This window comes from Streptomyces sp. NPDC029044 (assembly GCF_040637495.1).
In the GTDB taxonomy this organism is placed as follows: domain Bacteria; phylum Actinomycetota; class Actinomycetes; order Streptomycetales; family Streptomycetaceae; genus Streptomyces.
Genome location: NZ_JBEZWN010000064.1, coordinates 1 through 40,407, shown reverse-complemented (window position 1 = coordinate 40,407; position 40,407 = coordinate 1). Strand labels below are relative to the sequence as shown.

Annotated in this window: 30 protein-coding genes and 1 pseudogene; 15 read left to right on the top strand and 16 right to left on the bottom strand. The window is 71.0% G+C overall.

Annotated features, from left to right (window positions below):
* Together AB0E85_RS33035 and AB0E85_RS33030 are read right to left on the bottom strand one after the other, a co-directional pair.
* On the bottom strand, positions 1–1,695 hold a 1,695-nt coding region (locus AB0E85_RS33035; protein WP_361935102.1), incomplete at its 3' end, for a catalase.
* Positions 1,696–1,914: 219 nt separating this feature from the next.
* Entirely contained in the window at positions 1,915–2,859 is a 945-nt protein-coding gene (locus AB0E85_RS33030; protein ID WP_361935104.1) for a MerR family transcriptional regulator, read from the bottom strand.
* Between the two features lie 194 nt (positions 2,860–3,053).
* Between AB0E85_RS33030 and AB0E85_RS33025 the strand changes: the two genes are divergently transcribed.
* Positions 3,054–4,580 carry an alpha/beta hydrolase gene (locus AB0E85_RS33025; protein WP_361935100.1) on the top strand — a complete coding sequence of 509 codons (1,527 nt, stop codon included), beginning with the start codon at positions 3,054–3,056 and terminating at the stop codon, positions 4,578–4,580.
* Between the two features lie 108 nt (positions 4,581–4,688).
* Here AB0E85_RS33025 and AB0E85_RS33020 read toward each other — a convergent pair whose 3' ends face one another.
* The 4 genes from AB0E85_RS33020 to AB0E85_RS33005 all read right to left on the bottom strand — a co-directional run bounded on the left by AB0E85_RS33020 (position 4,689) and on the right by AB0E85_RS33005 (position 9,619).
* A complete protein-coding gene (locus AB0E85_RS33020; protein WP_361935098.1) occupies positions 4,689–5,933 on the bottom strand; it encodes an NlpC/P60 family protein in 1,245 nt (414 codons plus the stop codon).
* 216 nt (positions 5,934–6,149) lie between these two features.
* Positions 6,150–6,998 carry a GNAT family N-acetyltransferase gene (locus AB0E85_RS33015; RefSeq protein ID WP_361935096.1) on the bottom strand — a complete coding sequence of 283 codons (849 nt, stop codon included), beginning with the start codon at positions 6,996–6,998 and terminating at the stop codon, positions 6,150–6,152.
* Between the two features lie 56 nt (positions 6,999–7,054).
* A complete protein-coding gene (locus tag AB0E85_RS33010) occupies positions 7,055–7,936 on the bottom strand; it encodes a YegS/Rv2252/BmrU family lipid kinase (RefSeq protein WP_361935094.1) in 882 nt (293 codons plus the stop codon).
* Positions 7,937–8,020: 84 nt separating this feature from the next.
* Positions 8,021–9,619, bottom strand: coding sequence for an FAD-binding oxidoreductase (locus AB0E85_RS33005; RefSeq protein ID WP_361935091.1), 1,599 nt, complete (start codon positions 9,617–9,619; stop codon positions 8,021–8,023).
* 66 nt (positions 9,620–9,685) lie between these two features.
* Between AB0E85_RS33005 and AB0E85_RS33000 the strand changes: the two genes are divergently transcribed.
* Both AB0E85_RS33000 and AB0E85_RS32995 read left to right on the top strand, forming a co-directional pair.
* Positions 9,686–10,303 carry a helix-turn-helix domain-containing protein gene (locus AB0E85_RS33000; RefSeq protein WP_361935089.1) on the top strand — a complete coding sequence of 206 codons (618 nt, stop codon included), beginning with the start codon at positions 9,686–9,688 and terminating at the stop codon, positions 10,301–10,303.
* Positions 10,300–11,889 carry a glycerol-3-phosphate dehydrogenase/oxidase gene (locus tag AB0E85_RS32995; RefSeq protein ID WP_361935086.1) on the top strand — a complete coding sequence of 530 codons (1,590 nt, stop codon included), beginning with the start codon at positions 10,300–10,302 and terminating at the stop codon, positions 11,887–11,889. The genes AB0E85_RS33000 and AB0E85_RS32995 overlap by 4 nt, the downstream gene beginning before the upstream one ends.
* Positions 11,890–11,917: 28 nt before the next feature.
* Here AB0E85_RS32995 and AB0E85_RS32990 read toward each other — a convergent pair whose 3' ends face one another.
* From AB0E85_RS32990 to AB0E85_RS32975, 4 genes are all read right to left on the bottom strand, one after another.
* Positions 11,918–13,450: a fused MFS/spermidine synthase gene (locus AB0E85_RS32990; protein ID WP_361935083.1), complete on the bottom strand. Its 1,533-nt coding sequence runs from the start codon at positions 13,448–13,450 to the stop codon at positions 11,918–11,920.
* Between the two features lie 135 nt (positions 13,451–13,585).
* Positions 13,586–14,467 carry a geranyl diphosphate 2-C-methyltransferase gene (locus AB0E85_RS32985; protein ID WP_361935081.1) on the bottom strand — a complete coding sequence of 294 codons (882 nt, stop codon included), beginning with the start codon at positions 14,465–14,467 and terminating at the stop codon, positions 13,586–13,588.
* Positions 14,468–14,482: 15 nt separating this feature from the next.
* The gene (locus AB0E85_RS32980; protein WP_361935079.1) at positions 14,483–15,847 is read right to left on the bottom strand and encodes a family 2 encapsulin nanocompartment cargo protein terpene cyclase; all 1,365 of its coding nucleotides are present in this window, start codon (positions 15,845–15,847) and stop codon (positions 14,483–14,485) included.
* A 77-nt stretch (positions 15,848–15,924) separates the two neighbouring features.
* Positions 15,925–17,340: a family 2B encapsulin nanocompartment shell protein gene (locus tag AB0E85_RS32975; RefSeq protein WP_361935076.1), complete on the bottom strand. Its 1,416-nt coding sequence runs from the start codon at positions 17,338–17,340 to the stop codon at positions 15,925–15,927.
* Positions 17,341–17,753: 413 nt separating this feature from the next.
* On the opposite strand from AB0E85_RS32975, the gene AB0E85_RS32970 reads away from it, so the two are divergent.
* The 3 genes from AB0E85_RS32970 (at position 17,754) to AB0E85_RS32960 (ending at position 21,250) form a co-directional block, all read left to right on the top strand.
* A complete protein-coding gene (locus AB0E85_RS32970) occupies positions 17,754–18,173 on the top strand; it encodes a hypothetical protein (RefSeq protein WP_361935073.1) in 420 nt (139 codons plus the stop codon).
* Positions 18,170–19,996 carry a caspase family protein gene (locus tag AB0E85_RS32965; RefSeq protein ID WP_361935070.1) on the top strand — a complete coding sequence of 609 codons (1,827 nt, stop codon included), beginning with the start codon at positions 18,170–18,172 and terminating at the stop codon, positions 19,994–19,996. The genes AB0E85_RS32970 and AB0E85_RS32965 overlap by 4 nt, the downstream gene beginning before the upstream one ends.
* Before the next feature lie 573 nt (positions 19,997–20,569).
* The gene (locus AB0E85_RS32960; protein WP_361935068.1) at positions 20,570–21,250 is read left to right on the top strand and encodes a hypothetical protein; all 681 of its coding nucleotides are present in this window, start codon (positions 20,570–20,572) and stop codon (positions 21,248–21,250) included.
* 43 nt (positions 21,251–21,293) lie between these two features.
* On the opposite strand, the pseudogene AB0E85_RS32955 reads toward AB0E85_RS32960, so the two are convergent.
* A pseudogene (locus AB0E85_RS32955) lies at positions 21,294–21,540 on the bottom strand (sulfite exporter TauE/SafE family protein); the annotation flags it as partial.
* 214 nt (positions 21,541–21,754) lie between these two features.
* Here AB0E85_RS32955 and AB0E85_RS32950 point away from each other — a divergent pair.
* Positions 21,755–23,137, top strand: a complete 1,383-nt coding sequence (locus tag AB0E85_RS32950) for an L-serine ammonia-lyase (protein WP_361935065.1) — start codon at positions 21,755–21,757, stop codon at positions 23,135–23,137.
* A gap of 24 nt (positions 23,138–23,161) precedes the next feature.
* On the opposite strand, the gene AB0E85_RS32945 is transcribed toward AB0E85_RS32950, so the two are convergent.
* A complete protein-coding gene (locus AB0E85_RS32945) occupies positions 23,162–24,742 on the bottom strand; it encodes an FAD-dependent oxidoreductase (RefSeq protein WP_361935062.1) in 1,581 nt (526 codons plus the stop codon).
* Positions 24,743–24,970: 228 nt separating this feature from the next.
* Between AB0E85_RS32945 and AB0E85_RS32940 the strand changes: the two genes are divergently transcribed.
* Positions 24,971–26,554, top strand: a complete 1,584-nt coding sequence (locus tag AB0E85_RS32940) for a GMC family oxidoreductase (protein ID WP_361935059.1) — start codon at positions 24,971–24,973, stop codon at positions 26,552–26,554.
* A 26-nt stretch (positions 26,555–26,580) separates the two neighbouring features.
* On the opposite strand, the gene AB0E85_RS32935 is transcribed toward AB0E85_RS32940, so the two are convergent.
* On the bottom strand, positions 26,581–28,188 hold the full coding sequence (locus tag AB0E85_RS32935; RefSeq protein ID WP_361935056.1) for a PucR family transcriptional regulator: 1,608 nt from the start codon (positions 28,186–28,188) through the stop codon (positions 26,581–26,583).
* Positions 28,189–28,315: 127 nt separating this feature from the next.
* Here AB0E85_RS32935 and hisD point away from each other — a divergent pair, with 127 nt between their 5' ends.
* From hisD to AB0E85_RS32915, 4 genes are all read left to right on the top strand, one after another.
* On the top strand, positions 28,316–29,641 hold the full coding sequence (gene hisD, locus AB0E85_RS32930; protein ID WP_361935053.1) for a histidinol dehydrogenase: 1,326 nt from the start codon (positions 28,316–28,318) through the stop codon (positions 29,639–29,641).
* Positions 29,642–29,736: 95 nt separating this feature from the next.
* Positions 29,737–31,347 (top strand): amino acid permease, encoded by a 1,611-nt coding sequence (locus AB0E85_RS32925; RefSeq protein WP_361935051.1) that lies wholly within the window; start codon positions 29,737–29,739, stop codon positions 31,345–31,347.
* A complete protein-coding gene (locus AB0E85_RS32920; protein ID WP_361935048.1) occupies positions 31,344–32,012 on the top strand; it encodes a ThuA domain-containing protein in 669 nt (222 codons plus the stop codon). Before AB0E85_RS32925 ends, AB0E85_RS32920 begins: the two co-directional genes overlap by 4 nt.
* Before the next feature lie 36 nt (positions 32,013–32,048).
* Positions 32,049–33,836, top strand: a complete 1,788-nt coding sequence (locus AB0E85_RS32915; protein WP_361935045.1) for a thiamine pyrophosphate-binding protein — start codon at positions 32,049–32,051, stop codon at positions 33,834–33,836.
* A gap of 67 nt (positions 33,837–33,903) precedes the next feature.
* On the opposite strand, the gene AB0E85_RS32910 is transcribed toward AB0E85_RS32915, so the two are convergent.
* On the bottom strand, positions 33,904–34,665 hold the full coding sequence (locus AB0E85_RS32910) for a DeoR/GlpR family DNA-binding transcription regulator (RefSeq protein ID WP_361935042.1): 762 nt from the start codon (positions 34,663–34,665) through the stop codon (positions 33,904–33,906).
* A 90-nt stretch (positions 34,666–34,755) separates the two neighbouring features.
* On the opposite strand from AB0E85_RS32910, the gene AB0E85_RS32905 reads away from it, so the two are divergent.
* The 3 genes from AB0E85_RS32905 to AB0E85_RS32895 all read left to right on the top strand — a co-directional run bounded on the left by AB0E85_RS32905 (position 34,756) and on the right by AB0E85_RS32895 (position 37,716).
* Entirely contained in the window at positions 34,756–35,964 is a 1,209-nt protein-coding gene (locus AB0E85_RS32905; RefSeq protein WP_361935040.1) for an MFS transporter, read from the top strand.
* Between the two features lie 104 nt (positions 35,965–36,068).
* A complete protein-coding gene (locus tag AB0E85_RS32900) occupies positions 36,069–37,061 on the top strand; it encodes an LLM class flavin-dependent oxidoreductase (protein ID WP_361935037.1) in 993 nt (330 codons plus the stop codon).
* Positions 37,062–37,095: 34 nt separating this feature from the next.
* On the top strand, positions 37,096–37,716 hold the full coding sequence (locus AB0E85_RS32895) for an HAD family phosphatase (protein ID WP_361935035.1): 621 nt from the start codon (positions 37,096–37,098) through the stop codon (positions 37,714–37,716).
* Between the two features lie 36 nt (positions 37,717–37,752).
* On the opposite strand, the gene AB0E85_RS32890 is transcribed toward AB0E85_RS32895, so the two are convergent.
* The gene (locus AB0E85_RS32890) at positions 37,753–40,047 is read right to left on the bottom strand and encodes an FdhF/YdeP family oxidoreductase (protein ID WP_361935032.1); all 2,295 of its coding nucleotides are present in this window, start codon (positions 40,045–40,047) and stop codon (positions 37,753–37,755) included.
* Positions 40,048–40,050: 3 nt separating this feature from the next.
* A partial coding sequence (locus AB0E85_RS32885; protein ID WP_361935029.1) for an SRPBCC family protein occupies positions 40,051–40,407 on the bottom strand: 357 nt, incomplete at its 5' end.

Sequence of the window (40,407 nt, the reverse complement as noted above, 5' to 3'; positions counted from 1 at the left end):
GGTCACGGCGCCGCCCTCCTGACCGCGCCCTGGGCGCCCGTCACCGCCCGCGCCGCCCTCACCCGCACCCTGCGCAGAGCCGCCGCGCCCTGGACCCAGCTCGAAGGTGTACGCGCCGATGATGTGCTCCCGCTCCACCGCGCTCATGCTCAGCCAGAACCGGCGCGGCTGGCTGAAGTGGTCGGAGAAGGACTCGGGAGCCTTGCGGACCTTCGTCGCCTCCGGCACCCGTACCGGCGTTTCGACGTACGCCCCGGTGTCCGCCCCCGCCAGGAACGGACAGCCGCCGTCGAGAGAGTTGGGCCGGTACGGCGCGACGCCTCGGTGCACGGCGTCCTGGTGGAAGCCGTCCCGCAGCATGTCGTTGACCGGCGAGTGCGGCCGGTTGATGGGGATCTGCGAGAAGTTCGGGCCCGCCAGCCGCGTGATCTGGGTGTCCAGATACGAGAACAGGCGCCCGGCGAGCAGCGGGTCGTCGGTGATGTCGATGCCGGGCACCAGATGGCCGACGTGGAAGGCGACCTGCTCGGTCTCGGCGAAGTAGTTCGACGGGTTGCGGTTGAGCGTCAGCAGACCGATCGGCTGTACCGGGGCGAACTCCTCGGGGACGAGGTTGGTCGCATCGAGCAGGTCGATGCCCTCGAAGGTCTGGTCCGGGGTGTCCGGGAAGGTCTGGATGCCCAGCTCCCACTCCGGGTAGGCGCCCGCTTCGATGGCGTCGGCGAGGTCGCGGCGGTGGAAGTCGGGGTCGACGCCCCCCGCGATCTGCGCCTCCTCCCACACCAAGGAGTGCACACCGAGTTTGGGCTTCCAGTGGAACTTCACCAGCGTCGTGGAGCCGTCGGCGGCCACCAGACGGAAGGTGTGTACGCCGAAGCCCTCCATCATCCGGTACGAGCGCGGGATGCCCCGGTCGGACATGTTCCACAGGGTGTGGTGGGTGGCCTCGGTGTGCAGGGTGACGAAGTCCCAGAAGGTGTCGTGCGCGCTCTGGGCCTGCGGGATCTCCCGGTCGGGGTGCGGCTTGCCGGCGTGGATGATGTCGGGGAACTTGATGGCGTCCTGGACGAAGAAGACCGGCATGTTGTTGCCGACGAGGTCGAAGACGCCCTCGTCGGTGTAGAACTTGGTCGCGAACCCGCGCGTGTCCCGAACCGTGTCGGCGGAGCCCCTGGACCCCAGGACCGTCGAGAAGCGCACGAACACCGGCGTCTCCGCACCCGCCGCCAGGAACGCCGCCTTCGAGACGGCGGCCGCGGTGCCGTAGCTCTTGAAGACGCCGTGCGCCGCCGCGCCGCGGGCGTGCACCACGCGCTCCGGGATGCGCTCGTGGTCGAAGTGCATGACCTTCTCGCGCAGGTGGTGGTCCTGAAGCAGCACCGGTCCGCGCGGACCGGCCTTGAGCGAGTGATCGGTGTCGTAGAGCCGTGTGCCCTGGGCGTTCGTCAGATGGGCGCCCGACTGGGCCATGCGCGCCTGGGCCGCGCCGGTCGCCTGCCCGGTGGGCGACATCGTGTCGGGCCCGCTCTGGTCCGGCTTCGGCGGCAGTGGCTCACGCGGCTCCACCGGTTCCGCGACGCCGGGGGAATCCGGGGCCGGCTTGCCGGGAATCCCTTCCTCCGGCCCCGCGCCGGCGCCCTGGATGGCTTCGGTGACCTTGTCCGCCGCCCGCTTGATGGGATGGGGCTGGCTCATCGCTATCGTTCCTCTGCTTCAGCCGGCCATGGCCGGTGCGGCCACATGGATCGGATGCTCCGGGTTCCGCCGCCGGGTACCCGGCTACGCCGGACGAATCCCTGGTCATGAAGGTGAAGGAGTGGCGGGACGGGAATCCGTCTTCTCCGGCCGCTGCGCGGCTCCTGCGCCCCCAGGTACGGGCGCTGCGCAACTCGGAGGAACGATGGGAGACGGGGCTCACGCGGCTCCGGCGTTGTCCAGCTGAAGTGCAGCACGCAGCCAGTCGTCCGCGGAGCCCGGGGTGGGCTGAGGGCTGCTGCCGGGCCGGGTCAGAACGACGGAGGCGAGTTCCCAGTACTCGTTCAGGCGCGCCTCGGCAGAGAGCCGGGCGGCCAGCGAGCGGCGGAACTCGTGGGTGTCGCGGTTGCGAAAGGCGCTCGCGTATGCAGCGACGTAGGCGTCCAGGGCCTCACCCGGACGGGGGGCGTGTGCCCGGCGCAGGTGCGGGGCCGCGAGTTCGAACGCTTCGACGAGGCCCGCGTACAGCAGCACGGCGCCGCCGGCCCCGGCCACCCGGTGCACCTCCGGTTGGGGCTGCCGGGCGTCCGGGCAGGGGGCCGTCGTCATCGCGTGCAGCCGGGCGAAGGCGAGCACCTGGGTCGGGTGCGGCTCGTCGGGCGGCTGGGGGACGGCCACCTCAAGGAATGCCGCAGTCGCCGGGCGCGGCATTCGTGGTGGCAGCCAGGAGCGCCAGAACCTGGCCAGCGGTGCGGTGCTCGGCGGGGTGCTCAGCGCGCCGAGCAGTCTCAGCCGACCGGCGCGCTGAGCCGGCGGGCAGTCGCGCACCAGTTGGAGTGCGGCTTCCCGCCAGCGCAGGGCCTTCAGCTCACTGCCGAGCCCGCGCAGGCGACCGTCGAGGGCGTCCTCCAGCACACGGCCGGCTACCTCGTCGTCGTCGAGGACGCGGCGTATCTCGGGCAGGGGCAGGTCAAGCGTGCGCAGGGAGCGGATCAGCCGAAGTCGTTCCAGTGCCTGCGGGCCGTAGCGGCGGTGCCCGCCACTGCTGCGGGCGGCTTCGGGGAGCAGGCCTTGATCGGAGTAGAAGCGGACGGTCTTCACCGTGGCACCGGCGCGCTCGGCGAGTTCCCCGATGCTCCACAACAGCTCATGTGACGTCGACAGTTGAACCTCCCTTAAAGGGAGTTCCTACGGTACCGGGGCGCGGGCGAGACCGACACAGTGGCCCGCGCACGACGGCGACCGCGACCGGTGCGGCGTCATGAGACGAGTCCGAGAGTGCGATGAGCCCTGAAAGCTCGACGAGTTCGGCGAGTTCGGCGAGTGGGGCGAATCCTGAGAGTCCGGGGAGGACTTTTGTGAACGTGTTCATCATGGTTGCGGGTGTGTTCACCGGGGCCCATGTCTGGGAGGAGACGGCCGCACGGCTGGTCGCGGCGGGCGGCACGGCGCACGCTGTCCGGCTGACGGGCATCGACCCGGCCCGCCCCGCCGCTCCGGCGCGCGTCGGTCTGGAGACGCACATCGAGGACGTGATCGCGGCGATCGACGCGGTCGACGTGGCATCCGGGCAGCAGATCGTGCTCGTCGGCCACGACTACGGGATCCACCCGGTGCTCGGCGCCGCTGATCGGCGGGCGGAGCGCATCGCGCGTGTCGTGTACCTCGACTGCGGGATGCCGCAGAACGGTGTTCCGGCGCTGGCCACCGTGCCGGACCAGGCGCTGCGCGCACAGCTGGCCGAACGCGCCGAGGCGGGCGAGCGCCAGGGCGTGCTCACGCCACCGGGACGTGACGAGTGGGAGCGCTGGGGCAGTACGGCCGGCCTCGACGAGGCGGCCCTGGAGCGGTTGACCGCCCTGGCGGCGCCACAGCCGCTGGACACTCTGCTTGAGCCGCTGCGGCTGACCGGGGCGGTGGCCGCGATTCCCGTCTCCGGCGTGCTGTGCGCCCGCAACGGGGCCGGTATCGACCAGGTGCAGAGGCTCGTCGACTTCGGCGACCCCGCACTGGCCGCCCTGACCGAGCCTCAGGTCACCTTCTTCGAACTTCCCACCGGGCACTGGCCGATGCTGTCCTGCCCCGGCGCGCTGGCGGACGTCCTGCTGCGGGCCGCGGCCGGTGGGGGGCACCGCCTGCGGCCGGCCGGCGGGGAAGCGCCGACGCCTGCCCACCTGCGCCCGTTCCCCATGGACGTCCCCGAGTTTCCCCGCGACCGTCAAGGCCATGTCGATCTTTACGTCCCGGACGGCGAGGGGGGCCCGCGACCGGCCGTCATCTTCGTGCACGGCGGACCCGTGCCCGCCCGAGCGCGGCCGCGCCCGCGCGAGTGGCCGACCCTGGTGGGGTACGCCCGCTGGGCCGCCGCCGAGGGAATGGTCGGCGTGACTCTCGACCATCGCCTCCATGACGTCGCGGACTACGACCGCGCCGCCTCGGACATCGCCGCCGGTGTGGACCTGGTGCGGGCCGACGTCCGGGTGGACGCCGACCGGATCGCCCTGTGGTTCTTCTCCGGTGGCGGTCTCCTCACCACGGACTGGCTGACACGGCCTCCCGCCTGGCTGCGCTGCCTGGCCGCGTCGTATCCCATCCTCGCGCCTCTTCCCGCCTGGGGCATGGGCGGCAGCCGCTTCCACCCCGCCAGGGCGGTCGAACAGGCGGGGTCCCTGCCCGTCGTCCTCCTCCGTGCCGGGCGGGAGGCTCCCGAGATCGCCGCGACGGTCGATGCGTTCGTGACGGCGGCGGAGGGCAGCGCTGCGCGACTGGAGTTGGTCGATGTCCCCAACGGCCACCACGGTTTCGAGACCCTCGACGCGCCGGAGGAGACGATCCCCGCCCTGCACCGGGCGATGCACTCGGTGGTCACCCACCTGACCAGGTGAATCCCCCGGCCACCGCTCGCCAACGGTCATGATCGCCGGAGCCGGTCCCTGCCGTCCGTGCGGTAGCGCACGATCTGTACGAGTGCCCTATGTGCTCTGCGCGGCATGTCAAGCCGGGCGGATCGCACCCCTGATGGCCGACTGGCCGGCGAAGAACACCGATTCCTCTCGGATGAGCGCTCCCGGGCCGTAGGCGTGAATCATCATGCCGTCGCCGCTCCAGATGCCGACATGGCCGAGGTCGTCGTGGAAGAAGACCAGGTCCCCGGCCCGGACATCGGCGAGCGGGACCTGCACCCCTGCGCTCCACTGGTCCTGGGTGGTCCGGGGAAGGCAGACTCCGACAGCCTTCCACGCGGCCTGGGTGAGCCCGGCGGCGTCGTACGATCCCGGTCCGACCGCGCCCCATACGCACGGCAGACCGATCTGTGCGCGGGCGAAGTCAAGCACCCGCTCGGCCTGGCTGCTGCGGCCGGGGGGCGGCGTCAGCCAGGGTTCGCCGTAGGAACCAGGCGTGTAGGTGGTGGCGGGAACTTCGCCTGTGGTGAGCGGATCCGCAGGAGCATGGGGCGCCAGTGCGGACGCGGTGACGCCGGGCAGACCGGCGCCCTGGATCGTGGTGGTCATGTCGGCCGACGGGCCGGAGGCGTGGTGAGTGGTGAGGTCCGCCGGCAGGGGCGTGGCGTACGGCGCCGTCGCGTCGGCCGTCGGGTCGGCACCGTACGTCTCCGTCCCGCTGGTCAGGAGATCCGCCGGGTATGCACCCGTGGTGGGGGCCGGGACGGCGGGCAGCGCCACGAGGGACTGTGGGCCGGCCTCCAGGACGGGCGCCGGAGCGGGTTCGTACAGAGGCCAGGCTGCCGTGTCGCCGGCGAGACCCGACAGTGCGCCGCCTGTAGCAACCGGTGCGGCACGCTGCTCGGAGAGCTCTGGGAGGACTTCTGTGACGGGTGCCGGAGCTGATCCGCCGGGCAACTCCAGCGCAACTCCGGTGGGCGCCGGGGGCGCGTCGAGAGCACGGAGTTCCGAGGGACGTTCCGCAGGACGCGCGGGCAGCGCTGCCCCGGGTGCGCGCTCGGGCCGGGCCGGGGCCTTCCGGTCCGACTGCCACGCCTGCACGGAGGGCCCCAGCTTGGCGCGGGCGACGTCGAACCACTGCCGGGCAAGGCCTCCGGCCGCCGGCTGTGTGCCCCCGTCGGACCGGCCGCGGGCGACCGCGCCCCGCTGACGCGGAATCGCAGCGGCGCGGGTCGCGTTGAAGGTGCCGGTGTCGCTCTCGGCGCGGTCGTAGAGACTGTCGATCCGCCGCCGGACCTCGTCGGGGCTCGGCCCTTCGCCGTCATGCGCCAACACGGGCTCCAGCCACCTGTGAGAGCCGGGCCTCGGTCACTCCGAGGCGCGAGGTTCGTTCCAGCGCCATGGAAACGGCACTCCTTCAGTCCGGGAGCGCACGGAACCACCTACTCATCGGTGGAAGTCGTGCATGCTGTAACCAACTTAGCCAACTTGTGAGCCTTCCGTGAAGATCGAAGTGGCGAATAGCCTGATATGCCGCTGTGATGTTCGCCCCTACTCGGCGAGTTCGGCGATCAGTGCCGTGCCGACCCTGCGGAAGCCGAGTCGGGCGTAGACCCGCGCGACGTCGTCGTCACCCGCCGACAGGAAGACGGTGGCCGCACCCCGCGACCGGGCGTCGGCCACCAGTGCCGCAGTGACCGCACCTGCGAGACCACGACGGCGAGCTGCGGGGAGCGTTCCGACGCCGACGATCTCGCTGACTCCAGCGAGCGGTTGGTGCTGTCCGGCCGACAGCACTGGTCCGTGCTCGACGGCTGCGGCGACCACGGTCAGACCCTCTCGGATCCGCAAGATCGCGCGTTCCACCGATCCGTCGGCCATGCGGGCGTCGATCGCCTCCGCCAGTTGTCCGGTTCCCGCGAGACCGACGTGGGTCCCGGGCTCGGCGAAGGCGAGGTGAGGAACGGCCAGGGCGCCGGGCAGGACCGGATCGTCCGTGCCTACGATCCGGACGGACACGCTGCCGGACAACCCGTCCACTTCAGCTGCGGGAGTACCGGGATCGAGCACCATCAGCGGGTGTTCGTGGACCACGAGTCCCGTCTCCTCGACCGCTGCCCGCAGCGTGGGTGTGGTCTCGGCGACCCATTCGAAACTCTCCGGGACCCCCAGTTCCCGCTGGCGGGCACGGACCTTCTGCACGTCGGTGGCCCGCAGCGGTCCGGACCGTCCCGGTGCGGGTCGTGCGTAGAACGGCCAGCCCTGGCCCTGCCGCACGAACAGGGTGAGCGGCCCATGGTCCTCGGCGCGGGCGCCGTGGCGCGGGACCGCGTCGTAGTACTCCTCCAGCCGGTCCAGCAGGGCCCGCTCGGGATGATCGTCAAAGTCAGGCGAAGTCACGTCGGGCATCCAAGCAACACAACACCCCCGACGTCACTTCGTTTCGGACCTGCGGCTCAGCACAGGACTCGCAGTGCCCCGGGCAGGACTCTGACCGTCACCGGGAGGGCGGCCTCGATCTCGCCGTCCGCGCCGTAGGGGACGTCGCTGCCGGCCTCGATGCGTATCTCCCGGCCGCGCACCACCTGCACCTGGGGGCGGTGGACATGGGCGCCCGTGTCGAGCTCCTTCATCAGGGTGAAGAACAGCCGGCGCGGGGCATCGCGGATCATCACGACGTCGAGCAGTCCGTCGTCGAGTCGGGCTTCGGGCGCGATACGGCGCGCGGAACCGTAGTAGCTGGAGTTGGCGGCCACCACGGTGTAGCCGCTGTACGCGTGGTCCCGGCCATCGACGGTGATCCGGTAGCGGACGGGGCGCCAGGTGCTGATCGCGCGCAGGGCACCGGCGTAGTAGGAGGCCGAACCGCGCAGCATCCGGGAGCGGTTGGCATGGAGGTTGGCCAGCGCGTCAACACCCGCGTAGACGCTGCCGAGTACGACGGTGGCTGCGTGGACGGACGACGTGACCTCGATGGTGTCCACGGCGCGCGGTGTGCCGTGGAGCAGCACCCGGGCCACGCCGTCGGGGTCGGTGGGCAGGCCCAGGGCCCGGGCGAAGTCGTTGCCGCGGCCGGCGGGGACCATACCGAACAGGGCGCCGGTGCCACTGAGGGCTCCGCCGATGCTTCCGGTGATCCCGTCGCCGCCGACGGCGAGCACCACCCGGCCGCGTTCCCCGGCGTGCCGGGCGAGTTCGCGGGCGTGGGCGAGGCTGCGGCTGTACTCGGTCTCCAGCTCGGCGCCCGCCTCCCGGAGGAGACGGGCCACCTGGTGCAGCGCCGCAGCACTGGTGGCTCCGCCCGCGGTCGGGTTGACGACGGCGGTGAACTGTCGCATCGATGTGCCTCCGGGCTGACGGGTGGTGCCGGGCTGTCGTCTGGTCAGGGGTGGTGCGGGCTCGAGCCGAGGGCGGGGCCGTGGTCAGTCCGCCGGCAGCAGGACGCCGGGGTTCAGCAGGCCGTCGGGGTCCAGCCGTCGCTTGACGGCGCGCAGGGCCTCGACACCGAGGTCCCCGGCCTCCCGTACGTACCAGTCGCGGTGGTCGGTGCCGACCGCGTGGTGGTGGGTGATCGTGCCGCCCGCGGCGAGGATCGCCTCGTTCGCGGCGTGCTTGGCGTGCGTCCAGTGCTCGACGGGGTCGGCGCCCTGGGCGGAGACGACCGTGAAGTACAGCGAGGCGCCGTTCTCGTAGACGTGCGAGATGTGGCACATGACCAGCGGCGGTGTGCCGTTGTCGGTGAGCGTGGAGGTGAGCGCGTCGCGGACGGCCGCGTACAGGCCGGGCAGTCGCGACCAGTAGGCGGCGGTCTCCAGGGTCTCGGCGAACGCGCCCGCTTCGAGGAGCGAGTCCCGCAGATACGGGGCGGCGTAGCGGCCGTGCGCCCAGCGCTCCCCCGGCTCGTCGCCCGCGAACTCGCCGCCGCAGTCGGTGAGTACGGCCGCCGCGGCCGCCCGCCGTTGGGCGGTGTCCTGCTCGGTGCCCTCGAAGCCGACCACGGCGAGGCATCCGGCGCTGTGCCGCTCGACCGCGGAGCCGATGGCCTCGGGCTGGGCGAGGCCGATCAGGGTCTCGGTCTCGTCGGACAGCCGCAGGACGGTGGGGCGGGGGCCGTCCTGGGCGAGCCGGCGCAGCGCGGCGGTGCCCTCGTCGAAGGACGCGAAGCGCCACCCCTCGTAGCGGCGGGTCTGCGGGACGGGCCGGATGCGGACGGTCACGGACGTGATGACGCCGAAGGCGCCTTCCGAGCCGAGCAGCAGCTGCCGCAGATCGGGTCCGGCTGCCGAGCGGGGTGCCCGGCCGGTGTCGAGGGTGCCCTCGGGTGTGGCGAGGGTGAGGCCGAGGACCATCTCGTCGAAGCGGCCGTAGCCCGCGGATGCCTGCCCGCTGGAGCGGGTCGCGGCGAAGCCGCCGATGGTGGCCCACTCGTAGGACTGGGGGAAGTGGCCGAGGGTGAAACCGTGTCCGGCCAGGAGCGCCTCGGCCTCGGGTGCGCGCAGGCCGGGCTGGAGGGTGGCGGTCCGGGAGACGGGGTCGAGGTCGAGCATGCGGTTCATGTGCCGCAGGTCCAGGGCGATGAAGGGTGCCTTGCCGGCGGGGGCGAGGCCGCCGACGACGGAGGTACCGCCGCCGAACGGGACGAGGGCGAGGCGGTGTTCGGCGCAGACGCGGAGCACGGCGAGTACCTCGTCGTGGCTGTGCGGGAGGGCGACTGCCGCCGGGGCGTCGGTGGTGTCGGCGGCGCGGATGCGCAGCAGGTCCGGGGTGGACTTGCCGCGGGTGTGCCGGATGCGGCTCTCCGGGTCCGTGCGGAGGCTCTCCGCGCGATCGCCGAGTGCGGTGTGCAGCGCGTGGCGGGCGGCGTCCTGAAGGGCGGGCGTGGAGAGCGTGATCTCCTCCAGCCGGGCTGATGCCGTGGGCTGCGGCTTGACGCCGAGCCAGTCGCGCAGCAGCCCGGTGACGGTGTCGGGCAGCGGCGTCGCCCTGGCCGGGTCGCCCCAGCCGTTCCACAGCATGTCCATGCCTGTCGTCCTCACCGTTCGTCGGGGGTTGCCGCTGGAGCGGCCTCGGGCGTTACACTGTTACACATGACGCCTAATCGTCACAACAGCTCGGCCCAGCAGAAGTCCTCCGACAACGACGTGGTACTGGACGCCGTCCGGGACTGCGTCCTCGCGGTCGGGGTGCGCCGCACGACCATGACCGACGTGGCCCGCCGCGCGGGCGTCTCCCGGATGACGCTCTACCGCCGCTGGCCCGACGTCCGTTCCCTGGTCGGCGACCTCATGACGCGCGAGTGGATCGCCGTCGCGACCGGAGCCATGCCCGAGAGCCGGCCCGAGGCGGGCACGCTCCCGCCGCTGATCGACGGCCTGGTGACGGGTGTGGAGGCCTTCCGCGCCCACCCGCTCTTCCAGAAGATCGTCGACGTGGATCCCGAACTGCTCCTGCCCTACGTGCTGGACCGGCGCGGCGCGAGCCAGGAGGCCCTGCTGGAGTTGCTCGCCGGGGCGCTGCGCGAGGGACACGCGGACGGCTCGGTGCGGGTGGCCCCGGCCGAACGCCAGGCCAGGACCGTGCTGCTCATCCTCCAGTCCTTCGCCCTGTCCCTGCGCACCATGACCGACGAGGACGACGCCGAGCTCACGAGCGCGGCCTTCCTCACCGAACTGCGCACCGTTCTGGAGAGGACCCTCACCCCATGAGCCCGACCGGCACCCCCGCCGCGGCCTCCCTGTCCGCCGCGCGGCGCTCCCGCGACCTGACCGAGGCGACCGACGGCCGCGTGGTGGACGTGCTGGTCGTGGGCCTCGGCGCGACCGGCGCCGGAGCGGCCCTCGACGCCGCCGCCCGCGGTCTCGACGTCGTCGCCGTCGACGCCCACGACCTCGCGTTCGGCACGTCGCGCTGGAGCTCCAAGCTCATCCACGGCGGGCTGCGCTACCTGGCCTCGGCGCAGTTCGACGTCGCCCACGAGAGCGCGGTCGAACGCGGCGTGCTGATGGAGCGGACGGCACCCCACCTGGTGCGCGCCCAGCCGTTCGTGCTGCCCCTGACCGGACTCGTCTCGCGCGGCCAGGCCGCTCTCGCCTGGGCCGGTTTCCGGGCCGGCGACGCCCTGCGCCTGTCGGCCCGCACGGCTCGCGCCACGCTGCCCGCCCCGCGCCGGCTCTCCCCGGTCGAGACCCGGCACCTGGCTCCGGCGCTGCGCTCCGCGGAGCTGCGCGGCGGCCTGCTGTCGTGGGACGGGAGGCTCACCGACGACGCCCGTCTGGTGACCGCCCTCGCCCGCACCGCCGCCGCCCGGGGCGCCCGCGTGCTGACCCGTGTCCGGGCCTTGGAGCTCTCCGCGTCCGGGGCCCGCATACGCGACGAACTCACCGGCGAGGAGGGCGAGATCCGGGCCCGGGCGGTGATCAACGCCACGGGTGTGTGGGCGGGTGACCTCGTGGAGGGCATCCGGGTCCGGCCCTCCCGCGGCACCCACATCGTCCTGCGCTCGCAGGACATCGGCCCGCTGCCCGCCGGTCTGCACATCCCCATCCCCGGCGAGACCAACCGTTTCGTCCTCGTGCTGCCCCAGGACGACGGCCGGGTCTATGTCGGACTCACCGACGAACCTCTGGACGGGCCCGTCCCGGACGTCCCCGAGGTGCCGGAGACGGACATCGGCTTTCTGCTCGACGTCCTCGGATCGGTCCTCGACGTCCCGGTCCGTCGCAGCGACGTCGTCGGCGCGTTCGCCGGGCTGCGCCCCCTGTTGGACACCACCCCCACCGCACAGCCCGGCGCCGCCTCGCGCACAGCCGACATCTCCCGCCGGCACGCGGTGCTGACCTCACCGGACGGCGTGGTCAGCGTGGTCGGCGGCAAGCTGACCACCTATCGCCGGATGGCCGAGGACGCCGTGAACGCCGTGGTCGACGCACGTGGCCTGGCCGCCGGCCCCTCCCCCACCGCCACGCTCCCGCTGGTGGGCGCCGCGGCCCCCCGGGCGCTCGCCGCGCTGCGCGCGCCCCGCCGCCTCGTCCAGCGCTACGGCACCGAGGCGCCGGCGGTACACGCCCTGGCTGATCAGGACCCGCGGCTGGGCGAGCCCGTCGTGCCCGGCCACGCCGTGACCGGCGCCGAACTGCTGTGGGCGCTACGGCACGAGGGCGCCCTGGACGAAGCCGACCTGCTCGACCGTCGCACGCGCATCGGACTGGTCCCGGCGGACCGGGCCGAGGCATCGAAGGCCGTACGCGGGCTGGTGGCCGAAGCCCTGGGCACGGGCAAGCGAGGCGGGTGAAGTCGCCGGTGGGCCTTGGTCTCGCCCCTCACCGGCCGCTCTGCGGGCTGTAGGGCTGGAGGAGCTGGTCCACGGGTGCGTGGTCGTCGGTGAGGACCCGGGCGGCGCCGGTCCAGGAGGTGAGGTCCTCGCCGGTGGCGATCTTCCAGCCGGTGTGCCGGGCGTCGAGCGCCCGTTGGACCGCCCGGAGGTCGACCGGCCGGTCGGAGGCGAGCACCACCAGGTTGCCGCCCTCGGACGCGGCGGCCGGGCCCAGGCCGATGTCGGCGGGTTCGCCGAGGAGCGCGACGTGCGGGAAGGTCTCGCCGAGCGTGGCCACTTCGGCGCGTGCGAAGTCCATACCCCCGTGGTCGATGAGGTTGGCCACGTACAGGCCCCCCTCGTCGAGGACCCGCCTGACATCGGCCATCGCTTCCACGGTGGTGAGGTGCCACGGCACGCTGACGCCGCCGAAGGCGTCGCCGACGACGAGGTCACGGCTGTCGGTGTCGATCCGCCGCAGGCCGAGCCTGCCGTCCTCCACACGCACGTCGATGCCGTCCTCCGGCCGCAGACCGAGTCGGTCGTGGTTGATGCGCACGACTCCGCCGTCGATCTCGGAGACGAGGCTTCGTGTTCCGGGGCGCGTGGCCGAGAGGTAGCGGGGAAGAGTGAGTCCGCCACCGCCCAGGTGGTGGGCTACCAGGGGTTCGCCCTGTGGGAAGCCGGCGTCGACGACCGATGCGACGGCGCGCACGTACTCGAACTTCAGATGGGTCGGGTCGTCGATGTCGACGTAGGAGTGCCGCAGGCCGTCCAGGACGAGCGTGCGGCCGTCGCCCCCGCCGGGGTCCGCGACGACGCGTGCGCAGTGGTACTTGGTCTCCACGTCGCAGCCCCCGGGTGCGACCGTGGCGGCGAGGCCGCCGGCCGCGACGACGAGTGCCAGCGCCGGGGCGCCGGTCCACCCGCGCGTTCGCCACTCGACCCACGCCGAGCCGGCCACCAGCAGTGCTCCGAGCCCGAGCAGGATGCCGCTGACCGGCAACCGCGACACGAGGACGAAGCCGGTGAGCACGGTGCCGACGATGGCGCCCACCGTGCCGATGCCCGAAAGCCGGCCGACCACCGTACCGGTCTCCGCCAGGCTGGTGAGACGCAGCTTGGTGACGAACGGCGTCACCGCGGAGAGCAGTGCACCCGGCACGAGGATGGTCAGCGACGCGATGACCAGGAGCACCGCGGGTGCCCACTCCGCCGTGCTCCGCAGGACCGCGGGGGTGAGCGCCACCACCGCTCCGGACACCCCCAGCGACGGACCGATGAGCCGGCGCGGATCGACCTGGTCCGCGATGACGCCGCCCAGCCAGGAGCCGAAGGCGATGGCCGTGAGCGCGATGCCGATCACCAAGGTGCTGGTCTCGAGGGTCAGGCCGAGGTAGGGAGCCAGCAGCCGCAGGGCGACGATCTCGACCACCAGGACCGCCGCCGAGGACCCGAACACCAGTATTGCGGCGGCACGCGGGCCCAGACCGTTACGGGGTGTGCTCTCGACGACGGGCGACGTAGACGATCCGGTCACGGGCGACATTCTCGCACGGGGTCATAGACGGAACGGCGGCGTTCACATCCTCATACCGGCTGTGGGATCGAATGCCGCCGGCGGCCAACTCGCGGAGCCGGGGCCTCCGGTGAGGGCCCGGCCCGCGAGACCGGGTCAGACGCGGTCGGCCGCGATCAGGACGTACTGGAAGGAGCCGTCCCGGTAGGACTCGATGAACGCCTTCTCGATCCCGGTGACCAGTGAGGACGTGGCCCTCAACTCCCAGTAGGGCAGGGTGTCCGCAGTGAGGTCGACGATGGCCTGCGGCACGAGCCGGTTGTCGGCCATGGCGCGCAGATACTCGCGCCGGGAGTGGATGTTGCACTCGAAGTGGGCGTTGATCTGGGAGACCCACTTGGACGGCTGGCCGTAGCGGGGGTTCCAGCAGCCGGTGATGGTCACGTAGCGGCCGCCCACCCGCAGGAAGCGGGAGTGCTCGGCGAACAGGTCGTCGAGGTCGACGTACATGCTCGACTCGTTGTTCCACGAAGCGGCGATGCTGCCCTTCTCGAAGGGCGTGTCGAGCATGTTGCACACGCGGGAGCGGACATGGTCCTCGATCCGCAGTTCCCGTGCCCGCCTGTTGCCGAAGTCGGCCTGGGTCGCGGAGAGGGTGACGCCCTCGACCTTGCAGCCGAAGCGGCGGTGGGCCATGACCATGGAGCCGCCGCGCCCGCAGCCGGCGTCGACGAGGGTGTCGCCGGACCCGACGGGGCCGAGGTGGTCCAGGAGGACCTCAGCCTGTGCCGACTCCAGGCGGTGCAGCTCCGCGATGAGCTTCTTCTCGTACTCGCTGTGGGCCGGGTCGCCGAGCGCGGCCTGGTCCACCTCGCCGATGCCGTAGTGGTGGTGGTAGAGCCCGTCCACGTCACCGAGGCGGAGGTTGACCGGCCGTGCCTCGTTGTTCCAGTAGCGGGCGATGTCCCCCTGGTACGGCGTCGCCGGAGCCGGGATCTTCACGGAGGCGGAGGCGGAGGTGGTCGTTTCAGTGGTCACAGAAGGGTCCGTTCTTTACCAGAAGTCGGGCAGGCTGTAGCGGTAGGTATTGGTGCGGTGCCAGTCGTGGTTGCCGTCGACCCAGGCGGCCACGCCCTTGAGGAAGCGCAGCACGGGGGGCAGGGGGCAGTCCGCCGCGAGGTCGGCCGCGGCGGCCTCGAAGGCGTGCTGGAGTTCGTTGTGGACCTCGACTGCCTTCAGATAGGCGTCGCGCTCGGAGAGTTGCTCGCGTTCCGCGATCACCACCGGCAGGTTCAAGTGGCGGCCCGGGCTGTTGAGTTCCTTGGTGTACGAGTAGAGGTCGTTGACGATGGTGGTCGCGTTGCCGGCGAGGGCGATGACCCGTTGCATGTCCGGCCGGGCGTGCAGGTCCGCGGGCAGTTCGTAACCGCCGACGGTGTCGGTGATCGTGGGGCAGGGACGGAAGTTGTTGAACTGGCGCATCGCCAGGTACTCCCACACCTCCGGGACGTGACCGGTCTGTGCCCAGGCGGCCTCGGCGAGGTAGCCCATGTGCAGCCGGGCCATGTCGTGCCGGTAGCGGTCGGACTGGGAGGGTGTGGCCGCGCGGACGAAGTAGTCCATCGCGCTGCGGTACGCCCGGCGCGGCGCGTCCGACCCGAGCGACTCCAGCCACGCCGGCGCGTACTCCGCGGTCGTGTGGAAGTGGTCGATCGCCGTGTGCGCGAGGAGGAGGCGCCCGCCGAGGCCGACGGGTGACCCGCCGTGGTCCTCGCAGTAGCAGTCGTCCACCGCGTTCTCCGCGACCATCAGCCGCGTGGCGAGCATCAGGTGGTCGACCGTCGGGGCGTCGGGATGGCAGGCGACCATGTAGCGGCCGACGGAGAATCCGTCGAACTGCTTCTCCCATTCCTCGGGGTAGAGCTGGACCTCGTCCTCCGCCCAGCGTTTGATCCGGCGGCTCACCTCCTCGACGCGTACGGGGTCGGGCTCCGGGACGGGGTGGTGGTAGAGGCCGGGCACGGCTCGCCCCTCGGCGGGCGGGGCGGGGGCCGGGGGTTCCGGTTCCGGAACCGGGGTGTGATACCTCTCGGCGACGGAGAGCGAGGTCGTGCCCGGTCCGGTGGGTCCGCGCAGGATCCGCCGGAGCGCGGAGCCGGCCTCGGCCGCGTCAGGCGTGTCCCGTGCCGGGGCGGCCGCCGGGGGCGATGGCGGGCCGGGGATCGTGACCGGCGGATGCAGTGCGGCGAGGAAGTGCCGGGCGGTGGGCGTCGCCGGTAGGCCTGGGGCCACCGGCGCGGGGGCGTCCGGCGCGGCTGTGGTGGCGTCCGGCATGGCCGTGGGGGCGTCCGGCACGGGTGTGGGCGGCGTCGGCCGCTGTGCGGGCGGGGATGATCCGAGGGGCCCGGAGTCGGGCATCGGCAGCTCCTTGCTGCGGTGGGGTGGGCGCTCCGTCGTGCGGGGGCGTCAGGCGTGGGCCTGCGCGGATCAGGGCTTCAGCGCGGTCTGGAAGCGATCTGCACGTTCTCCATGACACCGAGGGCGTCGGGGAGGAGCACCGCGGCGGAGTAGTAGGTGCTGACGAGGTAGGAGTTGATCGCCTGTTCGTTGATGCCCATGAACCGCACCGAGAGCCCCGGTTCGTACTCGTCCGGCAGTCCCGTCTGCCGCAGACCGATGACGCCCTGGTTCTTCTCACCGGTGCGCATCGCGATGATGGAGCTGGTCTGCTCCTTGCTGATGGGAATCTTGTTGCACGGCAGGATGGGGACCCCGCGCCAGGCGGGCACGGACTGTCCGCCGAGGTCGACGTGGTCGGGGTAGAGACCGCAGGCGTTGAAGCCCCGCCCGATGGCGGCGATGGTCCTGGGGTGGGCGAGGAACATTTTGGTGCCTCGCCTGCGGCAGAGCAGGTCGTCCATGTCGTCCGGGGTGGGCGGGCCGGAACGGGGCTGGATGCGCTGCTTGAAGTCGGCGTTGTGCAGCAGTCCGAACTCACGGTTGTTGATGAGCTCGTGTTCCTGGCGCTCCCGCAAGGCCTCGATGGTGAGCCGGAGTTGTTCCTCGCTCTGGTTCATCGGGCCGTTGTAGAGGTCGGCGATCCGGGTGTGGATCCTCAGTACGGTCTGTGCGACGGAGAGTTCGTACTCGCGCGGCCGCTGTTCGTAGTCGACGAAGGTTCCCGGCAGGTCGGCCTCGCCGACGTGGCCGGCCGACACGGCGATCTCGGCCTCGCCGTGCTTGTTCTGCCGCAGTCGCGATCGGGAGCTGAACGCTTCGACATGGGCTCGGAGGGCGGGCGCCGAGTCCTGCACTGCGGCGAAGTCCGAGCGGGACAGGGTGAGGAGGGTGCCGGAGGTCTCGGCGGTGACCGTGCTGTCGTGGCGGGCGTCGGGGTCCAGCAGGGCGCTCTCACCGAAGTGGTCACCGTCCGCGAGGACCGCGATGGCGATCTCTCCGCCGTACTTGCCCGCGGAGGTCCGGCTGACCCGGCCGTGGGCGATCAGGTGGATCCGGTCGGCGGGGCTGCCGCGCTCGACGAGGACGTCACCCGCCGCGAAGTCACGCTGTGTGCAGCGGTCGGCGAGCGCCGTGAGGACATCGCTGTCCTCGAATCCGCGCAGCAGGGCCAGTTCACCGAGTTCCCTGGGGATCACCCGGACCGTTGCGCCCTCCTGGACGAACTCGATGTGTCCGTCGCCGAGGGTGTGGCGCAGCCGCCGGTTGACCCGGTAGGCGCCTCCCTCGGCCTCGACCCAGGGCAGCATCCGCAGCAGCCAGCGGGAGGTGATCTCCTGCATCTGCGGGGCGGACTTGGTGGTGGTGGCGAGGTTGCGGGCGGCGGCGGTGCTCAGCGACTGCTGCGCCGCATCGGGTGCGGTCCGGGTGTCCGGGATGCTGTGGACGGTCATCGGGAGGGAGTCTCTCCTTGCACGACGGGGCGTCCGGCGCACGCGGATGCGCCGACCGGGAGACAGGGAGGAGTGGGCAACGGGCGGGAAGGATCACGGCGATCCGTCCACCTGCAGAAAGCTAGCCGCTGAACGGGCCGCGACCACCAGGGAGACGAGATGCTTACCTCGAAGCAGTGACAATCAGTTGAATGCGGTTTATCGGCCCGTTCCGCGGCATCGCCCCGTCCTCGGCGCGCCGGGTCACCGACGAGACCTCGCCGACGACGAACCGCGCCAAGTTGAAAGCGGAACCTTTCGGTTGAAGCGTGAAACTCATTCCCGCGTGGGCGACTTGCCACCCGGCTCTGAGCAGCGGAAACTGTAAATGATGACGTGGAGCCCACCGATACCTCGAACTCTGCGCCGCCCCGATGAGCACGAACGAAGGGGCTGACACGGTGGAGAACGAACTGCACATCCTCCTCACCGAGGAGGACGCGGAAGCGGAACGCGTCGCCGAACTGACCGGCTACCTCCGTCAGGAACTGCTCGACCTCGACGTGGAAGACGTCACGACGCTTCCGGGTGGCGAGGTCCCTCCCGGAGCGCGGGCCGTGGACGTCACTCAGATCGGTGCCCTCCTGGTCACCCTGGGCAGCTCCGCGACCGCCCTGAGCCAGGTGATGAACGCCATCCGGTCATGGAGGGGCCGTCGCCATGACACGCACCCGTCCTTGCACCTGCGGATGGGCGACGATGTCCTGGAGGTGTCCGAGGCGACCGACGACCAGGTCGCGGCAGCGTTCGAGATCTTCACCCAGCGCCATTCCCCGGCTGGAGCCGAGCCATGACGGATTCCAGGCACGCGCTGATCATCGCCAACGACCGGTACAGCGACCAGGGACTCAAGAAGCTCAGGGCGCCCGCCCAGGACGCCGCGGCCCTCGAGAAGGTGCTGCACGACCCGCAGATCGGCGACTTCGACGTGGAGGTCGTGCACAACGCGTCGGCCGACGTCATGCGCAGGCGCATCCAGGGCTTCTTCAACGACCGTCGCCGCGCCGATACGCTTCTGCTGCACTTCTCCTGCCACGGCCTCAAGAGCGAGTCGGGCGAGCTGTACTTCGCCGCGAGCGACACCGAGCCCCCGCTGCTCGCCGCCACGGCCGTCCCCTCCCAGTTCGTCCGCAGTTGCATGTCCGTCACGCGGGCCGGCCGCACCGTGCTGTTCCTCGACTGCTGCTACGGCGGGGCCTTCTCCCGGGGCTCGACCTCCGTACGCGCGTCCGGAGACGTCAACGTCCTCGAATCCTTCGCCAAGGACGAGCCGGCCAGCGGGCGGGGCTGGGCCGTCATCACCGCGTCCGACTCCATGGAGTACGCCTTCGAGGGCAGCCAACTCGCAGACGACTCCTCCGCTCCGCGGCCCTCGGTGTTCACCCACGCCGTGGTCGAGGGCCTGGAGACCGGCGAGGCCGACCTCGATGCGGACGGCAGGGTCTCCCTCGACGACCTGTACGAGTACGTCTACCAACAGGTGCGGGAGCAGAACCCCAACCAGACGCCCAAGAAGGCGGCGGAACTGCACGGGGAACTGCACCTTGCACACAGCAGGCGCGGCCGCATCAAGATCGTTGCCATTCCCTCGCCGCCCTCTCTGCGGGCCGCGATGAGCAGCGAAGAGTTCCTCACCCGGCAGGGCGCCGTGCTGGAGTTGCAGAAACGGTTGCAGCACAGGGAGCTGCCCGTGGCGGAAGGAGCGCGTCAGCACCTGGAGGAGGTCGCGCGCAACGACGTCCAGCAGATCGCCGGCATGGCGTCCGACGCCTTGGGCAAGATCCGGCTGGCACCGTCCCCGGACCACCTGGACTTCGGCGTGATACCGAGGGGTTCCACCCCCCACAAGCAGTCCGTGACCATGCACGGCCCGCCGCTGGCCCGGCACTGCGTGGCCCAGCCCAAACAGTCGTGGCTGCGGGTCGACCCGACCGGCAGCGGTCTGGAGGTCCGCATCGACACGGCGACCGAGGGACGCCTGTCGGGCGACATCGTGCTGAAGGGTGTGGCAGACGAGTCGGTGATCCATGTCGAGGCGGAGGTGACCCCCTCGCGCGGGCCCGGTCGCACCGGGCCCGGAACCGGCGCCTCGGACGGTCCCGCGGAGCCGTCTCACGGAGGGGGCGACGAGCAGCAGACGGTGCTCGTCGGGCCCCCGGGGACCCCGCCCCGCCCCGACAAGCCGCCCGCCCGCCCCGAGAAGCCGCCCGTGACCACCACACCCGCCGGTCGCACGGACAGGCGCGCCCCCGCCCTCGCCGGTGCCGCTCTCGCCCTGGCCGTCGCGTCCATCGGCACACTCGTACTGGCCCTGCAGAGAGCGGTGGTGGCCGTCGTCGAACGAGGCGAGGAAGGGGTCCAGGGCAGCATCGAGGACAACGTCCGTGAGTACGGAGCGCTCACGCCTCTCATCGTGTGTCTGGTCACCGGTGCGCTGGCGCTGGTGGTCGGCGCGGTGGCCCGGCACGACCTGGGAACTCGGCGGGAGCACTACACGAGGCAGGCGGCGAGCAGTACACACACCCTGACTGCGATCGCGAAAGGGCTGGCGATCCCTGCGCTGGTCCTGGCCGTCCTCGCGGGCATCGCCTACTTGGTGGGCAACCCCCATTGGTGACCACCCCGGCTCACGGAGGTGGTCCCGGCAGTTCTGTCCCTGGGAGTTCAGGTCGGCGCGATCCGGCCGGCGGGCCGATCGGCGGATGCCGGCCGGACCCTCGTCAGGTCGGCTGCTGCATCGGCACGCCCGCTGCCCTTCCGGCTGCTCCTGAGCGACGATCTCGAATCGGGCGCGACCGCCGGCTGCGGGTGCCGGGTGGCCCTACGGTCCCGGCCGACGGTGATGAAACGGCCCGGCTGGTGACAGCCGCTCCGCACGCGACACGGCGGCGATCCTGATCCTGCCTGGCGGGCCGCGGATGCCGTGCACGCGTTCAGCCGGCAGTCGCCGGACGGGACATGACACCAACTCGGGTATGTCCGCCGCCTGTTGACGCTGAAGGTCGCAGTGGTGAGTTCGGCGCCGGGAAAGAGGACACCACTCAGCGGGAACAACTGGCCTCTCCTGTCCGTACCATCTCTCACCAGGGCAGCTCGCTGGACGCACAACTCCCCCACCGGGCCACTGAGGCCCGCCCTGGGACAGACATCACCCGCAGCTTGCCTTCGACGCCGAGGAAAGGTCAGTGCCATGCCCGAGACAAAGACTCCCGCCACCGAACTGGCATCGCAGTACATCGCCCAGGTGACCGGCGACCTCGAAGCGAACCTCAAGGAGCAAGAACGCATCGGTGCGGAAATCACCACGCTGCAGGAGCAGCTCGCCGCTCTCCAGCACGATCACGGCGTGCTGGTGACCATGCAGCAGGCACTCGGCATCACCATGCCGCCGAACGGGGTCGCAGCCGAGCCCGAGAGTGCCGTGCTGCCTTCCCCGCGGGGGAAGAAGGCCGGTCCGGCGGCCGGCGAGAAGCAGAAGGCGCGCAAGTCCACTGCCACGCCGGTGAAGAAGGCGGCCAAGAAGCCCGCAGCCCGGAAGCCCGCAGCCGGGAAGCCCGCAACCGGGAAGCCCGTGGCCAAGAAGGCGGACAGCGCCAAGACGCCCGAGCCCACCCTGGTCGAGCTCATTCGCCGCCACCTCGCCGAGCAGAAGGAACCGCGCTCCGCAGCGGAGATCTCCACCGCGCTCGCCGAAGCCCACCCCCACCGCGGCATCGCGGCCAAGGTCGTGCGCGTCACGCTCGAAGGCCTCGTGGCCAAGAGCCAGGCGGAGCGCTCCAAGCAGGGCAGGAGCGTCTTCTACACCGCCCCTGCCTCGGATTCGGCGGCCGCGCCCGAGGGCGAAGCACAGCCCAAGGGCACGGACGACTGACCGTGCGTCCTGCCCTCGAAGGCGCCACAGCGGACGCGGCGCCTCAGGCCAGTCCCTGGACGACGTAGAAGACGCCCAGGCCTGCGGCCGGGCCGCCGAGGAGGAGCCGCAGGCCCGTCTCCGGCAAGCGGATCTGGAGGCGGGCGCCTGCGTAGCCGCCGACCAGCCCGCCCAGGCCGCAGGCGAGCCCGGGCCACCGGTCGGGTGCGACGTCGCCGACGGTGACCCATGGACAGCAACGCGTACTCACCGGCGCCGACGACAGAGGTGGCGAACGTCGCGGCGCCTGCTAACCCGGCCGGTATCGACGCCCCCGCGCCGGCAGGACGTATAGGCGACGAGATGGTCACGGGCGGCACCCGCACCGCCGGACCCTGTCGGCCTCGCCACCTACGTCAGCGTCCCTGATCGAGGCCTGCCGCCGTCTTGACAACCCCCGAACCCGCGAGAAAGGCTGTTGCGCATAGAGAGTTCAGTTGCTCATTAAGAAACGGGAGCCCGCTCGTGGCCGTCTCCGTCTTCGACCTCTTCTCCATCGGCATAGGGCCGTCCAGTTCACACACCGTCGGCCCCATGCGCGCCGCCGGGATATTCGCGGGACGACTGCGGGAGGAGGGGCTCCTCGCCCGTACGGCAGCGGTGCGGGCCGAGCTCTTCGGCTCCCTCGGCGCCACAGGACACGGCCACGGCAGTCCCAAGGCCGTGCTGCTCGGCCTAGAGGGCAACGAGCCGCACACGGTGGACGTGGCCGAGGCCGGGCGGGACGTCGAGCGGATCACGTCGACGGGGCGGCTGCGGCTGCTGGGCCGCGCCCTCGGCGAAGCCCACGAGATCGGCTTCGACGTCGACAGGCAGTTGGTGCTGCACCGCCGCCGTTCGCTGCCGTACCACGCCAACGGCATGACGTTGTTCGCGTACGACGCCGAGGGCACAGCGCTGCTGGAGAAGACGTACTACTCGGTGGGCGGCGGTTTCGTCGTCGACGAGGACGCGGCCGGCGCCGGCCGGGTCAAGCCGGACGACACCGTGCTCAAGTTCCCGTTCAGCAGCGGTGACGAGTTGCTGCGGCTGGCCCGGGAGACCGGCCTGTCGATCTCGGCGCTGATGCTGGAGAACGAACTGGCCTGGCGCAGCGAGCAGGAGATCCGTACCGGCCTGCTGGAGATCTGGCGGGTGATGCGGGAGTGCGTGGCGAGCGGACTGTCCTGCGAGGGGATCCTGCCGGGTGGGCTGAAGGTCCGCCGCCGGGCCGCCGCCGTGGCCAAGGCGCTGCGGGCCGACGGCGATCCGGCCGGGCGGGCGCTGGAGTGGGTGACCCTCTACGCCATGGCGGTCAACGAGGAGAACGCGTCCGGCGGCCGCGTGGTCACCGCACCGACCAACGGGGCAGCCGGCATCATCCCGGCCGTCCTGCACTACTACGTCGATTTCGTCCATGGCGCCGACGACGACGCAGTCGTCCGGTTCCTGCTGGCGGCCGGTGCCATCGGCCTGCTGTTCAAGGAGAACGCCTCCATCTCCGGTGCGGAGGTCGGCTGTCAGGGCGAGGTCGGTGCCGCCTGCTCGATGGCCGCCGGCGGCCTCGCGGAGGTCCTCGGCGGCTCACCGGAGCAGGTGGAGAACGCCGCCGAGATCGGCATGGAGCACAACCTGGGGCTGACGTGCGACCCGGTCGGCGGCCTCGTCCAGATCCCCTGCATCGAGCGGAACGGCATGGCTGCGGTCAAGGCCGTCACCGCGGCGCGGATGGCCCTGCGGGGCGACGGCCGCCATCACGTCTCCCTGGACAAGGTCATCAAGACCATGAAGAAGACCGGCGCCGACATGAAGGTCAAGTACAAGGAGACGGCCCGGGGCGGGCTCGCGGTCAACGTCATCGAGTGCTGAGGGAGGAGGCGGCGCGAGACGGGCTCATCCTGTCGACGTCCGCATGAACGACGCGGCCCGCTCCCCGATCATGATGGCGGGAGCGTTCGTGTTCCCGGTGACGAGCGTGGGCATGACGGAGGTGTCCGCCACGCGGACGTTCTCAAGCCCTCGTACCCGTAGTTCGTGGTCGACGACCTTGCCCATCATGCAGGTGCCCGACGGGTGGTAGAAGGAGAAGGACTGTGTGCGGATGAAATCGTCGATGTCCTGGTCGCTGTCCGACCGAGGGGCGAGTCCGGCGGCGGCCGCCGCGCGCAGGTCCGATCGCAGCATGGCCGTCAGCCGCTGTTCACGGGCGATGCGCATGCACAGACGGACGCCCTCGCGCAGCCGCCGTCGGTCGTCGGGGTCGTCGAGGTAGTTGTGGAAGATGCGCGGCTTGGCATAGGGGTGGGAATGCCGCAGCCGCACCGAGCCGCGGCTCGCCGGCCGTGCGACGTATGGACCGAACGACATTCCGGGCTCGAGTGGCGCAGCGAGTCCTTCGTCTCGGACGATGCCCAGCGCGGCATGAACCTGGATGTCCGGGGCGGGGACGTCATCGCTCGAGCTGAAGAAGCCGCCGACCTCGTTCCAGGCCATGGGGCCGGTGCCCTGCCGGCGCAGGAGCTGCTCCTGCGCGGAGGTGTCGGGTCCCAGGACCGGCTGGGTGTCGCTGAAGAAGCTGATGAAGCACCCGGTGTGGTCCTGCATGTTCCGGCCGACATCAGGCAGGTCGTGCAGAGGGGTGATCCCGCCCGCGGAGAGTTCGTCGGCCGGCCCGACGCCGGACTGGAGGAGCAGGTGGGGCGAGTTGTAGGCCCCGAGGGACAGCACCACCTCGCGGTCGGCACGGATCGTCCGGACGGCTCCGAGGTGGTCGACCTCCAGCCCGATGGCCCGTGAGCCGTCGAAGCCGATGCGCAGAGCGGTCGTCGAGGAAAGGACGGTGAGGTTCGGACGTCCCGCGGCCGGCTCCAGGAACGCCGTCGCGCTGCTGCACCGCAGACCGCCTCGCTGTGTGACCTGGTGATAGCCCACGCCCTCCTGCTCAGGCCCGTTGAAGTCCGCGTTGGGCTTGTGCCCCGCCTCCTGAGCCGCCTCGACCCATGCGGTCAGGAGGGGATGGACGGAGACGGGGTCGCTGACGGAGAGGGGGCCACCGACACCGTGGAAGTCGTCGGCTCCGCGCTCGTTGTCCTCGGACTTCTTGAAGTACGGCAGAACGTCGTCATACCCCCAGCCCGGGTTCCCGAGCCGTTCCCACGTGTCGTAGTCGTAGCGGTGACCGCGCACGTACAGCATCGTGTTCATCGAGCTGGTGCCGCCGATCACCCGGCCGCGGGGCAAGTAGGCCCTGCGTCCTGCGAGTCGCGGCTCGGGGTCCGTCTCGAAGTCCCAGTCGAACGCCGTCTTGAGCTGCTGGGAGAACAGGGCGGGTATCTCGAAGAGGCGGCCTCGGGCCGGCGGTCCTGCTTCGATCAGCGCGACCGTGACATCCGGATCCTCGGACAGGCGGGCCGCGACCGCACATCCGGCCGAACCGGCCCCGACGACGATGTAGTCATACGCTTCGCTGTCCATTGCGCCTCCGTGGAAGTCCGGCCGCCCTGATCGACGTCGTGGTGGCCGCCCTGATCGACGTGGTGGTTCCCGAAGACGCTAGGGACCCCAGGCATGCCGGGCCCATGCACGAAGTGAGCAAATCAGACAGCAGCGATTACCCATTCCGTGCATGTGCTGCACCCAGGCCGCTGTTTAGGCTCGCTGGGAACCTACGCAGTACCCGAGCGCCTAAGGGGATTCCGACTCATGTCCGATCCGGTCCGTCAGGATTACACGCCCCCGGAGCTTCGGCCCGACGCCCTCGTTTCCGTCGATTCCGGCGAGGAGATCAGCACAGATGTCCTGATCATCGGCTCCGGCATGGGCGGGTCCGCACTGGCCTGGGCGCTGAAGGACTCCGGTCTGGACGTCCTCGTCGTGGAACGGGGTCGCTTCCTTCCCCGTGAACCGGAGAACTCGCAGCCGACCGAGATGTACATCAAGGGCCGTTACAAGAACGCGGGCTACTGGTACGACGGCAGCACCGGCAAGCCGTTCGCGCCGGGCGTGTACTACTGGGTGGGCGGAAACACCCGCTTCTACGGCGCCATGCTGCCCCGTTTCCGGCGCAGTGACTTCACGGAGGTGGAGCACCACGAGGGTGTCTCGCGTGCCTGGCCCTTCGGTTACGACGACCTGGAGCCCTTCTACACCGTCATGGAGCAGTTGCTCCAGGTCCACGGGCAGACCGGCGAGGACCCGACCGAGCCGCCGCACTCCAAGCCCTACCCGTACCCGGCGCTCCAGCACGAACCGGAGATCGAGCGGTTCTCCCGGTCGCTGCGCAGGCAGGGCCTGCACCCGTTCCACACGCCGAACGCCCTGAACATCAGCACGCAGGCCGATCGTGCCGCCGTGACGACCGCCGACGGCTGTCCGGACGAGACGGGGATGAAGTCGGACGCCGAGAACCGGCTCCTCCTCCCCGCGCTGCGCGACGGCGTGAAGATCCTCACGGGAGCGGAGATCACCCGTCTGATCACCTCACCCGATGGCCGGAGGGTGGTGGCCGCCGAGGCACGGCACGCGGGCCGCACCGTCCGGATCCACGCCAAGACCTTCGCCCTCGCCGGAGGCGCCGTCAACTCGGCCGCGCTCATGCTCCGTTCGGCCGGCGACGCGCACCCTGAGGGTCTCGCCAACTCGTCAGGGCTGCTGGGCCGCAACTACATGGTGCACAACAGCACGTTCTTCGTCGGGGTCAACCCGCTGCGGACCAACCCCACGCAGTGGCAGAAGACGCTCGGTCTGAACGACTTCTACGAGGCCGGACCAGGGACGCGCTTCCCGCTCGGGAACCTCCAGATGCTGGGCAAGCTTCAGGCCCCCATGCTCAAGCCCGCGCGTCCGTGGGCACCGGACTGGGCCCTGAAGTTCATGGCGGCCAGGAGCCTGGACATCTACCTGACGACCGAGGACCTCCCGTCCCGGAACAACCGGGTGCGGGTGGACGGGGACCGTATCCTCATCGACTGGACGCCGACCAACCTCACGCCCCACCACGAGCTCGTGCGCCGGGTGACCCGGGCGGTCCGCACGTCCGGCTATCCGCTGATCTTCACCCAGCGCATGGGCATCGAGACCAACTCCCACATGTGCGGTACGGCCGTGGCGGGCGACGACCCGGCGCAGAGCGTGCTGGATCCCCTGTGCCGCAGCCATGACGTCGAGAACCTCTGGGTGGCCGACTCGTCCTTCTTCCCGTCCTCCGCGGCGCTCAACCCGGCCCTGACGATCGGGGCCAACGCCCTGCGCATCGCCCCCTCCCTGGCCAGGGCGACGAAGGGCTGACGTCGTGGCGGCGGGCCTGCCGCGGGTCAGGTCCGCCGCAGTGTCGGCTTGCGCAGCAAGTCATGTCCGCGCACGGCCAGTTGCAGCCGCTGCTGGTTACTGACCTGTGTGAGGTCGAGGCCGAGGATCTCGGAGAGTCTGTCGAGGCGGTGGTAGAGGGTGCGTCGCTGGATGAAGAGTTCCTCCGCCGCCCGCGCCTTGTTGCCACCGCAGTCGAGGAACGTGCGGAGCGTGGGCAGCAGAGGGTTCTTCACCAGTGCGTCGTGTTCGAGGAGCGGACCGAGTTCGTCCTCGACGTAACGCCTGAGCTCGGGACCTTCCGAGAGCGCGACGAGGAGGCGCAGGGCTCCCAGATCGTCGAAGTGACGCACTTCCGTGGTCGAGGCCGCCGCGGCGACGGACGCCGCGCTGCGGCTCTGGCGCAGCGCCAGAGGAAGTACCGCCGGCTCCACGATCCGGCTGATGCCACCCCGCACACCGTGCTCGGCCAGCAGGGTCTGCACGTGGGTGGCGTCGGCGCGGGTGGGCAGGCCCACGACCGCCACGTCGAAGTCTCCGGTGTCGCCCACGACGGCGGGCCAGCCGGCCTCCTGCAGAAGTCGGGCAAGGAGGTGGTCCTTGAGGGGCTCCTCGTCCCCCGCCCATGCCGTGACAACCACCAGGTCCCGTCCGCGCAGGTCCTGGCCGAGCGCCAGGCTGAGGGTCACGAACCGCTCTCCCGTGACGTCGCCGAGCAGAAGCCGGTTCAGCAGCGCCGTCTGGCGCTGGGAGGCGCGGGCGCCGCTCTCCCGCTCACTCAGCAGCGAGATCGCCACAGCCGCGGCGGCCCGTTCCAGCGTGCGCAGTTCGGGCGGGCTCGGCTGTTTCCCACCGTGCAGGAGGTGGAGCCAGCCCCATGACTCGCCCCGAAGGATCACGGGCTGGCGAGCGCATGGCGCGACCTCGCGGAACGAGGCCGCCGATGCAGTGGGAGCCCCCGGGGCGTGCGCCGGGAGCGAGGGGTGGCGTTCGTGGATCGCCCGGGAGTGCGCACTCCACTCGTCCACGACCCGGTCGGCCTCCGGCGTCGCACCTCCGTAGGCCAGCATCTGATGGGCGACGTCCTCCAGCACCACGGGGTGCCCGGTGCGACGGGCCAGCTCCCTGACCACGCCGACGTAGTCCTCGTCGGCCAGCAGCAGATCCATGAACGCCTGACTGGTGGCCTCCTCGGCGATCAGCTGCTTGACGCGCATCCCGACCAGCACCTCGTGGACCTGCGCCGACGTCTCGACGAAGGGAATCTCGTCGGCGAGTCCCACCAGCGGCAGGCCGGCCGCTTCCGCCTCCTCGATCACCGCCTCCGGCATGGAGTCGAACATGCGCCCGGCCAGTTCGACGACCAGGACGGCCGCGTGGGCGTCCGCGAGGCGCCGGATGAAGGCGCGCTGCTCAAGCTGCGTCTCACCCATGCCGAGGCCGGCGGTCAGCAGCATCTCCTGACCCGTGAGGAAGCGGTGGATGTCCGGGATCTCGCCGGTGTGCACCCAGCGCACCGGGCGGTCCAGATTCCTCTCCCCGGCGTACACACGCACGGTGGTGCGCGTGAACACCTCAAGCTCCAGGGCGGCGCGAACCGTCAGGACTTCAGCCATGAGCCACTACCTCGGTGTGTGCAGGATCCGCGGCCAATATTGCACACCCTGTGCCTGTCGCCCCACCCCTCGTTTCCCCAGACTTTCAGGTCAAGCCCGCAGGCACGACCCCTGCAAGGAGTGCAGAGTGTCAGCTCAACACAAGACCATCAAGGCTCCGGTCGCCGTGCAGACGGCACGGACCAGCCGTCCGGACATCGTCGAGACCGTCGCCGACGTGATCGCCGACGTACGGGCCAACGGCGACGCGGCCGTGCGCCGCTGGTCGCAGAAGTTCGACGACTGGAGCCCCGAGTCCTACCGGCTCGGTCCCGACCGGATCGCTTCCGTCGTCTCCTCCGTCCCCGAAACCGTCCTGGACGACCTGCGGTTCGTCCAGAAGCAGGTCCGCGGCTTCGCCCAGGCGCAGCGGGACTCCCTCACCGACTTCGAGGTGGAGACACTGCCCGGCGTGTTCCTGGGGCAGCGCAACATCCCCATCGGCGCGGCCGGCGCCTATGTGCCCGGCGGCCGCTATCCCCTCACCGCGTCGGCCCACATGACCGTCCTGACAGCCAAGGTCGCGGGGGTCGAACGGGTCGCCGCGACGACTCCGCCGGACCGGGGCGCGCCGCCGCCCGTCAGCATCGCCGCGATGCACCTGGCCGGCGCCGACGAGATCTACGTCATGGGCGGTGTCCAGGCCGTGGCCGCGCTGGCGCTGGGCACCGAGACGATCGAGGCGGTCGACATGCTCGCCGGCCCCGGCAACGCCTACGTGGCCGAGGCCAAGCGCCAGCTCTTCGGCGAGGTCGGGATCGACCTCTTCGCCGGACCGACGGAAGTGCTGATCGTCGCGGACGACACCGCGGACCCGTTCGTGGTGGCGACGGACCTGCTGTCCCAGGCCGAGCACGGCCCCGACTCCCCGACGGTCCTCATCACGACGTCGGAGGAGGTGGCCACGCGGACCATCGGCTGGGTGGAGGAGCTGCTGCCGGACCTGCCGACCGGAGATGTCGCCGGTCGTGCCTGGCGCGACCACGGCGAGGTGATCGTCGTCCCCACCCTGGACGCCGCCTACGAACTCGCCGACGAGTACGCCAGCGAGCACGTCCAGATCCTCACGGCCGAGCCCCGCGAGGCCCTGCACCGGATGCGCAACTACGGCGCCCTGTTCCTCGGCGACAAGACGTGCGTGGCGTACGGCGACAAGGTCATCGGCACCAACCACGTGCTGCCCACCCTGGGGGCGGCCCGCTACACCGGCGGTCTCTGGGTCGGCAAGTACCTCAAGACCATGACCTATCAGGAGATCAGGGACTCCGCCTCCAGCGCCCGGCTCGGTGAGATCTGCGGCAGGGCATCGCGCATCGAGAACTTCGAGGGACACGCGCGCTCCGGAGACGTCCGCGCCGCGCGCCACGGATCGGCCCGGCTGGACTGGACCGACCACACCTTCGGCCAGAGCTGAACCGCGATGACGGATCGCGACTTATGCCGGACCGCAGGCGCAGCACGGCAACCGTTCGACAAGGAGCAGTTCCCCCTCGACCCACGGAGATCGTCATGTCAGCAACGGACAACGAGGCGCACACAGCGCCCACATCCACCCCCCTCGGCCGCTCGGGCGGGGCCGCGAGTCCCGTCTCGTCGGCCGAGGACGCGGAAATGCTCGCCGTACTGGGCTATGAGCAGAAGTTCGACCGCAAGGTCAGCCTGTGGGGGAACTTCGCCCTGGGCTTCGTGTACCTCTCGCCCCTCGTGGGCGTGGTGGCCCTCTTCGCCGTCGGTCTGGCGACCGCCGGCGGACCGTCCATCTTCTGGATCGGCATCGTCGGGGCCGGGCAGTTCCTGGTCGCGCTGGTCTTCGGAGAGGTCGTCTCGCAGTTCCCGCTCGCGGGCGGCCTCTACCAATGGGTCAGACGACTGTGGAACGGGCGCTATGCCTGGTTCAACGCGTGGACGTACATCTGCTGCATCACCATCGGCATCACCAGCACCGCACTGTTCAGCTCGGACTTCGCGGCCAGCCTCTTCGCCGGCACCGCCGACGAGCCCGCCATCAGCTCCACCCCCGCCCAGCGTCTGTGGATCGCGATCGGCATGGCCGTCCTCTGCATGATCTGCAACTGTTTCGGCACCAGGACACTGGCTCTGATCTCGAAGATCGGACTCGCCGCGGAACTGATCGGCATCGTTCTCGTGGGTCTCTACCTGCTGATCTTCGAACGGCACAACTCCGTCTCGATCTTCTTCGAGGCCAGCAGCTCCAGCCACGACAGCTACATCATGGCCTTCATCGCCGCTTCCCTCGTCGGCCTCTTCCTCTTCTACGGCTTCGAGGCGTGCGGCGAGATCGCGGAGGAAGTTCCCAACCCCTCCCGCAGCATCCCGCGGGCCATGCAGCTGACCGTGGCCGTCGGTGGAGTGGCCGCGCTGCTCGCGTTCGTCGGCTACGCACTCGCGGCCCCGGACCTCGCCTCGATCCTCTCGGGCAAGGACACGAACCCGATCCCCTCGATCCTTCAGAGCTCGCTCGGCACCATAGGGACGAAGGTGGTGCTCGCGGTGATCATCACGTCCTTCATCGCGGGGGTGATGAGCCAGCAGGCCGCCGCGAGCCGGATCGTCTTCTCGTTCGCCCGTGACGACATGTTCCCGGGATCCCGCGTCTTCTCGAAGATCTCCCGCACGCACCGTGTCCCCCTGAACGCGCTGCTGGCCGTGAACGTCCTCCCGCTGCTGCTCTTCGTGTTCGTCTACTACTCGCCCGACTCCCTCACCAAGATCGCGGCGTTCCAGATGCTGGCCGGATACGCGGCGTTCATGATGGTCGTACTGGCCGCGCTGCGGATGCGCGTGAAGGGCTGGCGCCCGGCCGGAGCCTGGACCCTCGGCCGCTGGGGCTTCGCGGTCAACGCGGCGGCCCTGGTCTATGGCGTGCTCGGCATGGTTCTTCTCGCCTGGCCCGCCGGCGACTCCGGAACCCCGTTCGTGGACCGGTGGATCGCACTCATCGGGTTCCTCGTCGTCTCGGCCGTGGGGCTCGTGTACCTGTTGACCGCGAAGCCGGAGCGCAAGTCCACCGCGCCGGAAGGCGATGCCATCGAGGTGGCCGAACGTCTGCGCAGCCGCGCCGCGGCCCTGACCCGTACGACCGGAGGGACCAACGCATGACCCGCGTTCTGTATCTGTACGGAGGCTGGCCGGGGCACAAGCCCTACCAGGTGGCCGAGGAATGGGCCCTCCCGATCTTCAAGAACCTCGGGTTCGACGTCGACGAGACCAACGACATCTTCTCCCTCGACGCCGACCTCACCGGCTACGACCTCATCGCGCTCAACTGGAACAACGCCCTGCTGTCCGAGGGGCTGACCGCCGCCCAGGAGTCGAACCTGCTGGGGGCGGTGGAGAACGGCACCGGGATCGCCGCCTGGCACGGCGCGGCCGCCGCGTTCCGCACCAGCCTCAAGTACCACTGGCTGATCGGCGGAAGCTTCCTCGAACACCCCGCCGGCGAAGGCGTGAAGTACCCCTACGAGGTCACCGTCACGGACACCGGCCACCCGATCACCGCCGGGGTGAAGGACTTCCGGGTCGCCTCGGAGCAGTACTACATGTCCGTCGACCCCAACAACCACGTCCTGGCCGAGTCCGCCTTCACCGGTGAACACCTGCCCTGGCTGGAGGGAAAGACGATCCCCCAGGCATGGACCCGCACATGGGGACACGGCCGTGTCTTCTACAGCGCGGTCGGACACGACCTCGACGACCTTCAGAACCCGGACGTCACCCGCCTGTGCACCCAGGGCTTCGCCTGGGCCGCCCGGCACAACGCCTGACCCCACCATCCGACCCGAGCTGATTGGGAACACACCATGCCCGTCCTCACCGGAGGCCAGATCGTCGCGCGGACCCTGCGCAACTACGGGGTCGACGTCGTCGCCGGCATCCCCGGCCACGGCATCTGGTCACTGACCGACGCCTTCCTCGACGACGAGTCCAGGATCCCCTTCATCCAGACCTTCCACGAGCAGAGCGCCGTCCACCTCGCCGACGGCTACTACCGCGTCACCGGGCGTCCGCAGGCCGCGGTGACCTCCATCGGCGCCGGCGCCAGCAACACCGTCATCGGCATGGGCACCGCGTTCACGGACTCCACCAGTGTTCTCGTCGTCACGGGCGGCCCGCCGACCCACATGCGCGGCCACGGACTGCTCCAGGAACTCGACCGCTACACGGCGAACGACTTCCCCAAGGTGGCCGAGGCCGTCAGCAAACGGCACTGGGTCGTCACCCGGGTCGAGGAACTCCCCTTCGTCCTGCACCGCTGCTTCAACTCCATGCTGACCGGCCGCCCGGGCCCGGTGCACCTCGAAGTCCCCATGGACGTACAGGCCGAGGCCGCGAACGTGGACCTCCACGACCTGGAGCGGCGCATCCCGGTCGGCCGCCAGCACCCCGACCCGGAAGCCGTGGACCGGGCGGTGGACGTGCTGCGCGCGGCCACCCGGCCGGTCATCGTGGTCGGCGGCGGGGCGATCACCTCCGAGGCGTCCGACCAGGTCCTCGCGCTCGCCGAGCGGTGGCAGATCCCGGTCGTCACCACGTGGAACGGCAAGAGCGCCTTCCCCGAGGACCACGAGCTGTTCGCCGGCAGCGTCGGCCAGACCGGCACGATGACCGGCAACGCGATCGCGAGCTCCGCCGACGTCGTCGTCTCCGTCGGCTGCCGCTTCACCGACTGGTCGGCCTCCAGCTACGCCAAGGGCGTCACCTTCTCGATCCCGCCCGCGAAGCTCATCCACATCGACATCGACCCGCACGAGATCGGCAAGAACTACCCCGCCGAAGTGGGCATCGTGGCCGACGCGCAGCGCGCCGTGGCCGCGATCGTCGACTCTCTTCCCTCCCAGGGCGTCGACCGGTCGGAGTACCTGGCCGAGCTCGCCCGCCTCAAGCAGGACTGGGAGGAGAAGCTAGCCGGCCGCCGCGACAGCGACCGCTTCCCGTTCACCTCCCAGCGCCCGCTCGGGGCCCTGCGTTCCGTCCTCCCGCGCGACGCCATCATCGTCGCCGGGTCGGGCAACACGCAGGGCGCGGTCAAGCAGACCTTCCCCGTCTACTCACCGCGCACCCACCTCACCTCCGGCGGCTTCTCGTCCATGGGCTGGGCCGTCCCGGCCGCCGTCGGCGCCAAGCTCGCCCGCCCCGACAGCCCGGTGGTGTGCGTCCTCGGCGACGGCGACTTCCTGATGACCGCCCAGGAGATCGCCCTGAGCGTCACCGCCGACGCACCGGTGATCTTCGTGGTCCAGAACAACGCGGGGTACATGTCGATCCGCGGCGGCCAGCGCAAGCAGACCTCGCGGCACATCGGCACCGAGTTCTCGCACCCCGACGGCTCGCCGTACAGCCCCGACTTCGCGGCCATGGGCCGGGCCTTCGGGATCGAGTCGTGGAAGGTCAACGACCCCGCGTCCCTGGAGCCGACCCTGCGCAAGGCCGTCCAGTCCGGGGCTCCCGCCCTGGTCGAGGTCCCCACGGACCGCGACGCCGCCGGCCCCTGGGTGCCCGGCTGGTGGGACTTCCCGGTTCCGGCGTACATCACCGACGAGCGGCAGGACGAGTACCACCGCACCCGGGCCACCGAGCAGCACCTCTGAGACGGCCCGCACCCGCCGACGCCGGCCGCTCTCGTGCGGCCGGCGTCGGCGGGTGCGAGAGGGGCTGTCAGACGGTCTGCACCACGGTGCCGGCGTCTTCGAGTGCGGTGATTTCACCGGCGGCCGCTGTGGTGTCGGTGACGAGGGTGTGCAGGAGGGCGGCGGGGCCGACATAGGCGTAGGCGGTGTGGCCGAGCTTGCTCGCGTCGGCGGCGCCGATGACGCGGCGGGCGGAGGCGATGCCCGCCTTCTTCACCGCGGCGTCGTCGAGGTCGTAGGCGGTCAGGCCGTCGGCCGCGGTCAGCCCGCAGCAGCCGATGACGGCGGTGTCGAAGCGCAGGGCGGCCAGGGAGGCGAGGGTGAGGGGGCCGGTGAGGGCTCCTTCGGCGGACCGGGGCTGCCCGCCGGGCACGACCAGTGTGGCCGGGCCGGGTGTCTCGGCGAACAGGTGGATGGCCTGGAGGGACAGGGGCATCACGGTGACGGGCCGCTCGCGCAGGAGGCGGCCGACCTCCAGACACGTGGTACCGCTGTCCAGCAGGACGCTCTCGCCGTCCGCGATGAGTGCGGAGATCCCGGCGGCGATCCGGCGTTTGGCGTCGACCGCCTCGTGGGCGCGCAGCGCGAAGGGGGGCTCCTCGCCCCGGAGCAGCAGGGTGCGTGCCCCTCCGCGGACGCGTTCGAGGACGCCCTGGGCGGCGAGGGTGTCGAGGTCGCGCCGGATGGTCATCTCCGAGGCGCCGGTCAGCTCCGCCAGTTCCTGGATCGTGGCTTCCCCGGAGTCCCTGACGGCCTTCGCGATCAGCCCGTGCCGGTCTGCATTGCTCATAGCGCGATTGAACACCACCGAGAAATGAACACTCAACTTGTTCATTATCCGGCTTTTCAAACACTACATATGTTCGTTACGGTGGGCGGCATGGAACGTTCCCTGCGAGCCGCCCGTGTGGCGACCTATGTCTACTTCGTCCTGTACGGCACCTTGCTGGGTACCTGGGTGGTGCAGATCCCCGCGATCGAGGAGCGCGTGGGCATCAGCCACGCCGCGCTCGGCGGTCTGCTGGTGGTGCTCGGGCTCGGGGCCTTCGTAGGCATGCAGGTGGCGGGTCCCCTGACCGACCGCCTCGGCACCCGCACCCTGGTACCGGCGGGCGGCGTCCTCTGCGGCGCGACCCTGTTCCTGCCGGGCCTCGCCCACGATCCGTGGACGCTGGGCGCGGCGCTGCTGGTCTTCGGTCTGTGCAACGGCTGCCTGGACGTCAGCATGAACGCCCATGCCGTGTACGTGGAGAAGGCGTACGGCCGCCCCGTCATGTCCGGCTTCCACGCCACCTTCTCCGTCGGCGGTGTCCTCGCTGCGCTCGCCGGAGCGGGCGCGGCGAGCGCCGGCCTGAACCCGGCCACCGGCATGGCCGCCGTCGGGGCCGCGGGCGTCGCGGTCGCCCTGGCCTCGGCACGTGCCCTGCTGCCTGCCGCTCCCGCCGTCGAGAGCCCCGGCTCCGCGCGGGACGCCGAGGCGTCGCCGGCCGTCGAGCGCGGCGGCACCACGGGCCGGGTCTGGATGCTGGCCGTCCTGGCGCTGATGGTGATGCTGTGCGAAGGCGCCGCCAACGACTGGAGCGCCCTGCACATGAAGGACGTCCTGGGTGCGCCCGCCGGCACGGCGGCCCTCGCGTACGGCACCTTCGCCGCGGCCATGACCATCGGCCGACTGCTCGCCGACCGCTTCGTCACCCGGTTCGGCTCCCCCGCGATCCTGCGCCACGGCGCGACCATGGCCGCCGTCGGGATCACGCTCGTGGCCCTCGGCCCGTGGATGTGGGCCGCGTTCACCGGCTGGGCGCTGTTCGGTCTGGGCCTGTCCGGCTGCGTCCCCCAGCTGTTCAGTGCGGCCGGGCACGCCGATCCCTCCGCCGCCGGGGCCAACGTCTCCCGGGTGGCCGGACTGGGCTACGTGGGCATGCTCGCCGGCCCTGCCGTCATCGGCTGGCTGACCCACCTCGTCGCCCTGAACGACGCCTTCGTCCTGTTGACCCTGCTGTGCGTGACCACCGCCGTGGGCGCCCGCGTCCTGCGCACCGGCTCCGACGACAGCACCCGCCGGCACGAGATGGCCGGCACCCACTGACCGCTTGTGCGGCACGGTCCCTGACAGCCGTGCCGCACAAGCTCTCTGCTCTCCGCCTCACCGAGGCCGGGGCGAAACGCCCTCAGCCGACCGAAGGAGCCCCGATGTCCGAGTCCCCCTCACGTCCCGCCCCCGGCCGTGTCGGTGTCATGCTGCCGCTCGATCTCCCCGTCGGCGAAGTGCTCCCCTATGTCCGGCGCGCCGAGGAGCTGGGCTTCGACCAGGTCTGGGTCGTGGAGGACCTCGGCTGGCGCGGAGGTGTCGCCCAGGCCGCGACCGTCCTGGCCTCCACCACGAACCTCACCGTCGGGATCGGGATCATGCCCGCCGGCGCCCGCAACGTGGCCTTCGCCGCGATGGAACTGGCCACTCTCGCCCAGCTCCACCCCGGCCGGCTCATCGCGGGAATCGGTCACGGCATGCCCGGCTGGATGCGCCAGGCCGGGTCCTGGCCCGCCAGCCCCCTGACGCTGATCAAGGAGTACGCGAGAGCGCTGCGGCTGCTCATCGCCGGTGAGCCCGGCCCCGAGAACGGCCGGTACGTGCGCTGCGAAGGCGTCGTCATCACCGAGACCCCGGACATCGTCCCCCCGGTGATCCTGGGCGTCCGCGGCCCCAAGTCGCAGGCCGTCGCGGGCGAGGTCGCCGACGGGCTCCTCCTGGCCGAGCCCGCCGCACCCGGCTACATCACCGCCTCCCTGCGCAACCTGGGCCCCACGGCCTGCGCGGGCCCTCCGGAGATCGTCGTCTACGACGCCGCCGCCGTGGACGACGACGAGGAAGCCGCCCTGGCCCGTGTCCGCACAGCCCTGGGGTCGGTCGGCGAGCCGGAGTGGGCCGCGCACATCGACCCCCTGCCCTTCGCCGGGGAACTGCGCGCGCACCGCGCCGCCAGCCCCGACGCCCGGCACTTCGCCCGGACGATGCCCGCCGCGTGGGTCCGTGCGTTGAGCATCGCCGGCACCCCGGACCAGGCCCGCGCCGCGATCGAGGCGCGCCACGCGGCCGGCGCGACCAGCGTCGTCCTCGCCCCGGCGGGCCCCGACCGCCTGGCCGCGCTGGACTCGCTCGCCCGCGCCCTGCCCCACCGGCACTGACCCGAACGCCCCCCGGAACCCCAAGGGACCTTCCATGTCCACCGACCGCCGCCCCATCGTGCTCTTCGACCTCTTCGGGGTCATAGCCCGCCACCAGCGCCCGGGCGCCCTGGAGAAGATGGCCGCCCGCTGCCACACGTCCACCGAGGACTTCACCTCGGCCTACTGGACCCACCGCCCGCCCTACGACGCCGGCCTGCGGACCGCCTCCGCATACTGGACCGACGTACTGCACGCCCTGTCCCGCCCCGTCGACGCCGACACGATCGAGGAGCTGCGGCTCACCGACATCGACAGCTGGTCGCGCGTCGACGAGCGCATGGTCACCTACGTGCGGACTCTCCGAGACCGCGCCCGGGTCGCTCTGCTGTCCAACATCCCGGCAGATCACGCGGACGCCTTCCTCGCCGCCCAGCCCTGGCTGCACGACCTCGACCACCTCACCTTCTCCGGAAGGATCGGCGCGGCCAAGCCCGACCCGGCCGCCTTCCAGCACTGCGTCGTCGCCCTGCACGCCGCGCCCGCCGACTTCCTCTTCGTCGACGACCGTGAGGAGAACGTCCGCGCGGCGCAAGCCGTCGGCATGAACGGACACCTCTTCGAGGGCCAGGACGACCTCGCAACCGCCGTCGACGCGTGGCTGCCGGCCCGATGAGCAACGCTGCCGCATGACGAGTTCGGGGCTCCCCGGTCAGTGGGCCGCTTCCAGCCGGACCACGATCGACTTGGACGTCGGGGTGTTGCTGATGTCCGCGGTGGAATCCAGGGGGACCAGGACGTTGGTCTCGGGGAAGTACGCGGCGCAGCAGCCGCGCGGGGTGGGGTAGGCCACCGTGCGGAAGGCCGGTGCCCGGCGTTCGACGCCGTCGGAGAACTCGCTGACGATGTCGACCGGTTCGCCTTCGGCCAAGCCTTGGGCGGCGAGGTCGTCCGGGTGGACGAAGAGGACTCTGCGGCCCTGGCGGATGCCGCGATAGCGGTCGTCCAGGCCGTAGATGGTGGTGTTGTACTGGTCGTGCGAGCGGATCGTCTGGAGGAGCAGCCTCCCCGGCGGGACCCGCAGGACGTCCAGCCGGTTGACGGTGAAGTTGGCCCGTCCGGTCCTGGTGGGGAAGCGCCGCTCGTCGCGGGGCGGGTGCGGAAGGGCGAAGCCGCCCGGCGCCCGTACCCGGGCATTGAAGTCCGCGAAGCCGGGGATCACTCGCGCGATCCGGTCCCGGATCCGGTCGTAGTCCGCCTCGAAGTCCGCCCAGGGGACGGCTGGACCGTCGCCCGCGAGTGCGGCGTCCGCCATCCGGCAGATGATCGCGACCTCGCTGAGCAGGGAGTCGGAGGCGGGGGCCAGGCGGCCGCGCGAGAGGTGCACCATGCCCATGGAGTCCTCCACCGTCACCTGTTGCTCTCCGGCGGGCCGGAGGTCGGCTTCGGTGCGCCCCAGACAGGGCAGGACGAGGGCCTGGCGACCGGCCACCGCGTGGGACCGGTTGAGCTTGGTGGAGATCTGCACCGTGAGCTCGCAGGTGCGCAGCGCGCGCTCGGTGAGCTCGGTGTCGGGGGCGGCGGAGACGAAGTTGCCGCCGAGGGCGACGAAGACCCGTACCCGCCCGTCCCGCATGGCCCGGATGGTGTCCACCGCGTCGTGGCCGTGGGAACGCGGCGGCTCGAAGCCGAACTCCGCGCCGAGCGCGTCCAGGAAGGCGGCGTCGGGCTTCTCGTGGATGCCCATGGTCCGGTCGCCCTGGACGTTGGAGTGGCCGCGCACCGGGCAGAGTCCGGCGCCGGGGCGCCCGACGTTGCCGCGCAGGAGCAGGAAGTTGACGACCTCGCGGATGGTCGGCACCGAGTGGCGGTGCTGGGTGAGGCCCATGGCCCAGCAGACGACGATCCTCTCGGCGGCCAGGACCTCCTGGAACGCCTCCCGGATCTGCTGCGCCGGCAGGCCGGTGGCCTCCAGGACGTCGTCCCAGGACGTCTTGCGGGCCCGGTCGGCGAAGTCCCCGAAACCGTGGGTGTGCGCGGTGATGAAGTCGTGGTCGAGGACCTTGCCGGGGGCGTCGTCCTCCGCCTCCAGGAGCATGCGGTTGAAGGCCTGGAAGAGGGCCTGGTCGCCGCCGAGCCTGATTTGTAGGAACAGGTCCGTGAGTTGGGTGCCGCCGCCCAGCACGCCGGAGGGCCGCTGGGGGTTCTTGAAGCGCAGCAGGCCGGCTTCGGGGAGGGGATTGACCGAGATGATCCGGGCTCCCCGGTCCTTGGCCGTTTCGAGTGCCGAGAGCATCCGGGGGTGGTTGGTTCCCGGGTTCTGCCCGACGACGAGGATCAGGTCGGCCTCGTACAGGTCCTCCAGCCGGACGCTGCCCTTGCCGATGCCGATGGTCTCGGTCAGGGCCGAACCGCTCGACTCGTGGCACATGTTGGAGCAGTCGGGCAGGTTGTTGGTACCGAGGAGCCGGACGAAGAGCTGGTAGACGAAGGCTGCTTCGTTGCTCGCCCGGCCGGAGGTGTAGAAGGCCGCCTCGTCCGGTGAGTCGAGCGCGCGCAGCTCCCGGGCGACGACGGCGAACGCCTCGTCCCAGGAGACCGGCCGGTAGTGGTCGCTGCCGGCGGGGCGGTACATGGGGTGCGTGAGGCGGCCCTGCTGGCCGAGCCAGTAGTCACTGCGCGCGGCCAGGTCCGCCAGGGTGTGCTCGGCGAAGAAGCCGGGGCCGACCCGGCGCAGGGTGGCCTCCTCGGCCACCGCCTTGGCGCCGTTCTCACAGAACTCGGCACGGTGGCGGTGTTCGGGCTCGGGCCAGGCGCATCCGGGGCAGTCGAAGCCCGACTTCTGGTTGACGCTCAGCAGGGTGAGCAGACTGCGGCGGGCGCCCATCTGCGCCTGGGCGTGACGCAGGGAGGACGTGACCGCGGGGAGGCCCGCGGCGTGGTCCTGGGGCGGGCCCACCCGCAGACGGGAGTCGCCGGGGTCGTCGGCGGGTGCCTTGCGGACCATCGGCTAGCGCTCCGCGAGGTTCGCGCGGGTGCCGAGGCGGTCCTGGACCCAGTCGTGGAACTCGCCGATGTGGTGCTCGCTGGGCACCAGGACGCCGCCCTTGGCGTACAGCCGGGAGCTCATGGCCGGCTGGCAGCGCTCGCAGGCGTCGAAGTCCTGCCGGTTGACCCGGTCGAACAGCTCCACCGACCGGCTGACGTCCCGGCCGCTGTCCACCACGCCCTTCAGGTACAGCCAGTCGCACTCGACGATCGTGCGGTCGACCGCGACCGGGTACATCCGGTGGAAGATCACGTGGTCGGGGACCAGGTTGATGAACACCTGCGGGCGCACGGTGATGGCGTAGTAGCGGCGGTCCTG

What these genes read in the sequence shown, in the direction of transcription:
- AB0E85_RS32895 (WP_361935035.1), top strand. Translation starts at nt 37,096, where the DNA reads ATGTCCACCGACCGCCGCCCCATCGTGCTCTTCGACCTCTTCGGGGTC.
- AB0E85_RS32920 (WP_361935048.1), top strand. Translation starts at nt 31,344, where the DNA reads ATGACCCGCGTTCTGTATCTGTACGGAGGCTGGCCGGGGCACAAGCCC.
- AB0E85_RS32975 (WP_361935076.1), bottom strand. Translation starts at nt 17,340, where the DNA reads ATGACCGTCCACAGCATCCCGGACACCCGGACCGCACCCGATGCGGCG.
- AB0E85_RS32945 (WP_361935062.1), bottom strand. Translation starts at nt 24,742, where the DNA reads ATGGACAGCGAAGCGTATGACTACATCGTCGTCGGGGCCGGTTCGGCC.
- AB0E85_RS32960 (WP_361935068.1), top strand. Translation starts at nt 20,570, where the DNA reads ATGCCCGAGACAAAGACTCCCGCCACCGAACTGGCATCGCAGTACATC.
- AB0E85_RS33000 (WP_361935089.1), top strand. Translation starts at nt 9,686, where the DNA reads ATGACGCCTAATCGTCACAACAGCTCGGCCCAGCAGAAGTCCTCCGAC.
- AB0E85_RS32925 (WP_361935051.1), top strand. Translation starts at nt 29,737, where the DNA reads ATGTCAGCAACGGACAACGAGGCGCACACAGCGCCCACATCCACCCCC.
- AB0E85_RS32995 (WP_361935086.1), top strand. Translation starts at nt 10,300, where the DNA reads ATGAGCCCGACCGGCACCCCCGCCGCGGCCTCCCTGTCCGCCGCGCGG.
- AB0E85_RS32980 (WP_361935079.1), bottom strand. Translation starts at nt 15,847, where the DNA reads ATGCCCGACTCCGGGCCCCTCGGATCATCCCCGCCCGCACAGCGGCCG.
- AB0E85_RS32940 (WP_361935059.1), top strand. Translation starts at nt 24,971, where the DNA reads ATGTCCGATCCGGTCCGTCAGGATTACACGCCCCCGGAGCTTCGGCCC.
- AB0E85_RS32910 (WP_361935042.1), bottom strand. Translation starts at nt 34,665, where the DNA reads ATGAGCAATGCAGACCGGCACGGGCTGATCGCGAAGGCCGTCAGGGAC.
- AB0E85_RS32935 (WP_361935056.1), bottom strand. Translation starts at nt 28,188, where the DNA reads ATGGCTGAAGTCCTGACGGTTCGCGCCGCCCTGGAGCTTGAGGTGTTC.
- AB0E85_RS33010 (WP_361935094.1), bottom strand. Translation starts at nt 7,936, where the DNA reads ATGCGACAGTTCACCGCCGTCGTCAACCCGACCGCGGGCGGAGCCACC.
- AB0E85_RS32965 (WP_361935070.1), top strand. Translation starts at nt 18,170, where the DNA reads ATGACGGATTCCAGGCACGCGCTGATCATCGCCAACGACCGGTACAGC.
- AB0E85_RS32905 (WP_361935040.1), top strand. Translation starts at nt 34,756, where the DNA reads ATGGAACGTTCCCTGCGAGCCGCCCGTGTGGCGACCTATGTCTACTTC.
- AB0E85_RS32900 (WP_361935037.1), top strand. Translation starts at nt 36,069, where the DNA reads ATGTCCGAGTCCCCCTCACGTCCCGCCCCCGGCCGTGTCGGTGTCATG.
- AB0E85_RS32970 (WP_361935073.1), top strand. Translation starts at nt 17,754, where the DNA reads ATGAGCACGAACGAAGGGGCTGACACGGTGGAGAACGAACTGCACATC.
- AB0E85_RS33005 (WP_361935091.1), bottom strand. Translation starts at nt 9,619, where the DNA reads ATGGACATGCTGTGGAACGGCTGGGGCGACCCGGCCAGGGCGACGCCG.
- AB0E85_RS32915 (WP_361935045.1), top strand. Translation starts at nt 32,049, where the DNA reads ATGCCCGTCCTCACCGGAGGCCAGATCGTCGCGCGGACCCTGCGCAAC.
- AB0E85_RS32890 (WP_361935032.1), bottom strand. Translation starts at nt 40,047, where the DNA reads ATGGTCCGCAAGGCACCCGCCGACGACCCCGGCGACTCCCGTCTGCGG.